This window comes from Pseudonocardia parietis (assembly GCF_017876315.1).
Lineage (GTDB): Bacteria > Actinomycetota > Actinomycetes > Mycobacteriales > Pseudonocardiaceae > Pseudonocardia > Pseudonocardia parietis.
Window position 1 is genome coordinate 396,680 of the sequence record NZ_JAGINU010000004.1, and the last position, 56,131, is coordinate 452,810.

The 56,131-nt window shown below is 70.0% G+C and carries 56 protein-coding genes, 1 other RNA gene and 3 pseudogenes (2 of these 60 cut by a window edge); 28 read left to right on the plus strand and 32 right to left on the minus strand.

What is annotated here, in order from left to right:
• The 4 genes from JOF36_RS38100 to JOF36_RS38115 form a co-directional block, all read left to right on the plus strand.
• On the plus strand, positions 1-799 hold the 3' portion of the coding sequence (locus JOF36_RS38100) for an MBL fold metallo-hydrolase (protein ID WP_245353264.1). 602 nt of this gene lie to the left of the window's left edge; 799 of the gene's 1,401 nt are visible here — the last part of the coding sequence; its start codon lies beyond the left edge, outside the window; it ends in the stop codon at positions 797-799.
• A gap of 137 nt (positions 800-936) precedes the next feature.
• Positions 937-1,767: a nucleoside phosphorylase gene (locus tag JOF36_RS38105; RefSeq protein ID WP_210037064.1), complete on the plus strand. Its 831-nt coding sequence runs from the start codon at positions 937-939 to the stop codon at positions 1,765-1,767.
• 279 nt (positions 1,768-2,046) lie between these two features.
• Positions 2,047-3,303, plus strand: coding sequence for an MFS transporter (locus JOF36_RS38110; protein WP_245353356.1), 1,257 nt, complete (start codon positions 2,047-2,049; stop codon positions 3,301-3,303).
• Positions 3,300-4,556: an MFS transporter gene (locus JOF36_RS38115; protein WP_210037065.1), complete on the plus strand. Its 1,257-nt coding sequence runs from the start codon at positions 3,300-3,302 to the stop codon at positions 4,554-4,556. Before JOF36_RS38110 ends, JOF36_RS38115 begins: the two co-directional genes overlap by 4 nt.
• 44 nt (positions 4,557-4,600) lie before the next feature.
• Here JOF36_RS38115 and JOF36_RS39880 read toward each other — a convergent pair whose 3' ends face one another.
• Complete coding sequence (locus tag JOF36_RS39880; protein ID WP_245353265.1) at positions 4,601-5,137, minus strand: hypothetical protein; 537 nt, start codon at positions 5,135-5,137, stop codon at positions 4,601-4,603.
• Between JOF36_RS39880 and JOF36_RS41585 the strand changes: the two are divergent.
• Positions 5,033-5,254: pseudogene (locus JOF36_RS41585) on the plus strand (apiosidase-like domain-containing protein); the annotation flags it as partial. The gene JOF36_RS39880 and the pseudogene JOF36_RS41585 sit on opposite strands and share 105 nt — an antisense overlap.
• Positions 5,255-5,372: 118 nt before the next feature.
• On the opposite strand, the gene JOF36_RS38125 reads toward JOF36_RS41585, so the two are convergent.
• On the minus strand, positions 5,373-6,500 hold the full coding sequence (locus JOF36_RS38125) for a flavin-containing monooxygenase (protein ID WP_210037066.1): 1,128 nt from the start codon (positions 6,498-6,500) through the stop codon (positions 5,373-5,375).
• Between the two features lie 112 nt (positions 6,501-6,612).
• A complete protein-coding gene (locus JOF36_RS38130; protein ID WP_210037067.1) occupies positions 6,613-7,506 on the minus strand; it encodes a helix-turn-helix domain-containing GNAT family N-acetyltransferase in 894 nt (297 codons plus the stop codon).
• Between the two features lie 115 nt (positions 7,507-7,621).
• On the opposite strand from JOF36_RS38130, the gene JOF36_RS38135 reads away from it, so the two are divergent.
• The 3 genes from JOF36_RS38135 (at position 7,622) to arsM (ending at position 11,194) form a co-directional block, all read left to right on the plus strand.
• Positions 7,622-8,959 (plus strand): NAD(P)-binding domain-containing protein, encoded by a 1,338-nt coding sequence (locus JOF36_RS38135; protein WP_210037068.1) that lies wholly within the window; start codon positions 7,622-7,624, stop codon positions 8,957-8,959.
• Positions 8,960-9,033: 74 nt separating this feature from the next.
• On the plus strand, positions 9,034-10,347 hold the full coding sequence (locus tag JOF36_RS38140) for an MFS transporter (protein ID WP_210037069.1): 1,314 nt from the start codon (positions 9,034-9,036) through the stop codon (positions 10,345-10,347).
• Positions 10,348-10,369: 22 nt separating this feature from the next.
• Positions 10,370-11,194 (plus strand): arsenite methyltransferase, encoded by an 825-nt coding sequence (gene arsM, locus JOF36_RS38145; protein ID WP_210037070.1) that lies wholly within the window; start codon positions 10,370-10,372, stop codon positions 11,192-11,194.
• A 98-nt stretch (positions 11,195-11,292) separates the two neighbouring features.
• Here arsM and JOF36_RS38150 read toward each other — a convergent pair whose 3' ends face one another.
• The 7 genes from JOF36_RS38150 to JOF36_RS38180 all read right to left on the minus strand — a co-directional run bounded on the left by JOF36_RS38150 (position 11,293) and on the right by JOF36_RS38180 (position 16,712).
• Entirely contained in the window at positions 11,293-11,760 is a 468-nt protein-coding gene (locus tag JOF36_RS38150) for an ArsR/SmtB family transcription factor (RefSeq protein ID WP_210037071.1), read from the minus strand.
• A 25-nt stretch (positions 11,761-11,785) separates the two neighbouring features.
• Entirely contained in the window at positions 11,786-12,559 is a 774-nt protein-coding gene (locus JOF36_RS40615) for a winged helix-turn-helix transcriptional regulator (RefSeq protein WP_210037072.1), read from the minus strand.
• A 10-nt stretch (positions 12,560-12,569) separates the two neighbouring features.
• Complete coding sequence (gene pstB, locus JOF36_RS38160; RefSeq protein WP_208115293.1) at positions 12,570-13,334, minus strand: phosphate ABC transporter ATP-binding protein PstB; 765 nt, start codon at positions 13,332-13,334, stop codon at positions 12,570-12,572.
• A gap of 122 nt (positions 13,335-13,456) precedes the next feature.
• Positions 13,457-14,362, minus strand: a complete 906-nt coding sequence (pstA, locus tag JOF36_RS38165; protein WP_085915370.1) for a phosphate ABC transporter permease PstA — start codon at positions 14,360-14,362, stop codon at positions 13,457-13,459.
• Positions 14,362-15,321, minus strand: a complete 960-nt coding sequence (gene pstC / locus JOF36_RS38170) for a phosphate ABC transporter permease subunit PstC (RefSeq protein ID WP_210037073.1) — start codon at positions 15,319-15,321, stop codon at positions 14,362-14,364. The genes pstA and pstC overlap by 1 nt, the downstream gene beginning before the upstream one ends.
• A 4-nt stretch (positions 15,322-15,325) precedes the next feature.
• A complete protein-coding gene (locus JOF36_RS38175; protein WP_210037074.1) occupies positions 15,326-16,282 on the minus strand; it encodes a PstS family phosphate ABC transporter substrate-binding protein in 957 nt (318 codons plus the stop codon).
• A gap of 178 nt (positions 16,283-16,460) precedes the next feature.
• Entirely contained in the window at positions 16,461-16,712 is a 252-nt protein-coding gene (locus tag JOF36_RS38180) for a hypothetical protein (RefSeq protein ID WP_210037075.1), read from the minus strand.
• A gap of 94 nt (positions 16,713-16,806) precedes the next feature.
• On the opposite strand from JOF36_RS38180, the gene JOF36_RS38185 reads away from it, so the two are divergent.
• The 6 genes and pseudogenes from JOF36_RS38185 to JOF36_RS38205 all read left to right on the plus strand — a co-directional run bounded on the left by JOF36_RS38185 (position 16,807) and on the right by JOF36_RS38205 (position 20,592).
• Positions 16,807-17,172, plus strand: a complete 366-nt coding sequence (locus JOF36_RS38185) for an ArsR/SmtB family transcription factor (protein ID WP_210037076.1) — start codon at positions 16,807-16,809, stop codon at positions 17,170-17,172.
• The gene (gene arsB / locus JOF36_RS38190) at positions 17,169-18,302 is read left to right on the plus strand and encodes an ACR3 family arsenite efflux transporter (protein ID WP_210037077.1); all 1,134 of its coding nucleotides are present in this window, start codon (positions 17,169-17,171) and stop codon (positions 18,300-18,302) included. The genes JOF36_RS38185 and arsB overlap by 4 nt, the downstream gene beginning before the upstream one ends.
• Positions 18,303-18,335: 33 nt before the next feature.
• Positions 18,336-18,602, plus strand: a pseudogene (locus tag JOF36_RS41590) (three-helix bundle dimerization domain-containing protein); the annotation flags it as partial.
• Between the two features lie 33 nt (positions 18,603-18,635).
• On the plus strand, positions 18,636-19,070 hold the full coding sequence (locus JOF36_RS41595) for an arsenate reductase/protein-tyrosine-phosphatase family protein (RefSeq protein ID WP_372447494.1): 435 nt from the start codon (positions 18,636-18,638) through the stop codon (positions 19,068-19,070).
• On the plus strand, positions 19,067-19,489 hold the full coding sequence (locus tag JOF36_RS38200) for an arsenate-mycothiol transferase ArsC (protein WP_210037079.1): 423 nt from the start codon (positions 19,067-19,069) through the stop codon (positions 19,487-19,489). The genes JOF36_RS41595 and JOF36_RS38200 overlap by 4 nt, the downstream gene beginning before the upstream one ends.
• Entirely contained in the window at positions 19,486-20,592 is a 1,107-nt protein-coding gene (locus JOF36_RS38205) for an ArsO family NAD(P)H-dependent flavin-containing monooxygenase (protein ID WP_210037080.1), read from the plus strand. The genes JOF36_RS38200 and JOF36_RS38205 overlap by 4 nt, the downstream gene beginning before the upstream one ends.
• 43 nt (positions 20,593-20,635) lie before the next feature.
• On the opposite strand, the gene JOF36_RS38210 is transcribed toward JOF36_RS38205, so the two are convergent.
• Together JOF36_RS38210 and JOF36_RS41290 are read right to left on the minus strand one after the other, a co-directional pair.
• On the minus strand, positions 20,636-21,034 hold the full coding sequence (locus tag JOF36_RS38210; protein WP_281072854.1) for a DUF6262 family protein: 399 nt from the start codon (positions 21,032-21,034) through the stop codon (positions 20,636-20,638).
• A complete protein-coding gene (locus JOF36_RS41290; RefSeq protein WP_210037082.1) occupies positions 21,021-23,330 on the minus strand; it encodes a tyrosine-type recombinase/integrase in 2,310 nt (769 codons plus the stop codon). The genes JOF36_RS38210 and JOF36_RS41290 overlap by 14 nt, the downstream gene beginning before the upstream one ends.
• 279 nt (positions 23,331-23,609) lie before the next feature.
• Between JOF36_RS41290 and JOF36_RS38220 the strand changes: the two genes are divergently transcribed.
• Complete coding sequence (locus JOF36_RS38220; RefSeq protein WP_210026741.1) at positions 23,610-23,921, plus strand: transposase; 312 nt, start codon at positions 23,610-23,612, stop codon at positions 23,919-23,921.
• Positions 23,918-24,814, plus strand: coding sequence for an IS3 family transposase (locus JOF36_RS39895; RefSeq protein ID WP_210026740.1), 897 nt, complete (start codon positions 23,918-23,920; stop codon positions 24,812-24,814). Before JOF36_RS38220 ends, JOF36_RS39895 begins: the two co-directional genes overlap by 4 nt.
• Positions 24,815-24,854: 40 nt before the next feature.
• Here the strand turns inward: JOF36_RS39895 and JOF36_RS38225 are convergent.
• Positions 24,855-25,877 (minus strand): annotated as a pseudogene (locus JOF36_RS38225) (tyrosine-type recombinase/integrase); the annotation flags it as partial.
• Between JOF36_RS38225 and JOF36_RS38230 the strand changes: the two are divergent.
• Positions 25,829-26,575 carry a glycoside hydrolase family 140 protein gene (locus JOF36_RS38230; protein ID WP_281072855.1) on the plus strand — a complete coding sequence of 249 codons (747 nt, stop codon included), beginning with the start codon at positions 25,829-25,831 and terminating at the stop codon, positions 26,573-26,575. The pseudogene JOF36_RS38225 and the gene JOF36_RS38230 overlap by 49 nt on opposite strands.
• Positions 26,535-26,798 carry a hypothetical protein gene (locus tag JOF36_RS38235; RefSeq protein ID WP_245353266.1) on the plus strand — a complete coding sequence of 88 codons (264 nt, stop codon included), beginning with the start codon at positions 26,535-26,537 and terminating at the stop codon, positions 26,796-26,798. The genes JOF36_RS38230 and JOF36_RS38235 overlap by 41 nt, the downstream gene beginning before the upstream one ends.
• 28 nt (positions 26,799-26,826) lie before the next feature.
• Here JOF36_RS38235 and JOF36_RS38240 read toward each other — a convergent pair whose 3' ends face one another.
• The 4 genes from JOF36_RS38240 to JOF36_RS38255 form a co-directional block, all read right to left on the minus strand.
• Positions 26,827-27,324, minus strand: coding sequence for a hypothetical protein (locus tag JOF36_RS38240; protein ID WP_210037085.1), 498 nt, complete (start codon positions 27,322-27,324; stop codon positions 26,827-26,829).
• A gap of 524 nt (positions 27,325-27,848) precedes the next feature.
• Positions 27,849-29,039 carry an alcohol dehydrogenase catalytic domain-containing protein gene (locus tag JOF36_RS38245; protein WP_210037086.1) on the minus strand — a complete coding sequence of 397 codons (1,191 nt, stop codon included), beginning with the start codon at positions 29,037-29,039 and terminating at the stop codon, positions 27,849-27,851.
• A gap of 175 nt (positions 29,040-29,214) precedes the next feature.
• On the minus strand, positions 29,215-30,087 hold the full coding sequence (locus JOF36_RS38250) for an MBL fold metallo-hydrolase (protein WP_307862834.1): 873 nt from the start codon (positions 30,085-30,087) through the stop codon (positions 29,215-29,217).
• A 23-nt stretch (positions 30,088-30,110) separates the two neighbouring features.
• Positions 30,111-31,250: a glutathione-independent formaldehyde dehydrogenase gene (locus JOF36_RS38255; RefSeq protein ID WP_210037088.1), complete on the minus strand. Its 1,140-nt coding sequence runs from the start codon at positions 31,248-31,250 to the stop codon at positions 30,111-30,113.
• Between the two features lie 591 nt (positions 31,251-31,841).
• Between JOF36_RS38255 and JOF36_RS38260 the strand changes: the two genes are divergently transcribed.
• The 5 genes from JOF36_RS38260 (at position 31,842) to ssrA (ending at position 34,908) form a co-directional block, all read left to right on the plus strand.
• A complete protein-coding gene (locus JOF36_RS38260) occupies positions 31,842-32,129 on the plus strand; it encodes a hypothetical protein (protein WP_210037089.1) in 288 nt (95 codons plus the stop codon).
• Between the two features lie 43 nt (positions 32,130-32,172).
• Complete coding sequence (locus JOF36_RS38265) at positions 32,173-32,718, plus strand: bifunctional nuclease family protein (protein WP_210037090.1); 546 nt, start codon at positions 32,173-32,175, stop codon at positions 32,716-32,718.
• Positions 32,719-33,229: 511 nt separating this feature from the next.
• Positions 33,230-33,613, plus strand: a complete 384-nt coding sequence (locus JOF36_RS38270) for an STAS domain-containing protein (protein WP_210037091.1) — start codon at positions 33,230-33,232, stop codon at positions 33,611-33,613.
• A gap of 192 nt (positions 33,614-33,805) precedes the next feature.
• On the plus strand, positions 33,806-34,210 hold the full coding sequence (locus JOF36_RS38275; RefSeq protein WP_210037092.1) for a hypothetical protein: 405 nt from the start codon (positions 33,806-33,808) through the stop codon (positions 34,208-34,210).
• Between the two features lie 313 nt (positions 34,211-34,523).
• Positions 34,524-34,908, plus strand: a transfer-messenger RNA (tmRNA) gene (ssrA, locus tag JOF36_RS38280).
• Between the two features lie 223 nt (positions 34,909-35,131).
• Here ssrA and JOF36_RS38285 read toward each other — a convergent pair.
• From JOF36_RS38285 to JOF36_RS38295, 3 genes are all read right to left on the minus strand, one after another.
• A complete protein-coding gene (locus JOF36_RS38285) occupies positions 35,132-35,428 on the minus strand; it encodes a hypothetical protein (RefSeq protein WP_210037093.1) in 297 nt (98 codons plus the stop codon).
• Between the two features lie 327 nt (positions 35,429-35,755).
• Positions 35,756-36,241 (minus strand): hypothetical protein, encoded by a 486-nt coding sequence (locus tag JOF36_RS38290; protein WP_245353267.1) that lies wholly within the window; start codon positions 36,239-36,241, stop codon positions 35,756-35,758.
• Between the two features lie 290 nt (positions 36,242-36,531).
• Positions 36,532-37,059 (minus strand): DUF4383 domain-containing protein, encoded by a 528-nt coding sequence (locus tag JOF36_RS38295; RefSeq protein ID WP_210037094.1) that lies wholly within the window; start codon positions 37,057-37,059, stop codon positions 36,532-36,534.
• 136 nt (positions 37,060-37,195) lie between these two features.
• On the opposite strand from JOF36_RS38295, the gene ctaD reads away from it, so the two are divergent.
• From ctaD to JOF36_RS38315, 4 genes are all read left to right on the plus strand, one after another.
• Entirely contained in the window at positions 37,196-38,896 is a 1,701-nt protein-coding gene (gene ctaD / locus JOF36_RS38300) for an aa3-type cytochrome oxidase subunit I (RefSeq protein ID WP_443706285.1), read from the plus strand.
• Positions 38,897-39,405: 509 nt separating this feature from the next.
• Entirely contained in the window at positions 39,406-40,455 is a 1,050-nt protein-coding gene (locus JOF36_RS38305) for an NAD-dependent epimerase/dehydratase family protein (protein ID WP_210037161.1), read from the plus strand.
• A 231-nt stretch (positions 40,456-40,686) separates the two neighbouring features.
• Entirely contained in the window at positions 40,687-41,157 is a 471-nt protein-coding gene (locus JOF36_RS38310) for a DUF6789 family protein (RefSeq protein ID WP_372447495.1), read from the plus strand.
• A 702-nt stretch (positions 41,158-41,859) separates the two neighbouring features.
• Positions 41,860-42,669 (plus strand): sigma-70 family RNA polymerase sigma factor, encoded by an 810-nt coding sequence (locus tag JOF36_RS38315; protein ID WP_210037096.1) that lies wholly within the window; start codon positions 41,860-41,862, stop codon positions 42,667-42,669.
• A gap of 233 nt (positions 42,670-42,902) precedes the next feature.
• Here the strand turns inward: JOF36_RS38315 and JOF36_RS38320 are convergent, their stop codons facing one another.
• Positions 42,903-43,385 (minus strand): DUF1264 domain-containing protein, encoded by a 483-nt coding sequence (locus JOF36_RS38320; RefSeq protein WP_245353268.1) that lies wholly within the window; start codon positions 43,383-43,385, stop codon positions 42,903-42,905.
• A gap of 110 nt (positions 43,386-43,495) precedes the next feature.
• Here JOF36_RS38320 and JOF36_RS38325 point away from each other — a divergent pair, with 110 nt between their 5' ends.
• Positions 43,496-44,290: a transposase family protein gene (locus JOF36_RS38325; protein ID WP_210037097.1), complete on the plus strand. Its 795-nt coding sequence runs from the start codon at positions 43,496-43,498 to the stop codon at positions 44,288-44,290.
• Here the strand turns inward: JOF36_RS38325 and JOF36_RS38330 are convergent.
• The 11 genes from JOF36_RS38330 to JOF36_RS38380 form a co-directional block, all read right to left on the minus strand.
• Positions 44,274-45,191 (minus strand): alpha/beta fold hydrolase, encoded by a 918-nt coding sequence (locus tag JOF36_RS38330; RefSeq protein WP_210037098.1) that lies wholly within the window; start codon positions 45,189-45,191, stop codon positions 44,274-44,276. The genes JOF36_RS38325 and JOF36_RS38330 overlap by 17 nt on opposite strands.
• 65 nt (positions 45,192-45,256) lie before the next feature.
• Entirely contained in the window at positions 45,257-45,649 is a 393-nt protein-coding gene (locus tag JOF36_RS38335; RefSeq protein WP_210037099.1) for a PCC domain-containing protein, read from the minus strand.
• A gap of 273 nt (positions 45,650-45,922) precedes the next feature.
• Positions 45,923-46,720: a transposase family protein gene (locus tag JOF36_RS38340; protein ID WP_210035628.1), complete on the minus strand. Its 798-nt coding sequence runs from the start codon at positions 46,718-46,720 to the stop codon at positions 45,923-45,925.
• 574 nt (positions 46,721-47,294) lie between these two features.
• Positions 47,295-48,617, minus strand: coding sequence for an MFS transporter (locus JOF36_RS38345; RefSeq protein WP_210037100.1), 1,323 nt, complete (start codon positions 48,615-48,617; stop codon positions 47,295-47,297).
• Positions 48,618-48,769: 152 nt separating this feature from the next.
• Positions 48,770-50,368, minus strand: coding sequence for an AMP-binding protein (locus JOF36_RS38350; protein WP_210037101.1), 1,599 nt, complete (start codon positions 50,366-50,368; stop codon positions 48,770-48,772).
• On the minus strand, positions 50,368-51,537 hold the full coding sequence (locus tag JOF36_RS38355; protein WP_210037102.1) for a thiolase domain-containing protein: 1,170 nt from the start codon (positions 51,535-51,537) through the stop codon (positions 50,368-50,370). Before JOF36_RS38355 ends, JOF36_RS38350 begins: the two co-directional genes overlap by 1 nt.
• Before the next feature lie 32 nt (positions 51,538-51,569).
• On the minus strand, positions 51,570-52,307 hold the full coding sequence (locus JOF36_RS38360; RefSeq protein ID WP_210037103.1) for an SDR family NAD(P)-dependent oxidoreductase: 738 nt from the start codon (positions 52,305-52,307) through the stop codon (positions 51,570-51,572).
• Positions 52,308-52,359: 52 nt separating this feature from the next.
• Positions 52,360-53,328 (minus strand): PDR/VanB family oxidoreductase, encoded by a 969-nt coding sequence (locus JOF36_RS38365; protein ID WP_210037104.1) that lies wholly within the window; start codon positions 53,326-53,328, stop codon positions 52,360-52,362.
• Between the two features lie 35 nt (positions 53,329-53,363).
• The gene (locus JOF36_RS38370; RefSeq protein ID WP_210037105.1) at positions 53,364-53,858 is read right to left on the minus strand and encodes a Rieske (2Fe-2S) protein; all 495 of its coding nucleotides are present in this window, start codon (positions 53,856-53,858) and stop codon (positions 53,364-53,366) included.
• Positions 53,855-54,991 (minus strand): amidohydrolase family protein, encoded by a 1,137-nt coding sequence (locus JOF36_RS38375; protein ID WP_210037106.1) that lies wholly within the window; start codon positions 54,989-54,991, stop codon positions 53,855-53,857. The genes JOF36_RS38370 and JOF36_RS38375 overlap by 4 nt, the downstream gene beginning before the upstream one ends.
• Positions 54,988-56,131: the 3' portion of an amidohydrolase family protein gene (locus JOF36_RS38380; RefSeq protein WP_210037107.1), read on the minus strand. Its footprint extends 11 nt past the window's final position; only the last 1,144 of its 1,155 coding nucleotides appear in the window; its start codon lies off the right edge, out of view; the stop codon is at positions 54,988-54,990. Before JOF36_RS38380 ends, JOF36_RS38375 begins: the two co-directional genes overlap by 4 nt.

Below are 56,131 nucleotides of genomic sequence, written 5' to 3' on the forward strand. Positions count from 1 at the left end.
ATCGACGATCGGGCAGGAACTGGCGACCAACCCGCTGCTGCAGCTCGGCGACGAGGACACGTTCGTACGAACACTGCTCGCCTCGTTGGGGAGCTACCCGGACTACTTCCGCCGGCTCACCGAGATCAACCGTCGGGGCCCGCAGGTCCTCGATCTGCAGGCCCCGGCCCGGCTCGCCGCGCTGTCGCCGCCGCTGGTGCACACGATGCGCGGTGACGGCGCGGTGGTGGTCGATGTCCGCCCGGTGCGCGACTACGCGGCCGGGCACGTGCGGGGCGCGCTCTCGATCCCGCTGCGCGCACAGTTCGCGACCTGGCTGGGGTGGCTCGTCGACGGCCCGGTCGTCATCGTCCGCGGGGACGACCAGGATCCCGCCGAGATCATCTGGGCGGCCGCCAACATCGGGTTCGACACCCTGGGCGGGTTGGTCGGCGAACTTGCCGGAGGGGTCGAGAGCTGGGCCGGGGCCGGCTATGAGGTGGCCACCACCGCCATGCTGGCCGCGGCCGAGGTCGAGCCGAATCGCCACCAGGTGCTCGACGTCCGCCAGGACGCCGAGGTGGCTGCCGGACACCTGCCCGGGGTGCGTCACGTCGAGCTGGGCTCACTGCCCGCCGAGACGGTGCCGCCCGGTGGCGGTCCCGACCGCAGGGTCGTGACCATGTGTGGGCACGGTGAGCGCGCGGCAACGGCGGCCAGCCTGCTCGAGCGCCAGGGCCACCACGATCTCGCGATCGTCGAGGGCGGCCCCGACGACTGGGCCCACGCCCGCAGCACCCGGCTCGACACCCCGTCCTGACCACCGGTGGTCGTGGTGTCGTCGTTGCTGACAGTGCTCAGTTCGCGCGCGGCACCCACCCAGGCGCACATGCACGGGTCCGGGGCGCGCGCAGCCACCACCACGACCCGGTCGTCGCTCACCTGGACCGTGATGGGATGCCCCTCGTGACTTCGCCGACCGACTCCGAACTGCCGCTGCTCAGCGGCAAGCAGCACACTGAGCCGTCGCTGTTCCAGCCGGCCAACCTGCTGCGAGAAGCCCGCCGGCAACGCGGCCTGCCCGAGGTGAGCGTGCCCAAGGTGTGCCTGCTCGACCCGGACGGCGACATCGCGCGGTATCTGGCCGCCGGCGCCGAGGGCAGCAGGCACCCCGGATGGGCGTGCTATCACACCGAGATGTGGACCCTCGACCACGACGGGCTCGAGCTCGGCGTGGTCGGCATGGCCGTCGGTGCCCCGTTCGCCGTCCTGGTCGCCGAGCAACTCGCCGCCTCCGGCGCCGAGCTCGTGATCAGCGTGATCTCTGCCGGGCAGATCGCCGCCCTGCCCACCACCCCGTGCTTCGTCCTGATCGACCGCGCGCTGCGCGACGAAGGCACCAGCGCCCACTACCTGCCGTCCGGCCGCTGGAGCCAGCTCCCCGATAACCTGCGCGCACCCTTGATTCGCGGGCTGGAAGCGCAGACACGCGACCTCGCCCAGCCCGTGCTCACCGGCGCATCGTGGACCACCGACGCCCCCTATCGAGAGACCGCCACCGCCATCGCCGACGCCGAAGCGGCCGGCGCGGTCTGCGTCGAGATGGAGGCAGCCGCCCTCTACGCCTATGCCCAGGCCACGGGCCGGGCCGTGGTCTGCATCGCCCACATCACCAACACCATGGCCACCGCCGGCGACGACTTCGAAAAGGGCGCCGACAACGGCGTCCACGACGCCCTCGCCACCGTCCACGCGATCGCGTCCCTGCTGCGGTCTCCCCAGACCTGACATTCACAGCGGCTGCCCCCTCGGCCGTCTCCGGATCCCTGCGACACACGGGCTTGGACCGGCCGTGGACGCCCCACGGGGTGGCCGACCGAGAAGCACCTGGCCGCCGGCCCTGGGGTGTTGCCGGAGCTGACGAGCCACCGTAAGCTCCTAATCCATGGATTGCTGGAATAGTTGGGGTGTGTGGTGAGCGGTACGTCGACTGTGGAGGCGGCCGAGCGGATCGCCGTCGACGACGAGGCTCGCCGAGGCCTGCAGCGGCGTGTTCTGGCTGTGGTGATGGCGAGTCAGGTGCTCGGTGGTGCCGGGCTCGCGGCCGGTATCACGGTCGGGGCGTTGCTGGCCCAAGACATGCTCGGGTCCGATGACCTGTCGGGGCTGCCTGCTGCGCTGTTCACCCTCGGTTCTGCCCTGGCGGCGTTCCTGGTGGGGCGGGTGACCCAGCGGGTGGGTCGCCGGCTCGGGATCGGTCTCGGGTTCAGCGTGGGCGGGATCGGGGCGATCGGGGTGGTCGCGGCGGCGGTGCTCGACAGCGTGGCGTTGCTGTTCGTGGCGTTGTTCGTCTACGGCGCGGGGACCGCGACGAACCTGCAGGCCCGCTACGCGGGCACCGACCTTGCGCTGCCCGCTCGGCGTGGTCGCGCGATCAGTGTGGCGATGGTGGCCACGACGCTCGGGGCGGTGGCCGGCCCGAACCTGGTCGAGCCACTCGGGTCGCTGGCCAGCGCTGTCGGGGTGCCGGCGCTGGCCGGGCCGTTCCTGCTCGCCGCAGTGGCCTACCTGGGTGCCGGTGCGGTGTTGTTGGTGCTGCTGCGCCCGGACCCGTTCCTCGTGGCGCGCCACCTCGAGCAACGCACCGCAGACGCCTCGACGGGACAGGTGTCGGTGGCGCCCCCGCTGGGGACCGGTGTGGTGGTCGGTGCCACGGTGATGGTGCTGTCCCAGATCGCGATGGTCGCGATCATGACGATGGCCCCGGTGCACATGCGCGCCCATGGTCACGGCCTCGGCGAGGTCGGACTGGTCATCGGTGTCCACATCGGGGCGATGTATCTGCCCTCGTTGGTGACCGGGTCGTTGGTGGACCGGTGGGGCCGACTCCGGATGGCCACGGCGTCGGGGCTGACGTTGTTGCTCGCCGGGCTGGTCGCGGCGTTCGCGCCCGCCGACTCACTGGGGTGGCTGATCGTGGCGCTGGCGCTGCTGGGCCTGGGCTGGAACCTCGGGTTGATCTCGGGTACCGCGCTGCTGGTCGACGCGACCGTTGCGGCGAACCGCGCCCGGGTGCAGGGCACTGTGGACGTGCTGATCGCCCTGGGTGGCGCGGGGGGCGGCGCAGTGTCCGGCGTCGTCGTGGCCGGCGCCGGGTATGGCGCACTGTCCCTGGCCGGCGGGGTCCTGGCCCTGCTGCTCATCCCGGTACTGCTCAAGGCCCGCCGCACCGTGCAGGCCGTCACCCCCTCCCCGACCGAGGACGCGCAGACGCCCCGGGCGGCGAGCGCCGCTCCGCATCCGGCGCAGGAGCCGAGGAGATGAGCACCGGGCAGCGCCCCTTGCGGCTCGGCCTGCGGGAGAACGCCGGCCAGTTCGCCCTGCTCGTGGTGGTCAACGCCCTGGTCGGCGGCATGGTCGGCCAGCAACAGGCGGTGCTGCCGCTGCTGGCATCCGAGGTGTTCGGGCTGACCGGCTACACGTTCATCTTCACCTACGTGGCCGCATTCGGGATCACCAAGGCGGCCGCGAACTACGTCGCGGGGACCTGGTCGGACCGCTTCGGGCGCAAGCCGGTGTTGCTCCTCGGCTGGCTGCTGGCCATCCCGGTACCGCTGCTGCTGATGTGGGCCCCGAGCTGGGGCTGGGTGATCGTGGCGAACGTCCTGCTCGGGCTCAACCAGGGCCTGACCTGGTCCACCACCGTCGTGATGAAGATCGACCTCGTGGGCGCGCGCCAACGTGGCTTGGCCATGGGACTCAACGAGGCGGCCGGATACGGGGCGGTCGCGGTCAGCTCGCTGCTCGCCGGCTCACTGGCCGAGCAGTACGGGCTGCGGCCCGCGCCGTTCCTGCTGGGCCTGGGCTATACGGTCATCGCCCTCGCGCTCAGCTCGCTGCTGGTGCGCGAGACCCGCGAACACGCCCGCCTGGAGGTGGCCGGGCACGGGCCTGAGGACCCGCGCAGCAACAGAACCATCGCTGCGGACGTGAGCTGGCGGGAACCGGCGTTGGCCTCGGCCAGCCAGGCCGGGCTGGTCAACAATCTGAACTTCGGGCTGTCGTGGGGGCTGTTCCCGCTCTTGTTCGCCACCGCCGACCTCGACATCGGACAGATCGGGCTTCTCATCGCCCTGTATCCCGCGGTCTGGGGTGCCGGGCAGCTGGTCACCGGCGGCCTCTCGGACCGCGTGGGCCGCAAACACATGATCACCGTCGGGATGGCGGTCCAGGCCGGCGCCCTGGTGATGATCGCGCTCTCCGGCGGGTTCGCCGGATGGGCGGTGGGCGCGATCGTGCTCGGCCTGGGCACGGCCCTGGTGTATCCGACGCTGCTGGCAGTGATCGGCGACGTGGCACACCCGTCCTGGCGCGGCCGGGCGGTCGGGGTCTACCGAGTCTGGCGGGACCTGGGCTACGCCGCAGGCGCGGTCGTCGGGGGCGTCGTCGCCGACGCCTTCGACTTGACCGCCGCAGTGTGGACGGCAGCAGCGATCTCGCTGGTGTCCGCGCTCGTGGTCGCGGTGCGCATGTACGAGACCCACCCGCGCGATGCCCGAACACCACCGACCGGCTGAGCCCGGGACCCGGCTCCGAGCAGCCCGCCCACTCACTGTGCCCTTCAGTTCGAACGCATCCCTACCGAGCCCCACCGAGCGGAGACGGGAATGTCCCAGACCCACGACTCGGCACAGGACCAGTCGTCCTCACCGCCGTCGTCATCGACGAAACCGACCCCAGCGTGATGTTCAGGATCCGCCTCGTCTTCCACACCGCCCACCGCTCCCACCTCGGCGAATGGATCGGAGTGGGCGGAGACCCCGACCGGGCCGGCCTGGAGCACGACCTGCTCTCCGCAGTCGCCGACCGCGCAGCCGCAGGAGAAGTGATGTGGATCCTTCACATGGGCAACGACCGGTACAGAGCGATCCCGTTCACCGCGATCGAATGGCTCGAGGTCGAGTTCTCGGACTGCTAGTCGAGCGCCGCGGATCGCAATCGAGGCTACGGCGAGTTCCTCGTCGAACGCTTCGGCGCCTACGACAACGTCACCTGGACCCTCGGCGGGGACCACCCGGCCGACGGTGAGGAGCAGCTGTGGACCGAGCTGGCCGAAGGCCTCGACGCGACCGGCGGGACGCAGCTCAAGACCTACCATCCGCGCGGCGACCAGTCCTCGGCAACGTGGTTCGCCGACGCCGAGTTTATCTCGATCTTGATAATCGAAGGTGCCCTGGAGCTGCTATTTTCCGCTGTGGACATGTCTGTGACGTGAGCGTCCCGTGCCAGCGAACTGCGCCGTTCCGACCAGCGCGGCACCACAGACGAGCAGCGCCCCACAGCCCCGGCAGCACCAGTGCAACCGGGGCTACGCCGTTCGGCGACAGCCACCTTCACGTTCGGACGGCTGGCTGCTCGCAGCACCGAACGGCAGGCAGCGCCGTGCGGTGGCGCAGCAATCGGGTGGTGACGTAGCGCGCGTCGCGCCCGACCCCGCGCAGGGTGGCCGAGGCGAGGCTGCGCTGCCATTCGAGCCCGACGTAGCCGAGCCCGGGGTGCGAGGTCGACAGTCCACGGATCTGGCGTGGCCGGCCGTGGTGGTCGAGGGCGCTGAGGTCGGTGAGGTAGGGCAGGTCCGGTCGGTAGCCGGTGGCCAGCAGGATGGTGTCGACCTGCTCGGTGTGCCCGTCGGGCCAGGTGAGGCGGGTGCCGTCGATGTCGGTGAACAGCGGGGCCCGGCCGGGTCGGCCGGCGTCGATGGTGGCGCGGTAGGTGCCGTCGTCGACCACGGGCACCGACGGCGGGGTGCGTAGGTAGGGCCCGACGGGCAGGTGGTCGAACCCGAGGGTGGTCGACCACCAGTGCATGTCGCGTCCGAGGATGACCTGCGGGGCGTACGTGACGGGCTTCCGGGTGGCGAGGGTGACCCGGGCGTGGCGGGTGAGTTCGACGCCGATCTGGGCCGCGGAGTTCCCAGCACCGACGATCACGACGTGCTGGCCGGCGAACTGCTCCGGTCGGCGGTAGTCGGCCACGTGCAGGGTCTGGCCGGTGAAGGCGTCGAGGCTGGGCAGGGCAGGCCGGTACGGGTTGCCGAAGCCACCGGTGGCGGCGATGACCAGCGGGGCGGTGAGGACCTGCTCGCCGGAGCGGACCTCGTAGCCGCCCGATGTGGTGGTGACGGCGTCGACACGGTGGCCGGTGCGGATGTCGACGTCGAGGTAGGTGGCGTAGCGGCGCAGGTAGTCGGCGACCTCGTCGCGGTGGGGATAGCGGTCGGGGTCGCCGGGGAACGGCAGCCCGGGTAGCGAGCTGTAGCGGGCCGGGGAGAACAGGGTGAGGCTGTCGTAGTAGTGCGGCCAGGACCCGACCGGCTCGGGGCCGGCTTCGAGGACCACCGGCGCCAGACCGGCCTGGCGCAGGGCGTGGGCGGCGGCGAGCCCGGACTGGCCCGCACCGATGACGATCGCGTCGCACGAGCCGGTGGAGCCGGACGCGCCGGGGTGAACGGGACTGGACATGGGCACCTCACAGGGACGGTCCTCCGTCCGGAGGAACGTGGGCAGGGTGTGGCAACCGGCAGCCGCACGGGGTCGGCGGTGAAGGTTGTGGAGCGGATGGGTCGCCGCGCGGTTAGTCGGGGTCGGTGGCGGTGCGGCGTTCGAGGAAGACGGTGTCGCGCCAGGCGCCGTGGTGGCGTCCGATGCGTTCGCGCAGGCCGAGGGTGCGGTAGCCGGCGGACTGGTGCAGCGCGACCGAGGCCCGGTTCTCCGGGAAGATCGCGGTCTGCAGGGTCCAGAGCCCGGCGGCGTCGGCGGCGGTGACCTGCTGGTGGATCAGCGCCTTGCCGATCCCGCGTCCGCGTGAGCCGTCGGCGACGTAGATCGAGGACTCGGCCACGCCGGCGTAGACCGGACGCGTCGAGACGGGTGCGAGGGCCGCCCAGCCGACGACGTGGCCGTCGAGCTCGGCGACCCACCGGTGCTCGGGCAGCCATCGGCGGTCGAGCTCACGCCGTTCGGGAACCTCGGTGTCGAAGGTGGCGTGGCCGGTGGCGATGCCCTCGGAGTAGATGCGCCGCACCGCGGCCCAGTCGCCGGCCTGCATGGCGCGGACGGTGACGTCGGAGGGCAGGTCGGTGGGGCAGCACGGGCGCGGCCCGAGCATGCCCATAACGGCGTCGGCGGCATGCGGGAGCCCCGTGCAGCAGGCCGGATTGACCGAGACGAGGGTGGCGGTCTTCTCCTTGTGCAGGCTCACGAACCCGACGTCGGCGAGCTTGCGCAGATGGTGGCTGCAGGTCGACTGGGAGATCCCGAGCTGCTCGGCCAGTTCCCCGACCGCGACCGCTCGTCCGGCAACCGCCACCGCGTGCAGCAGCCGCACCCGGGTCGGCTCGGCCAGGCAGGCGAACCAGCCGGCGTAGGTCTCGGCGTCGGCGACCGGCAGCTGCGCCGGCGCGTCCGACACGTCGGTCAGCGCCAACAGTGGTGTGCCGGTGCCCTGCTGGGCCGCGGTGGTACTCATGCCGCCCAGTATCGACACACATCGATGGTTGCGTCAATCGATGGCCGTCGATACAGTCCCGACCAGCACATCGACGAGCGTCGATGAATAGACGAGCCAGTCCCTGGAGGTCGTGATGAGTGAGAACACGCTGCCGGTCGTGGTGGTCGGAGCCGGACCGGTCGGGCTCGCCGCCGCCGCGCACCTGCTCGACCGCGGACTGGAACCGCTGGTGCTGGAGGCGGGTGAACAGGCCGGTGCGCAGGTGCGGGAGTGGCACAACGTGCGGCTGTTCTCCCGGTGGGCCGAAGTGGTCGACCCGGTGGCGGAGAAGCTGCTGGCCCCGACCGGATGGACGCACCCGGACCCGCAGACCTACGCGACCGGGCAGCAGTGGGCGCAGCGCTACCTGCAGCCCCTGGCCGAGGTGCTGGGTAGCCGGGTGCGGTTCAGCAGCCGGGTGTCCGGTGTCGCCCGGCGCGGGCGGGACCGGGTGGTCGACGCCGGACGTGAGACCGAACCGCTGACCGTGCACGTGCAGACCGCGGCGGGGGAGGAGCGGATCCTGGCCCGCGCGGTGGTGGACGCCTCGGGGACCTGGGGTTCGCCGAATCCGCTCGGCGCGGACGGGTTGCCCGCTGCGGGCGAGCGCGCCGCGGCCGACCGGATCGCCTACCAGGTGCCGGACCTGGCCGATCCGGCTGTGCGGGCCCGCTACGCCGGCAAGCGGGTCGCGGTGGCCGGCAGTGGGCACTCGGCACTGACCGCACTGGTGGCGTTCGCCGAGCTGGCCGAGACCGCGCCGGGCACGCACGTGGACTGGCTGCTGCGCCGTGGACAGGTCGGTGACACCTTCGGCGGTGGGGAGGCCGACCAGCTCCCTGCCCGCGGGGCGCTGGGCCGGCGCGCCGCGGCCGCGGTCGAGGCCGGGCACGTCAGCACCGTGACCGGGTTCCGCACCACCGCGGTCGAGCAGACCGGCGACGGGCTCGTGCTCGAGTCCCTCGACGGGCGCCGGCTCGCTCCGGTCGAGGAGGTCGTGGTGCTGACCGGGTTCCGCCCGGACCTGTCGTGGCTCTCGGAGGTGCGCCTGGACCTGGACCCGACCCTGCAGGCCGCCCGGGCCCTGGCACCGTTGATCGACCCGAACGTGCACTCCTGCGGCACGGTCTACCCACACGGCGCCCGCGAGCTGACCCAACCCGAACCCGGGGTGTTCGTGGTCGGGATGAAGTCCTACGGCCGCGCACCCACGTTCCTGGCGATGACCGGCTACGAGCAGGTCCGCTCCGTCGCCGCCGCACTGGCCGGCGACCACGAGGCCGCCGAGCGGGTCGAACTGGTACTGCCCGACACCGGCGTCTGCGGCGGCGCAGGACTGTTCGACGACCCCACCGCCGCGACCGAAGCCGCCGAGGGCGGCTGCTGCGGCCCGGCCGAACCGGTCGAGCAGACCGCACCGGCGCGAGCCTGACCGACCGACCGCTGTCCAGCCCGGCGCGGCCCGCTGCCGCAGGCCGCGCCGGGCCTGCCGGAAGGCCACCGCGAATGCCCTCTGTCGAAACGACTGCCGCGCCCGGCTCGCTGAGCCGCGGCGGGCTGCGTCGGGTGCTGGCCGTGCTGTGCGTGACCGAGATCGTCAGCTGGGGCGTGCTCTACTACGCCTTCCCGGTGCTGGCCCCGGCCATCGCCGCCGACACCGGCTGGTCGATCTCGATGATCACCGCCGGGTTCTCCACCGGGCTGGTGGTCTCGGCGCTGGTCGGGATCCCGGCCGGGCGATGGCTGGACCGGATCGGGCCGCGCCCGGTCATGACCGCCGGCTCGATCCTGGGCGTGCCGGCCGTCGTCGCGATCGCATGGGCGCCGACCCTGCCGCTGTTCTTCGCCGCGTGGGTACTGGCCGGGGTGGCCATGGCCGGCACCCTCTACCCGCCCGCATTCGCCGCGCTGACCCGCTGGTGGGGACCCCGGCGAGTCCGCGCGTTGACCGCACTGACCTTGCTGGCCGGACTGGCCTCCACGATCTTCGCCCCACTCACCGCGGGACTGCTCACCGGGCTGGACTGGCGCAACACCTACCTCGTCCTCGCCGTCATTCTCGCCGTGATCACCGTTCCCGCGCACCTGTTCGGCCTACGCGGGCCCTGGCCCGACCACGACCAGACAGCCGAGAGCGACCAGGCCGCCGGCTCGCCGCACGCCCCGCGCGAGATCGTGCGCAGCCGCGCGTTCTGGCTGCTCGTGCCGGCCATCGCACTCGGCACATTCTCCGCGTTCGCGGTCGTGGTCAACCAAGTCCCACTGCTGATCGAACGCGGCCTGTCCACCACCGAAGCCGCCTGGGCACTCGGACTCGGCGGGCTCGGCCAGGTCCTCGGCCGCCTCGGCTACGGGCGCCTGGCCGCCGCGTTGTCGGTGCGGATGCGTGCCGTGGTGATCCTCGCCCTCTCCGCTGCGGCGACCCTGCTGCTCGGGCTGCTCCCCGGCCCCGAGGTCCTGCTCGTCGCCGCAGCGATGCTCGCCGGCGCCGCCCGCGGAGTGTTCACCCTGCTCCAGGCCACCGCGATCAGCGACCGCTGGGGCGCAGCCCACTACGGACGGCTCAACGGACTACTTTCCGCACCGGCGATGATCGCCACCGCCCTCGCCCCGTGGGCCGGTGCCGCCCTCGCCGTCGCCCTCGGCGGCTACCCCGCCGTGTTCATTCTGCTCGCCGCCATCGCCGCCCTGGCCGCGGGCCTGGCCACCGGCACCGTTCCCCGCCCCGCCCGCTTCGACGACACCGTGCCCCGACACGCCGACGTCTCGTCCCCGCAGCCGACCACCACGGCCGGCTCGGACGAGGTGGATCACCGCTGATCCCGGCCACGGAGGTACAGCCATGTCCCCACACACCACCCCACCCGCCGGCCGACCGGACACGCCGGAGCCGCCCATCCGGGAGATAGTGCGCGAGCACTACGCTGCCGCCGCGCGCCATTCCGCAGCCGGAGACTACGAGCAGGCGCTGCAGGCCGAGCAGCAGTTCGACCAGCCCGGATACGAGGCGAACTGCTGCGGCACCACCGGAACCACCGCCGTGTACGGGGGTCATCTCTATGGCGACGAGGCGGGCGAGACTCTCGCTGCGGCGCTCTCGGCGTCACTGGGCTGCGGGGTCCCGACCGCGGTCGCCGACCTGCATTCGGGCGAGACGGTGCTCGACCTCGGCTCCGGTGCCGGCGCCGACGTCCTGATCTCCGCCCGCCGGGTCGGGCCGCGCGGCCGGGTGATCGGGCTGGACATGACCCCGGAGATGCTGGAGCTCGCCCGCCGCAACGCCGCTGCGGCCGGCGTCGACAACGTCGAGTTCGTCCACGGCTACCTCGAGCAGATCCCGCTGCCCGACGACTCGGTCGACGTCGTCCTGTCCAACTGCGTGATCAACCTGGCCGCCGACAAGACCGTCGTGCTCGCCGAAGCCGCCCGGGTCCTACGTCCGGGCGGGCGGTTCGCCGTCTCCGACATCATCGCCGACACCGACATCGACCAGGCCACGCGCGATGACCCGCAACAGTGGACCGGCTGCATCGCCGGCGCGCTCACTCACCGGCAGTTCACCCACGCCCTGCATCTGGCCGGGTTCGTCGACGTCGAGATCGCCGAGACCCACCGGGTCCACCCCCGCGCAGTGGCCGCGATTGTGCGCGCCCACACCCCGGGGTGATGGGACGTGACCGCCTGGGTGGGCTTCGGAGGGGCTGAGGAGGCCGCCGGTGGCGTCGTGGATCAGGTCCGCGTCCCCGGCTTGCCGGATCCTGCACCTCACTCGGGTGCGGCACGCCTGGTGTCGTCCGTGGTGGCCGGCGGCTCGCAGCGCGAGAGGAGATTGCCGTCGCGGCTGATGAGTTTCGGGTTGTCGGCGTGCTCGAGCCGCAGGAGTTGGTGCAGCATCCCGTCGAGGCTGAGCGCGTCGTTGATCTGGTCGACCAGGTCGGGTTCGAGCCGGTACCAGCTCCATGTGCCGCGTCGTTCCCTCGACATGACCCCGGCTTTGACCAGCACGCTCAGGTGGTGGCTCAAGGTCGATTGCGGCTGGGGGAAGGCTTCGATGAGGTCGCAGAAGCAGAGCTCGGCGTCGGGGGCCTGGCGGGCCAGGCCGACCAGCTGGAGCCGTAGCGGGTCGGCGAGTGCCTTGAACAGCTCGGCGGCGGCACCGGCCACGGTCTCGACGCCGTCGAGCGGTTGATCCTCGACGAGATCGGCGGCGTGCGAGCTGAGCTGTTCTCCCATCGCGGTCGAGGATACTGGGTGATGCTCAGGAGTTCGGCGAGATGGTCAGCTGATAGCCGAGTCCGCGTACCGCTTCGATGCGGACGTCGGCTCCGGCGGCGGCGAGCCGGCGGCGCAGGCGCGTGATGTGCACGCTCAGGGAGTTGTCCGAGCCGGATGTCTGGTCCCCCCAGATGGCGGTGACGAGTTCGCGGCGGCTGACCACGGCGTCCGGACGCGCGGCGAGGTAGCGCAGCACCAGGTGTTCGCGCAGCGGCAGCCGGATCGGTGTGTCGTCGAGCCACATCCGTGGGGCGACGCTGTCGATGCGCAGCCGGCCCAGCTGGATCGGCAGCGGGCGGGCCGCGAGGGGCCGTGGCGCGCCGAGGGCGGCGCTGAGCAGGGCGAGCAAGGCGCTCGGTTCGAAGGGGCGGGCGGTGACGGTGGCGCCCCGGGCGGCGGCCTGCGCCGCCAGCTCGCCGTCGTCGCGACCGACCCCGACAATGACCCGCACCCCGGGGTCGAGCGTGTGCAGCACGTCGAGGAAGTCCGCCGGGCTCAACCGCCCCCCGGCGGGGGCGAGCACGACCGCATCCGGGCAGGTGCGCCCGGCCACCAGCAGCGCTGCGGCCGTGTCGTGCACCGGGTGCAGGTCGACGGGTTGGCCGGTCAGGGCCCGTGCGACCTGCTCGGCGGTGTGTTCGTCGGCGACGAGCAGCACCGCCGCCGGCCCTGTGCGCCCGCCGGCGTCGGCCAGGCAGGCTCGGCGGCGGATCTGCACGGGAGAACGGCCGTCGGTCTCCCAGGTCTCGGTCATCATCGCGGCTTCCTCAGCCGAACTTGCCCGAGATGTAGTCCTCCGTGCGCTTGTCGGCCGGGTCCTCGAAGATCTTCAGGGTTCGGTCGAACTCGACCAGGGTGCCGACGCGGTCGCCGTGCTCGTCGGGTTGGGCGGTGAAGAACGCCGTGCTGTGCGAGACGCGGGCCGCCTGCTGCATGTTGTGGGTGACGATCACGATGGTGAAGTCCTGCACGAGCTCACCCATCAGGTCTTCGATCTTGGATGTCGCGATCGGGTCGAGCGCCGAGCAGGGCTCGTCCATCAGCAGCACGTCCGGCCGGGTCGCGATGGCCCGGGCGATACACAGACGCTGTTGCTGTCCACCGGAGAGGCCGTAGGCGTTCTGCTTGAGCTTGTCCTTGACCTCGTCCCACAGCGCGGCGCCGCGTAGGGCTTGCTCGACGGTGTCGTCGAGGTGGTCCTTGGCGCCGGTGACGCGGGGGCCGTAGGCGACGTTGTCATAGATCGACTTGGGGAACGGGTTCGGCTTCTGGAAGACCATGCCGATCCGGCGGCGGACCTCGATCTCGTCGACGCCGGGCCCGTAGATGTCGGTGCCGTGGTAGGTCACGCGCCCTTCGACCCGCGCGCCGGGGACCAGGTCGTTCATCCGGTTCAGGCAGCGCAGCACGGTGGACTTCCCGCAGCCCGACGGCCCGATCAGCGCGGTGATCCGGCGGTCGTCGAACTGCAGATCGACGTCGCGGACGGCGAGGAAGTCGCCGTAGTAGACGTGCAGGTTCTCCGTCGCCATCGCGGCACCGGCCGAACGTGGCTGTTCGGGCGCTCGGTCACCGATCGCGAGGTGGATACCGGCGGTGTCCTGGGCGGTCCCGGGTGGGGAGGTGGGGCTCATGTGCTGGTCCTTTCCGGGGTTCACCATCGACGTGCGAACCGGTTGCGCAGCACGATCGCGGTGCCGTTGAGCGCCAGCAGGATGACGATCAGCAGCAGGATCGCGGCGTAGGTCAGGGGGATGAACGCTTCGCGGGACTGGAGGGCGAAGTTGAAGATCTGGACGGGCATGACGGTGTAGCGGGAGAACAACCCGTCGGGGGTGAAGGTGATGAACGTGGTCGCGCCGACCAGGATCAGCGGTGCGGCTTCTCCGACGGCCCGCGACAGCGCCAGGATGGAGCCGGTCGCGATCCCGGGCACCGCGGCGGGCAGCAGCTGGCGCCACACCGTCTGCCAGCGGGTGGCCCCGACGGCCAGTGAGCCGTCGCGGATCTCGCGCGGGACCGCGCGCAACGACTCGCGGGTCGCGATGATCACCACCGGCAGGATGAGCAGGGCCAGGGCGATCGAGCCCGACAGTGCGACGGCGCCGAAGTTCAGCGGTGCCCGCACCACGAAGGCCAGCACCAGGATCCCGAAGATGATCGACGGGACGGCGGCCAGGTTCTGCACGTTGAGCTCGATCGCCCGGTTGAACCAGCGCCGGGGGTCGGCGTACTCCTCGAGGTAGATCGCTGCGGCGATGCCCAGCGGCAGCGCGATCAGCGCGGTGACCCCGACGACGAGGAGCGTGCCGACGATGGCCGGCTGCACGCCGGCGGTCGCCGGGCGGATCGTCGAGGGCGCCTGGGTGATCAGGTTCGCATCCAGCCTGCTCACCCCGGAGACCACGATGGTGATCAGCACGTAGAACAGGAACAGCGCGGCCACCAGCAGGCACGCCCACAGCACGCAGACGAACACCGTGGAGGCCACATCGCGGCGCCGCCGGTCCGGGGTCAGCGCGCGGGCGGGCGTGGTGCGGGCGGTGTCGGTAGCAGTCATCAGTACACCTGCCGGAAGCGGCGGACCAGCCGGATGCTGATCAGGTTGATCGTCAGGGTGATCACGAACAGCAGCGCTCCCACGGCGAACAGCGAGTAGTAGACGGGGCTGCCTTGGGGGGCGTCGCCGCTGGCGATCTGGGCGATGAACGCGGTCATCGTCTGGGCCTCGTCGCGGGGATCAGCGGTGAGGCGGGCCAGGTTGCCGCCGGCGACGGCGAGGATCATGGTCTCGCCGACCGCCCGGGACAGCCCCAGCACGATCGCGGCGATGATCCCGGACAGCGCCGCCGGGAAAACCACCTGCAGGGTGGTGATCCGCCGGTTGGCGCCGAGGGCATACGAGCCCGCGCGCAGCGCTTGGGGTACTGCCGACATCGCGTCCTCGGACAGCGACGCGACCGTCGGGACGATCATGAATCCCATGACGATCCCGGCGACGAGCAGGTTGTAGATGTTCGGGATCCCCAGCAGTGGTTGCAGGATCGGGGTGAGCGCGGTCAGGGCGAGGAACCCGTAGACCACCGTCGGGATGCCCGCCAGCAGCTCCAGGACCGGCTTGATGACCTTGCGGGCCCGCACGGTGGCGTACTCGGACAGGAACATCGCGATGCCCAGCCCGACCGGGATCGCCACGGCCAGGGCGATGCCGGTGGCCATGAACGTCGCCGAGACCAGGGGCAGCACGCCCCAGTCCTTGTCCCAGGAGTACTTGTCGCCGAACGAGGCGGTCCAGGTGGTGCCGGTGAGGAACTCGATCGGGCTGACGTGGGCGAAGAAGGTGAACAGCGGGACGACGAGGGCGACGATGATGCCCACCGTCACCAGCACCGACAGGCCGGCCGCGGCGGCCAGCAGGCTCTCGATGATCTTCTCGCCGACCCGGGGTGAGCGGGGGGTCAGGTCACGGCCGGAGCCGCCCGCGCTCGAGCGCGGGCGGCCGGCGGTGGTCACCGCCATCGGCTCAGCCTCCGGCCTGCTGGCGCAGCTGGTCCAGCTTGGCGGTGGAGTCCTGCTTCTGCTGGTCGGTCATCGGCACGAACTGCGCGGCCTGCACGATCTCGTCGTTGCGCTGCAGGTAGAACTCCAGGAACGACACGACCTGCGGCTTGGCGAGCCCGGCGTCGGAGGCGTAGATGAACAGCGGCCGGCCCAGTGGGGTGTAGGAGCCGTCCTGGACCGTCTGTGCGGACGGGGCCACGCAGCCGTTGCCGCCGTCGACCTGCAGTGCCTTGAGCTGCTGCTGGTTCTCCTCGAAGTAGGAGAACCCGAAGTAGCCCAGCGCGCCCGGGGAGCCGGTGACGCCCTGGACGGTGACGTTGTCGTTCTCCGAGGGGCTGTAGTCGGTGCGCGATGCCCCCTCCTCACCGACGATCTCGTCGGTGAAGTAGTCGAAGGTGCCCGAGTCCGCGCCGGCCCCGAACAACTGCAGTGGCTCGGCCGGGAACGACGGGTCGACCTGGTTCCAGGTCGTGACCTGCGAGCCGGGCGCCCACATCGCGCGCAGCTGCTCCACGCTCAGGCAGTTGGCCCAGGTGTTGGCCGGGTTGACCACGACGGTCAGCGCGTCGTTGGCCACCTGCAGCTCCTGGAAGGCGATCCCGTTCGCCTCGCACTGCTGCCGCTCGGTGTCGGAGATCGGGCGCGAGGCGTTGGAGATGTCGGTCTCGCCGTTGCAGAACTTCTGGAAGCCACCACCGGTCCCCGAGGTACCGACGGTGACGTTCACCTCGGGGTTCTCGCCCTGGTAGAGCTCCGCAGCCGCGGACGACAGCGGCTCCACCGTCGAGGACCCGTCGATCAGCACCGGCCCGGAGACCTGCTCACCCCCCGGCCCGTCCTGCTGCTGCGCACCGCCGCCACACGCCACCAGCGTCACGCTGGCAGCGACGGCGACCAGGGCAGCCGATGCCCTGCGCATGTGTCGAACACTCACGGACTTGGCCTCTCTCGTCGAGGTCGAGACGGCGCCCGTAGCTGTGAGCGTCCGCCGAAGACGCTTGGATCGAACAATGCCGATATGAATGCCGAGTGAACGTGGCCTGACTTCTCACTCCTGGATCCACAACATTCGATCTAGGTGGCTCCGATCGGTGCGCTCACCGGGAGCGGGCGAGCTTGGCCAGCCCTGCTGCGGGCAGGCAGGCGAACGTCGCCACCCCACCCGCTGCGAGATCGGCGTCGCCGGCCAGGAGGCCCCACAGGGCCAGGGCGAGCGCGACCGCGACAATCGCCTGACCGAGGACGCGCGCGACCGGGTCCCTGACCGGCGTCGGTGGCCGGTCGCGGCGGGGGTGGCCGCGCCGTCGTGACATCGCGGTGCTGTCACCGACCTCGCCGGGGTCGTGCATGGGATCACTCCAGTCGTGCCGATAGAATCGACAAAGCTCGATCCAGTGATCCTGCGAGGTTGCACTCTGCTTCGACGGACGTCAATATAGAAGCATGTCTAACAAGGAGCCGCCGGGCGTGGCGTCGTCGTGCTGGTCGCCGCTGGTCGGCCAACCGATCTCCCCGGAGCACGCGAGCGAGGTCTCCCGCGTGTTCAAGGCCCTCGGAGACCCCGTCCGACTGCGCCTGTTGTCCCTGATCTCCTCCCACGCCGGCGGCGAGGCCTGCGTGTGCGACCTGACCGAGGTCTTCGACCTGTCCGGCCCGACGATCTCGCACCACCTCAAGGTGCTGCGCGAGGCCGAGCTGATCACCGGTGAACGCCGCGGCACCTGGATCCACTACCGCGTCGTCCCACAGCGACTCGCCTCACTGGCCGACCTGCTGATCCCGACCACCGCGGAGGCCGTCGCATCATGAGCACGGAGAACACCACCGGCGCCGCCCAGCAGGCGGCCACCGACCCGACCGAGGCCGGCGTCGTCGCCCGCTTGTCCACCCTCGACCGCTTCCTGGCGGTCTGGATCATCGTCGCCATGGTCGCCGGGCTCCTGCTCGGCCGCCTGGTCCCCGGGCTCGCCCCCGCCCTGGACGCCCTGGCGATCGACGGCATCTCGCTGCCGATCGCGCTCGGCCTGCTGATCATGATGTATCCGGTGCTGGCGAAGGTCCGCTACGACCGCCTCGACACCGTCACCGGCGACCGCAGGCTCCTGCTCACCTCGCTGGTGCTCAACTGGGTCCTCGGCCCGGCACTGATGTTCGCCCTGGCCTGGCTGATGCTGCCCGACCTGCCCGAGTACCGGACCGGGCTGATCATCGTCGGGCTCGCCCGCTGCATCGCCATGGTGATCATCTGGAACGACCTGGCCTGCGGCGACCGCGAGGCCGCCGCCGTGCTGGTCGCGCTGAACTCGGTGTTCCAGGTCGTCATGTTCGGCGTGCTCGGCTGGTTCTACCTGGTCGTGCTGCCCGGCTGGCTCGGCCTGCCCGTCACCGACGTGTCGTTCTCCACCTGGGACATCGTGAAGTCGGTGCTGGTGTTCCTCGGGATCCCGCTGCTGGCCGGGTATCTCACGCGCCGGTTCGGCGAGAAGGCCAAGGGCCGGGTCTGGTACGAGGAGAAGTTCATTCCGCGGATCGGGCCGTTCGCGCTCTACGGGCTGCTGTTCACCATCGTGTTGCTGTTCGCGCTGCAGGGTGAGGCCATCACCTCCCAGCCGTTCGACGTCGCCCGGATCGCGTTGCCGCTGCTGGCTTACTTCGCCCTGATGTGGGCCGGCTCCTACGCCGTCGGCTGGGCGGTCGGCATGGGCTACGAACGCACCACCACCCTGGCGTTCACCGCCGCGGGCAACAACTTCGAACTCGCCATCGCGGTCGCGATCGGCACGTTCGGCGTCACCTCCGGCCAGGCGCTGGCCGGGGTCGTCGGGCCACTGATCGAGGTGCCGGTGCTCGTCGCGCTGGTGTATGTGTCGCTGTGGCTGCGCCGCCGCATGTTCCCCACCACCGACACATCGCTGTCTCGAGCGAGCGAGCCCCGATGAGCATCCCCTCTCGCGGCGAGTAGCGGACATGTCATGGACGCCTTCTCGTCCGACGCCATCCCGGTCGTCGTCGCCATCGCGCGACGGCGCCCGGCGGGCGGTCGCACCCTCGAACACTTCGCGCTCACCAGCCCACACGCCCGGCTTCACCAGACCGTCGACGAGCTGCGCCGCAGATTCCACGGCATCTTCGGCCCCGAGACGATCGAGGCCGTGGTCGTGGACGTGTTCACCGAGCTGGCGCTGACCGCCCGCATCACCACCCACCTGCCCGTCCTCGCCGCCCGCTACGCCCGCGAGCGGCTCGCAGCAGCCCGATCCCCAGGAGCCACCGTGACCACCGCAGCCGCGGTCCCCGAAGTCCTGTTCGTCTGCGTCCACAACGCCGGGCGCAGCCAGATGGCTGCCGCCCTGCTGGCCCACCACGCGAACGGCGCCGTCCGGGTCACCTCGGCCGGATCCGCCCCGGCCGACAGCATCAACCCCGCCGTGCGCGAGGTCATGGCCGAGATCGGCCTGACCCTCAACACGGAGTTCCCCAAGCGCCTGACCACCGAGGCGATCGAAGCGGCCGACGTCGTGATCACCATGGGCTGTGGTGACGCCTGCCCGGTGTTCCCCGGCAAGCGCTACCTCGACTGGGAACTGACCGACCCCGCCGGCAAGACCGCTGAGCAGATCCGCCCCATCCGCGACGACATCGACGCCCGGGTACGCCACCTACTCGCCGAACTGACCGGTACGTCGACCGAAGCGGCGACGTCGTGACCGACCTGCCTGCGGTGCTGTTCGTCTGCGTCCGCAACGGCGGCAAGTCCCAGATGGCCGCCGGGCTCATGCGCCAGGCCGCCGACGACCGGGTCGAGGTCCATTCTGCCGGCACCGATCCGGGGGAGACGATCAACGCCCTGTCCGCGCACGCGCTGGCCGAATCCGGCGCCGACATCAGCGGCGAGTCCCCGAAGTCGATCAATCCCGAGCTGCTCCGGCGCGTCGACCTCGTGGTCACTCTTGGCCGGGACGCACGAGTCGACGCCGGCGACACCGAGGTCCGCAACTGGGACACCGACGAGCCCTCCGCCCGCGGGATCGAGGGACTCGACCGCATGCGCCTGATCCGTGACGACATCGCCGCCCGGGTCGACGACCTGCTCGCCGAACTGACCGGCCCGAGCCCGAACCCGTGACCCGTACCCCTGACACCGCCGATCGCGACCTGCCCGTGGTCGTGATCGGCGGTGGCCAGGCCGGCCTCGCCGCGGGCTACTACCTGCGCCGCGCGCAGGTCCCGTTCGTCATCCTCGATGCCCAGACCGGGCCCGGCGGCGCCTGGCGACACGGCTGGGACTCGCTGCGCCTGTTCTCCCCCGCGCGCTACAGCCCCCTGCCCGGGTGGTGGATGCCCGACCAGCCCGCAGAGCCCTTCCCGACCGCCGGACACGTCCGCACCTACCTCGACGACTACGAGCGGCGTTACGCACTCGACGTCCGCCGCCCCATCGACGTCACCGCCGTACAGGCCTACCCGGACCACCTGGCCGTCAGCACCGCACAGAGCACCTGGCGCGCCCGGGCGGTCATCAGCGCCACCGGCACCTGGCGCTGCCCGCACGTCCCAGAGCTACCCGGCCGCGCCGAGTTCACCGGCCGCCAGATCCACACCGTCAACTACCACCGGCCCCACCCCTTCCGAGGTCAGCGCGTCGGCGTGGTCGGTGGCGCGAACTCCGCCGCGCAGATCCTCGCCGAGGTCTCCACCGTTGCGACGACGCACTGGTTCACCCTGGCCCCACCGCGATTCCTGCCCGACGATGTCGACGGCCGCGTCCTGTTCGACGTCGCCACCCAACGCGAACTCGCCCAGCGCCAGGGGCACCCGGACACCGGCGGGGTCGCCGCGCTCGGCGACATCGTCATGATCCCCAGCGTCAAGGCCGCCCGCGACCGCGGTGTGCTGCGGACCGAGCCCATGTTCGACCGGCTGACCGCCACCGGCGTCGCCCGCGACAACGGCACGATCACCGACCTCGACGCCATCATCTGGTGCACCGGCTTCCGCCCAGCCATCGACCACCTCGCCCCGCTCGGCCTCAGCACCGACACGCACGGGGACCCCCGCACCGACGGCACCCGCAGCATCGACGAACCCCGCCTGCACCTGCTCGGCTACGGCGACTGGACCGGCGCGGCCGCAGCAACCCTGATCGGAGCGGGGCGAACGGCCCGCACGTGCGTAGAACAGATCATCGGCCGACCCGCTCGTAGCCTCGAGTCGAATCGTGCTCGGTGAGGTCGCGCCGTTGAGAAACGGGCTCGTTGCGGCGGGGGCGCGCTCACTCGGCTCTCGCCGGATTGGCGATGCGGAGGCGGCGGATTTCACCATGTGCGGCTTCGAGCCGACTGGTCAGGTCGTGGACCTCGGCTCGAAGCTGGGTGTTGCGGCGGGTGAGCGCCTCCAGACGTGTTTGGAGCGAGTCGATGGTGGCGGGCTGCGGGCCGGTCCGGGTCGGCGCCGGTCGTCGTTGCTGCATCTGACCAATGGCCGTGACCAGGTCGGTCTGGGTGTAGAGCCAGGAGCGGGAGACTCCGGCGGCGCGCGCGATCTCAACCATGGTCGGGCGGGTGCCAGCACGCGCAGCCGCCGCGATGGCCATCTCGGCTCGGTCGCGAGCCTCAGCGGCGCGGCGACGGGAGGCCTCGAGGAGGTATCGGGTGTTGTCAGCCGGCGGCATCCTTCTCCCGTCGTCCCCCGACCACGATCTCGCTGTCCGAAGCCTGCTCGAGAACGGTGATGAGCTTGTCGAGCTTCGCGGTCGTGCGGCGATTCTTCTCGGCGATCCTTGCCAGGCCGGCCTGCTCGGCGTCAGCAATCTGCTGTCGGGAGTCGTCGCGCTGGCGGCGGTGCTGGGCGAGGAACTCCGGGGTGGTGATGAAGAACCGGCAGTCCAGGCAGGGGTTGGCGTACTCGCAATCGGTCTGTACCGGGGCACCGCAGTAGCCGTTCGGGAGGGAGACCTTGGCTCTGACCAGGCTCAGCCGCATCCAATCGGCGTCTGCGAGCGGGTGCTCGGGGGCGACCGTAACTGGGTCACCTTCGGCGTTGACCTTCGTCGCAGCTTCCCAGCGCCGTCGGCGGGTCACGTTGGTCAGCCGCGCGTAGCGGGCCGTCATCGCCGGGGACATGTGGTCAAGCAGGTCTTGAACCACCGACTGCGGGACGTCCCGATTGATCAACCGGGTGGCCAGGGTATGCCGGAACTGGTGCGCGGTGACGCGTGCCGGTGCGCCGTGCTCGTCGACCAGCTCGATCTCGCGCAGCCAGGTATCGAGATGGCGGCGCCAAGTGGAGGCGTGCAGCGGCTTGTTGCCGTCCAGGTTGACCTGGTAACGAGTGAACAGGTACCGGCAACCCTGCGGCCACCGCCGCTGCTGGGCGCGTTGCTGGACGGCGATGTGGTCGGCGAGCTCGGTGCTGATCGGAAAGAATTCAACCCTTCCGTGGATCTTGTGATTGACCCAGGCCAGATAGGGGGCATCGTTGTGGTCGCGGACCACGCAGTCCAGCGGAAGCTTGCAGGCATCGCTCAGCCGCAGCCCGCACTGGATCAGGATCATCAGCACGAGCCGACCGTCGTCGGTGGGGAACCGTGCCAAGTGCGCCGGGTCCTCAAGCTGGCGCATCACGTGCTCGGGCAGAGCCCGCGGCCGCGGGGGCGGGAGCCGAGGCATGTCACCGTCGTAAACGGCGGCGTTGCGCGGGATCTGTGAACACCAGTCGTGGCGGGCGACGTCGCGCAGGAACACCCCGATCTGGTTGATCCGCTTGGCGCGACTGGTCGGATTCGAGTGGACCAGCGCCAACGCCGCGAACCAGGATTCCAGCACGGGGCGAGTCAGGTGCTCCGGACCGGCGCCCGCCCCAGCGGTGCGGCGCAGATGTTCACCCAGCATCGTGCAGGCCCGCAGGGTATTCGCCACGCCTTGGGCGGTGTTGCCGCGCGACAGCCGCCAGCGAGCCCATCGTTTGGTGATCTCACGCAGCCACCCCGGTTCGATTCGGGAGAAGTCGATGCGCCGCTGGTTGCCGGCGAGGCCGAGCACGCGCAGGTCCCAGACAGTGCGCGGGTACTGCTGCTGCCACGGATCGACTCCGGCCAGAGTCCGCAGCGCAGCGCAGGTGTCGAGGAGAAACGACTGGTAGCCGCTGCCGACCGAGTTGGGCCGCAGCGTGTAGGCGTGCCAGCGCTCGTCGTCCCAGTCCAGCAGGCTACCGACCCCGGCCCGGCGGATCAGTCTTACCGCCGTGGTCACATGAATCGCCCGGGTGACCCGACTGGCGGTGTCATGACGGCACTGCAGCCCGTACTGGACCTCCAGCCGCAGCCTTGGTTCCAGCCCGCGGAGGTCGACCCGCGGGTCCTGACTGTGGGCCAGCTCGGAGAACCATGCGTGCGGTTCCGGACGTCCGGCGTGGATCCAGCGGCGCCGGTGTGCCGCGCAGAATGTAGTGGTCGAATCGGACCAGCGGGGACAGGCGGGAAACCGGCAGCCGGTTTCGTTCACCAGGGACGGTGCCGGCTGGTTGGCGCACCAGCTGTCCCAGTCCGGGCGGCCCGCACTGTCCCATGCGGTGGCATGTCGAACACAGAGGCGGTTACGGCGGTGCGCGCGATTGCAGCCGCCCACCGCGCAGGCCGGCACCGCGGGCACCTCGGCGCGCAGGCGTTGCTCGGCAGGCTCAAGCCACGTCGCCAGATCCGGGCGTCCCGCCTCTCGCCACCATGCGTGGTGCCGTTGACACAGGCCGATCCGTGTCCGGCGGACCGCGGCCGGGCAGGACGGCAGCGCGCATCTGCCGGTGAAGAACACCGCGCTGTCCGGGTCGGGGATGAAGGTGTCGTTGCGGAACTCTGGGCGCACCGCGCTCAGCAGCCGCTCCAGCAGGATCCCGGTCCCAGGACGACCAGCGTCGACCTCACTGGCTCCGATGCCCCCGGCTGCGTTGCCGCCGGGCATGGTCTTGCTCACTCGTAGCCTCCCGGTCCCGCCCATCCCTCGGGGGCTCCCCCTGTGTTGGTGGCCTCGGGGGCACTGTTGTCCAGCGCGCCTGCCGCGACCAGGAGCGCCCGATGGTCCTCGACACTGAGATGGGAGTAGGCCGCGGTGGTGGTCTGGGCGTCAGCATGCCCGAGCAAATCAGCGACGACATGTACCTGGACACCGCGGCGCAGCAGGGTGAGCTTCCCCCGCTTCGCCGGAGTCTTCGAAGACTGGTCCCATCGTGAGGGACTGGGAAGGAAGGCTCTGTTGGCAGCACCGAGGAAGTACCCCGATGAGCTGCGGGAACGGGCGGTTCGGCTGTATCGACAGTCCGAGCCGCGGCCGTCGTTCAAACGGCTGGCCGAGCAGCTCAACGTGCACCCCGAGGCCTTGCGGAACTGGGTCCGCCAGGCCGAGGCCGACGCCGGCGAACGGCATGACCGCCCAAGCACTGACATGGTTGAGGAGAACCGCAGGTTGGCGGCCGAGAACGCTGAGCTGCGGCGGGTCAACGAGGTCCTGCGCGCGGCGAGTGCGTATTTCGCCAGCGAGATCGGCCCGACCCGGAGGTGGTCATGAGCTTCATCGACACTCATGGCTTCCCGGCCGGTCTCGTACTGCGGGTCCTGGGCATCCCGGAGTCCACCTTCTACGACTGGCGGGCCCGCCAGGCCGCCCCGAGCCGGCGCGAGCTCGACGACGCGGCGCTGCTCGAGCAGATCGTCAAGGTGCGCAGCGTCAGCGAGTTCGCCGCCACCTACGGCTCGCCGCGGGTGTGGCTGGAGCTGCGTCGCCAGGGCGTGCGGGTCGGGCGCAAGCGCATCGAGCGGATCATGCGTGAGCACGGGTTGCAGGGCGCGCACCTGCGCCGGGGCTGGCGCCACGGCTCGACCCGGCAGGACCCGAACCACACCGCCGCCCCGGACCGGGTCGAGCGCGACTTCCGGGCCGACGCGCCGAACCGGCTCTGGGTCGCTGACCTGACGCGGCTGGTCACCGGCGAGGGCGTGCTGTGGCTGGCCTCGGTGCGCGACGCGTTCGCCAACCGGGTCGTCGGCTGGGCCACCGGTGAGCGGGCGACCACCGCGCTGGTGCTCACCGCCCTGGATCATGCGCTGCGCTCCCGATCGGCGCGCTCCGGCGAGTTGATCTTCCATAGCGACAAGGGCGCCCAGTACACGGCGCTGCGGTTCACCCAGCGCCTGGTCGACTCCGGTGTCGCACCCTCGACCGGGTCCACAGGCGACAGCTACGACAACGCCCTCGCGGAGAACCTGTGGTCCACGCTCAAGATCGAACTCGTGTACTGGCCGGGTACGACGTTCGCCACCCGCGCCGAGGCCGAGCACGCCCTGCTGCGCTACATAGACGGCTGGTACAACCCCCGCCGGATCCAGGCCGGGCTCGGCGGGCTCTCACCTGACGAGTACGAGGACGCCTACGATCGCGGCCAGCGCGACGATCACAGATAACCCGGACTCCGCGAAACCGGGGGAACCTCAGGGCGGTTGCGTAGGTGTGCCTGGCCACGTGTGGGGTGAAGAAGTCCAATCCGGTTCGGACGCGCAACTGCCGGACCAGCCGGTAGACGTTCGCCGCCGTCATCGGTGCTCCCACCACGGGCGCGAACAGGTTGACGAATACGTAGTCGCAGTCTCGCGGCCCGTACTCCAGCTCCATGTAGTCGGCGTAGAGGTCGAACAGCGAGGTGGGCACCGGCACACGGCGCCACTTGAGGCCCTTGACCCGAGCCTGGTTGACGTTGTCCTCCCGCGGCACGACCTCTACGTCCCCGGCCCGCAGGTGAAGATCGGCGTGCCGTAGCCCGAGCGCTTCGCCCAGGCGAAGCCCCGATTCCACCAGCAGCCGGATCAGGAACCGGTCCCGCGTCCGGTCACACGCCTCCACCAACGCCTTGACCTGCAGCTCGGTCAACGTCTTCGGGGGCTTCCGCGGCGCGTGCACCCGCAGCGGGCTGAACGCCTGCTCACCGCGCCGCCCTCGACGAAGGTGGGCCAGCATCGGGACCTGCGGCCCAAGCCCGCGCCCACCGATCTGCTCCCCCAACAGCGGCGCAACAGCCGCATCCCGGCGGGAATGGAACCGGTAGAACGCCGCGACGGCTGCGCGCTTGCGCAGCAGTGTCGCCGGGGCCAACGCCGCCGGGACGCCCGGCAGCACGAACACATCCTCTCTCCGCGCCTGACGGGGGCGGCGCAGCCAGTCGAAGAACTGCGCGAGCTGCTCCAGGCTCACCTGCGCGAACTCCAAGCCGCGTTGGTCGAGCCACTGGAAATAGTCCCGCAGGTCATGGGCATAGCCGGCGATCGTGTTCGGCGACAATCGCCTCACCAGCGTCGCGTGGGCGAGGAAGTCCTCGACCGGGACCACCGGGAGCCCGTCGAGATCGACGACCGTGTACGAGCGCGCGCTCTCCCCCGACGACAGCCGCTGCACCCGCAACCCCACCACCCGCTTCCCACGACATGGACACTGCTGCCGTGGGTGTCCGTGTAGCACGAACTGCTTCCCCACTGCCCGCGAGTTGGACGTCGTGGACAGGTTGCGAGTGGATCAAGATTTCGGACTGGCTGGACTTTCACATGCTCCAGGGCGGGCACTGCCTGCGCTACGACGTCCGCGCCGATCTCGTGGACTCGACCTACGACGCCGACCCGGTCAAGCCGTTCCTCGACGGCGAGCCGATCTATGAGGAGCACCCGTACTGCTGGGAGCCCGAGCAGGGCTTCTCCACCGCGCTGGACGTACGCCGCGACGCCTACTGGTCGGTGCTCGGTGGGGCGGCCGGGCACACCTACGGTCACCACGCGGTGTGGCAGTTCAACGACGGCGGCGACGGGGAGCTCGGCGCACGCGGGAGCTGGAGCGAGGCGCTGGAGTTCCCCGCGGGCGAACAGATGCGACACCTGCGGGAGCTCATGGAGTCGCTGCCGTTCACCCGGGGCGAACCGGACCAGTCGGTGCTGGGCACCGAGCCGGACTCGGGCGCCGAGCGGATCGCCGCCAACGTCGCCACGGACGGCTCGTACCTGCTGGTCTACACCCCCACGGGGCAGGACTTCTCGGTCGACACCAGCGTCGTCACGGGCAGCCCCGAGGCGTACTGGTTCAACCCGCGCACCGGCGAGTTCGACGCGACGAAGCTCGCCACGACCTACAGCCCGCCGACCAGTGACGAGGACTGGCTGCTGCTCGTCGAGGACCCGGCATGACCGGCAACGACAACGACGGCGTGTTCGACGCGTTCACGGCGCCGCACCGGTCTACGAGCTCTACGAGCTCGGGGACACCGGACTCGCCTCGCAGAGCTGGCCGCCCACCACCGCCACGGGGTTCCGCGGCCCGGCGATGAGCTACCACCTGCGCTCCGGCGGCCACGGCCTCGACGAGGCCGACTGGGACACCTACCTGAGCGGCAACCTGTTCAAGCGATAGCGAACGTGGTCCGGTCTCCGCTTGCTGCTCAGGTGGTACGACTGGAGGTGAAAATTTCGCGGCCCGCGCGTACGCAGTGCGGCTCAAGTTCGGCTTTCTGCGCTGCGGCCCGCTCGATCAGTTGGTCGAAGTCGACATCTGGTAGCTGGGTGGCGAGCCCGGCGAGGTCACGCAGGGTGGTCCACAGCTGCTTCTTTCCTTCGATGCCCATGGTGAGCATCTCGAGTTCGGTGAACCGGCTCAGCGGGGAGTAACCGGCAAGGTGGCCGTTGAGCTTCAGCCGACCCAGCCGCTCAGCGGCGACCGCTGCCCCGGGTTTCATCCGACTCGGCCGGATCCCGGCCTGCCGCATGATGGACCGGAAGGTTTCCACGTCCTCGGCGATACCGGTGGCGACCCGGGCGAGCGCGTCGCCGAGCGGGGTGTCGCGATTGCTGCGCTGGGTGCGACGGGCGAGCTGTCGCCACAACACGCCGAGCGCCAGCTGATCGTTGAGGTAGATTTTCAGGTACCAGTACGTGTCCACGATGTGGTTGTTCCGGGAGATTTCGCGTCGTTCAGTTCCTGCTCGGCCGTTGCGGTCGCGCCGTTGGTCCCGGCGTTGTGGGCCGGGGGGCGTAGTCCCGTCTTGGTGACCTGAACGTTCACCACTTCCCGGTGATCCGAGATGGTCAGGGTCGCTGGCCACCGCTACCTCCTCGAGCTTGGTGCCAGGCCAGTCACGGTGTTCCCACCACCGCTCGGTCCCACGCTGGCCGGCGTCGGGGTGGCTACAGGCGAGCCGTGCTGGTTCGGCGCGACTCGACCCACAGCATGTCCACCGCTGCGGGGTACGCGAGGAATCCTCGCCGATCCGCTGGGCGTGCGAACTCAGGGGCATAGCGGCGCAACCAAGCGGAGGAGGCTGCGCCGCGTGTGGGGCGAGTCCGTGCAGTGCCAACACCGATTGCGAGCTGCTGCACGTGTCCGGAAGCCAGTCGTGCTGTCGAGGCGCGACCTCGCGAAAGGATGTGCTTCGCCCGTGGCCGGCCGGGCAGCGGTCTCGGTTGCTTACGTGGCCGGCTCGATAGCGACCTTGACCCAGCCGGGTTCGTGGGTGTCGAACGTGCGGTACGCCTCGACCGCGTCGGCCAGCCCGTCGCGGACCGTGACTCCTCGTCCAGGATCCAGGGTCCCGGACGCGACGATGTCGATCAGTTCCGGGATCAGTGCCCGGTGTGGGCAGTTGCCTGCCTTCACAGTCAGGTTGCGGTTCAGCACGGTGCCGATCGGGAACGAACGCGCCGTGGGTGGATAGACCCCGATCACGCCGATCGTGCCGGCTTTGGCCACCGCCTCTGCCGCCCAGCTCGCGGCCAGGGACGGGTCGTCGCCGGCGTTCCAGGCGGTCGGGCCCCCGCCGGCGGCCTCCTCCAGTTCGGCGGCGCGCCGTTCCTGATCGTCGGCGTCACCGCTGCGTGGGCCGTAGGCGTCGACCCCGACGGCGTCGATGACCCGGTCGGGTCCGATCCCTCCGGTCAGCTCCCGCAGCGCCTCGACCGGGTCTTCGACGGTCACGTCGACGGGCTCGACGTGCTGGCGGCGGGCCTTCTCCAGCCGGGCGGCATCGCGGTCGACGGCGAACACCCGGGCCGCGCCGAGGTGTCGTGCGCTCGCGATCGCCAGCTGCCCGACCGGCCCGCAGCCGAACACCGCGACCGAGTCGCCGCGGGAGACCTCGGCCAGCTTGGCGCCGAAGTAGCCGGTCGGGAACACATCCGACAGCATGATCGCCTGGTCGTCATCCACCGCATCGGGCAGCGGCACCAGGTTCGCGTCCGCCCACGGCACTCGTGCGTACTGTGCCTGCAGCCCGTCGAATCCGCCGGTCTGCTCCGGCCCGCCGAACAGGGCGGTGCCGGCCAGCGGGCCGTTCGGGTTGGCTGCGTCGCACTGCGAGGTGTACCCGGCCCGGCAGTAGCTGCACCGCCCGCAGCACAGCGTGGACGGCACCACGACCCGGTCCCCGGCCCGGAACGCGCGCACCGCGCTCCCGACTTCCTCGACCACGCCGACACCCTCATGTCCGAGCACGATGCCGGGCCGCAGGCCAGGCATCGTTCCCCGGATCATATGCAGGTCGGTTCCGCAGATCGCGCTCGTTGTGAGCCGCACGACGACGTCACCCGGGTCCCGCGGAACCGGGTCCGCTACCTGCGCCACCTCGATCTGGCCGGGCGCCTGCCATACCACTGCCTGCACGTATCCTCCTCCGGTCGTGAACTGCACCTGCCAGTTACCCGTCCGCCTCGCACGCATGCCGGCCGGGCGAGGACGCAATCGACGGACGGCCGCACTGACCGCCGCGCACACGGTCCGGGGCCGGGCCGGGATCGCGGTATCGCCCGCGTCCGTCCGGGGGGACCGGCAGGCCTGCTCACGGCGGGAGCCCCTCCCACGGGGTGCCCGGGGCGTTTCCGGAGGCGTGGTCGGCGGTCGCGGCGCCGGGCCGGCGCCCGGTCGACGGGGGCAGCGCCACGGTGTCCCCGCGGGCCACCACTCGGATCCGGTCGCCCAGACCGCGGGCGCGCATCTCGTCGAGGAAGTGCGTCAACGGCGAGCGGAACACGTCGTAGTCGTCGTAGTGGACCGGCATGACCCGGCCCGGGCCGATCAGCTCGACCAGGTCGGTGCCCTGCCGAGCGTCCAGGGTGACGAGTACACCGCCGATCCGGGTGCCACCGAGGTGGGCCACCATCACATCGATCTCCCCGAACCGGTCCCGGATCTCGGCCAGCTCGCGCACCAGCACCGTGTCACCGGTGATGTAGAGCCGCAGCACTCGCCGGCCCTCCCGTTCCAGGTCGACGATGCTGCCCTGGACCGGTGGCAGGAGCCGATGCAGCGCCCGCGGCCCGTGCCGGGCGGGCACGGCGGTGACCCTGACCCGCTCGGCGTGGTCGCCGACCTCCCAGCTCTGCCAGGTCGGCAGGCCGGTCGCGGCCTCGAAACCCCACCGACGCAGCCGGTCGCGGGCGTGCGGCGTGGTGACCACGGGCAGTGCGTGGTCGAGCCCGTCGCGCGCGATCCGGTCGAAGTGGTCGCCGTGCAGGTGCGACAGCAGCACCGCGTCGAGCTGCGGCAACTCGTCGATACCGACCGCGGGCTCAGTGCGCCGCCGCGACGATAACCCCCAACCCAGCCGCGCACGCTGGCCACGGTGCAGAAAGTTCGGATCGGTCATCAGCCGGAACCGACCGAGCCGCAGCAGGGTGGTGGCCGTTCCGACGAAGGTCAGCGATGTGTCCACGGCGCGTCGCCTAGCACGTGTGCTCACGCGGCCGGGTGCAGCAGGACCTTCGTCCAGCCGTCGACGCGTTTGTCGAACTGGTCGTAGGCCTGCGGGGCCTCGTCCAGTGAGAGCTCGTGCGAGACGATCAACTCGGGCTGTGCGCGGCCGCGGATGATCAGGTCGCGCAGCTGTCGGTTGTAGCGCTTGACCGGGCACTGCCCGTGCCCGAGCTGGATGTTCTTGTCGAACACCGACCCGTAGTCGAATCCGATCCGGCCCTGCTGCGCGCCCTCGGTAGCGGCGCCCGGGTCTTGCGGGAGGTACACGCCGACCACGCCGATCCGGCCGGTGGACTGCACGACCTCCACGAGCTTGTCCATCACCAGCTCGGGGTGTTCCTGCCCGGTGGCGTCGTGTGCCTGGTAGCCGACGGCCTCGATGCCGCAGTCCACGCCGGTGCCGTCGGTGGCGTCGGTGATCACCTCGGTGGGGTCGGTGTCGGCGAAGTTCACCGCGGTGACGCCGTAACGCTCGGCCAACTCGAGCCGGTCGGGTTCCTTGTCGACGATGAACACCTGTGAGGCGCCGCGGATCATCGCGCTGTGCGCGGCCATCAACCCCACCGGTCCTGCGCCGTACACCGCGACGGTGTCACCGGGCGCGACCCGGGCCAGCTCGGCGCCGTGGTAGCCGGTGGGGAAGATGTCGGACAGCATCGTGAACGCGTTCTCGTGCTCACGGCCGGCGGGAAGCTTGAGCAGGTTGAAATCCGCCCACGGCACGCGCAAGTACTCGGCCTGACCGCCCCAGTAGGGGCCCATCATCGGGTAGCCGTAGCCCGCGGTCGGACGGCCGGTCGGGTTCGCGCGCAGGCAGGCGTTCGTCCAGCCGGCCGTGCAGTTGCGGCAGGTGCCACAGGAGATGTTGAACGGCACCGAGACTCGGTCGCCGACGTCGATCCGGTCGACGCCGGGTCCGACATCCTCGACCACGCCCATGTTCTCGTGGCCGAGCACCATGCCGTGGTCCAGGGGCGCGCGGCCCTCGTAGGGGTGCAGGTCGGAGCCGCAGATGTTCGAGGTGGTGATGCGGATGATCGCGTCGTTCGGCTGCTCGAGGGTCGGGTCGGGCACGTTCTCCACGGCGACGTCGAACGGGCCCTTGAACACCACGGCTTTCATGCTGGCTCCCTCGGAAGGCGGTTGTGAGGCCTTCTGCGGCTACCCGCCGCATCTCAAACTCATGCGGCTCGAACCCGGGCGGCGAGACGCTGCTCAGCCGGAGCGTCCGCGCGGGAAAGGCTATGCGCCCGTGGTGCGCGATGCTTCGGGGTCTGATGGCCACCGTTCGGGTCGAATAGGCGGCGGCGAGCCGGGTAGCGCTGGTGTGGGTTCAGTACGAGTGCAGTCCGCGTCTGGTCCGGTTCGGGCGCGGCGATCACCGGAAGAGGGTTTGGCGATGACCTGTAGCGCCGAGACCGGTGAGGCGCCCGGGGACACGGACATGGACCGCACCGTGGTCTGGTTGGTCGAGGCGTGCTTGAGCAACGTCCTGCGGCAGACTGACCCCCACGACACCGAACGTGCTGGCGACGTCGAACTCGTCGAGTTGCTCCAGCGAGCATTCCAAGCCGCCAGGGCGCCGACCGGCGCAACAACGCCACGTCCGTCGGCTCCAGGAGCAGCTCGCCTCCAGGTGGCGCAGCCGCCAATATTGTCCAACACCGGCTCGTGTGCTGGAGCCGGTGGCCAGTCCAGTCGAGGTCTTTCCTGATGAGAAGCACTGCTGCGATCGGGACGGGAGCGCGCCTGAGTCTGCTCACCGAGCAACCGGCGGTGCAACTGGCGGTCATCGTCAGCGCGTTGGTCGCGCTCGCGGTCCCGGTGGCTGGTCCCGTGTTGTGGCTGGGGGCGGCCACGGTGACGGTGCTGGCCGCGATACGGCAACCCCGCCCCGAAGCGGACAACCCCGACGGCGGGGACGCCGACGGCGGTGGGGGCGGTCTCGGTCTACCGCTGGGGCCGTTCCCGACCCCACTGGCCGGGCCCCGCAGCGACTAACTCGCCTGAGCAGACAGTGATTCAACCGTCCGGAGGCGGTGACATGATCGCGTTGCAGCTGCGCGGAATGGGTTGGGATGTCGGCCAGGGCCAACCGTTGGTCCTGCTCGAAGAACACGACCCGCCGGGGCGGGTGTTGCCGATCTGGATCGCCGAGGCGGATGCCGCCGCTCTGGAGCTGGCCCACCTGGGCATGTCCGCTGCCCGGCCAGGAACTCACGAGCTGATCGCGGCTGTGCTCGCCGCCTCCGGGCGTCACTTGACCCGGGTGGTCATCACGGCCCTGCAGGCACACATCTACTACGCCGAGCTGGTGCTCGACGACGACACCCGCGTGTCCGCGCGCCCCAGCGATGCGCTGACCCTCGCACTGCGAGCCGGCGCCGACATCGCCGCCAGCGAATCGGTTCTCGACCTCGCCGCCCTTCCGGCCACAGCGGTCCTCGAAGCCACCACAGCCGAACCCCTGACCGATCCGGTGTCGGAGCTCGAGCCCGAGCAGCAGGTCGATCTCGACCGGTTCCGCGAGCTCCTCAGCTCGGCCACCCCGGACGACTTCGACCTCGGCCCTGATGAACCACCCCAGTAGTGGTGAAGGCCGGTTCGACGGAGGTGGAACATGCGAACACAGGTCGTATGAGGTGTCGGAGCGGTCCCGCGCGGGTATGAGGTGGGTCCGAAGAACAACAGCATCGTCGAAGGCAGTGCTCTCTTATGGGATTGATGGACAAGCTGCGTGAGGTCTTCAACCGCCCGAGCCGGGCTCCCGAGACCGCGGGGCCCAGGGTGGTCGACGCGCCAGACGCCGGGAGTGCCCCGTCGCAGGACAACCGGGGTGGACAACATCGCACCCGCACTGCCGAGAGTGCCACATATGACACCGATGCTGGGACCCGGCGCGGCGAACCGCGCTGAGGCTCCTTGCCACCTGAGCACCGCCAGCCACTGAGCCGTGTGCCATCGGCGCGACCAGCGGTCCAACGTCTCGTCTGCCCGGTTCCTCGTGCCGAGTGGGCCCGACAGGTGGCCCCAGGGACACCGCCCGTATACCCGCGGCACAAGGCGGGTAGTAGCCCCACTCACCAGCGTGGATGGAGCTCATGACCGAGGTATCGGCCCGGCTCACCGTCGTGGCAACTCGACCCGATAGGTGCACCACCATGGTCACCGTGTGCGGCGACGTCGACCTGACCACCGCGCCTGTGCTGACTACCGCGCTGCGCGCCATGGTCGTCACCCCCGCAGGTGGTCACGCAGTCGTCGATCTCAACTCGGTGTCGTTCCTGGCGGCGTGCGGGGTGGAAGCACTGACCATGGCCCGCGACCACGCCGCGACGTCCGGCACGACCTTGGTCACCACAGCCGCCCCGGACAGCGCCGTCGGGCGCGCTCTCGCCGTTCTTGGCTGGGTCCATGATCCTGGCCCCGAGCCCGGCGCCGACTCCTCGGCCCCTGTGCGCGCCACGACGCCGGCTGCCGTATGACATTGACTTCCGCTTGGCAGCACAACCCCCGACGCTGCCGGCCCGGCGCGGACGCTGCTGCAAACAAGCGCAGCCGCAGAACGACGACGAGACCCACTGTGCACCGCCCTCCACCGAGCCGGGCGTGCTGATGCCTCTCGAGCAGCAGCCTGCCTCGATCGATGTGCTCACCCCCGCGATCGCCATGATCACGTGCCGAGCCCGTTCATCCCGACATGTACCCAGGCCAAGGCCGACACCGCGGGCCCGCACCTGATCGGCGAGGCCGCCGACCATGTCCTGCCGCCAGTGGGCGTAGAAGAACAACCCACAGCCGGTCACCGCGGTCTCAGGGAGGTCACCGTTAAGGACCCGATCGCACGAGCAGAGGACGCTGCCCGCCCCCAGGGCGAAGAACCTATCGAGTCCTCATCCGTCGGCCAGACGTGCCGTCGGCTGAGGGTCGAGTTCCCCGGCACCGACCCGAGCGAGATCTTCACCCTGGCCGAACACTGCCGGCTGGAGCTGTCCGGCGTCCCCGACGAGGCGGTCCCGGAACTGTTGGAACGTCTCGTGCGGGCACGGCTGCTCGATTCGGCCGGCACCGACCGCCCGTGATCGAGCACCGGCGGCTGGCCACGGTGTCCGGCTCCGCTCGTGCCGGGCATGTAGGAGCACGCGTGCAAGCTCGCGGATCTGCTCGCGTTGCTGCAGACCGGCTTGCTGGGCCGGGCAGGTTCTCCTCGCCCAGACGGCCACAGCGCTGACGATGCCATCGGCGACGGCGATGGGCACGGTCCACGTCGCCGGGCTGCGGGCGGTCAGGCACACCTACGACGTAGCCGAGCTGACACACCCGGAACCGGGATGATCCGGGCGCCGCAGGGCGTTGTGCAGGACGTCCGGACGGGAACGCCCGTACGGAGACCAAGGGGGTGAACGGTCTCGACTCCGATCGCTGACCGAGGGGAAGCGTGCCGAGGAAGGCGACGATGATCTCGTTAACCATGCGTCGCAAAAAAATAAGTGCCGACAACAGTCGCACCGCCCCGCAGAGCGCTTACGCGCTCGCTGCCTGATCAACAGGTAGGGGCTGTCGGGCCGGAGGCGTCCCCGCTCCGGTTCCCGGCATCATCTAGGGGACTCACCCTGCGGTTCGGCCGCGGAAGCGCAGGGGACAACACACAGCGGCTGGGATCGTCACACCGGCTCGTTCGCGTGACCGGTGGATCCGAGCAGAGACAGAGCGAACTGCGCACGGAGAAGCCCTCGTGATCCGACGGAGGACCCGGGTTCGATTCCCGGCACCTCCACCACCACAGCGACGGCCCCGCCCCGGACCCTTTCCGGGACGGGGCCGTCGCCCTGTGCGCCCAGCAAAGGCAGGGTGCCCATGGACAAGGACTCGTGCATCAGAGCCGGGCAGTACGTCGCCACGTGGGGGAAGCGCGAACGCCCGACCAGCGCACCCAGCCCACCAGTGACCGCGACCGCGGGCACCGCATCGGCGGGGCCGCGCCCGCAGCCTGCTCACCGGGCTCAACCGTCGATCGGCAACGTCTTCTGCACGAGGGCTTCGTGCTCGGCAAGCAGGTTGAGCCCGGCATGCACGGTGCCGGGCGTGTCGCCCTGGTAGGCCTGTAGGAACCGCGACCGACGGGACTCGGGCGCGCCGTGGTCTCGCTCGGCGAAGAGCAGGTACGACTCCGCCACCTCACGGCACGCGCGGCGAGTCTCCTCGCGCTCGACCCGGGTTGCCAGCCAGGCGACGAACACCGCGAGCCGCTCGGCGAGCCGGGTCGGCGGCAGGTCCGGCCGCTGAGGGATATCGGTCATAGCAAGTCCTCGACATCATCGGCTGTAACCGGCGCCGTCTACCCGGTTACTGGGAGTTCCACGCCCGGAACGGAAGGTCGTGCGCCAGGTATTCGTCGACTTCGATCTCTGGTTGCGCCAATTGATCACTACCGCGCCACCGTGCGGTGCCCCGAATCCGTATGGGGCCGACTGCGAACTCGCCGACGTCGGCGCCCCTCTCACGCGAGCCGCCTGCTACCTCACGCCGCTCAGCTCGATTCCGCTTCGCGGGCCGCGCCGCACCACCGCGCCGGAAACGATTCCGTCGAACCGGAGGGTAGAGCGCCGATCACGGTCGTTTCGTGGTCAGCAGCCGGTGAGCCGCCGATACACCGCAGCGGTGGCCACGCCGTAGGTCACGTGGGGTACGAGGTCGCGGACCCAGGAGCTGCCGGGCCAGCGGCGCGGGTCGGTCACCCCGAGGGCGGCCATCGGCGCGGTCGACGCCACGTTCGCGGCGAGACCGGCCACGACTCCGCGCGCCCACAGCGGCAGCCTGGTAAGGCGAGGCGCGATCAGTCCGTAGGCCATGCCGGTTCCCATCCCGGCAGCAATCCCCAACAGAGCACCCAGCCCGGCGCGTCGGTTGTCGGCAGTGGGGCTGTTCGGCCCGTCCTGCGACAGCGCCGAGGGAACGACGTCCTCGATCCGACCGACGGTCTGCTCCGGGGTGGTGCTGGCCGGCCGGGCGAGGGCGGCCATGTCGAGGTAGGTCGTGGCGTTGAGTGCCGTAGTTCCGGCCGCTCCGGCGGCGGCTCCGGCGATTGCCCGGTCGAGCATCGTTGTGGTCATCTCACGCGGGTTCCCACCGTCGTGGCAGTCATACCGCCGTGGACCTACGACGTCCTGGGACGCCGACGCAGCCGTTCGCACACGGGCACGCCGGATCCGGAGGCAGCCGCGACTGGGGATGTGACGCCGCGGGACTTGACCCGGACTTCTCCTCGGGCACCCCGATCCCCTTGAGATCATCCACCCCGAAACTGCGAGTGCCGTGGCTTAAAGCAAGCGATGGCCAGGCGCGCGCCGGTGTCGCCCTCGGCGGCTGATCCCCACCGCGGCCCGGGATGGGACCGCTCACGTCACTGGGACTCATCCGACTGCGACCGTCTACTGCGCCCGCGGAGGCCGACCAGCCGGCGACCGGTCTGCTCCATGCCGCGCTGCAGCCCGCCGTAGGGCATTTCCTGCCGGACTCGGCCGAGCGCGACGACCAACCCCAGCACCCCGAAGACCACGGCGGCCACGACCGACCCGACATTGGTCACGAACGGCCCGGACGGCAGGACGCCGAACACCCCGATCAGCAGGCACACCAGCACCTCGACCGCACCCACCACCAGCAGGACCCAGCCGTAGGCACGGGCGGCCGACAGCCGGGTCGCACACAACAGGCCGGCCACCCCGAGCACGAGGTGGATCACGTCGCGTATCGGGTCCACCGCGATCCCGAGCAGCTCGCGGCTGGCCTCGGGCACGCCGGGCAGGCCGCTGTAGCGGAACCCGACCATGCCGTAGAGCAGCATCGCGCACCCGGTCAGGAGCATCAGCAGCTGCGGCCACGGGAACACCGCGTGACCGTGCGAGTGGTGTTCGGACTGGACGGGCATCTCGACCTCCGGTCTCGCTCGGACGCCACGCAGTGCTCCCCTGCCAGCAGGCGTCGGGCCGCGCCTACCCGCCCACACGGGATCGATGCCTGCCCGCCGCGGGTGTGCGGGGTACGGCAGTGGGTAGGAGCCCGCAGTGACCCGCACCCGTCCACCCGCCGGTATCCGCCCCCGGGCCGTCCCCTCCGCGTCGGCGCCCCGGCGACCGTCCAAGGGCGGGCGCCTGCTCTCGATGCTGCGCACGACCGACCCGAAGGACATCGGGCTGCTCTACCTGGTGACCGCCTTCGGCTTCTTCCTGGTCGGCGGGGCGATGGCCCTGCTGATCCGGGCCGAGCTGGCCCGCCCGGAGCTGCAGTTCCTCTCGACCGAGCAGTACAACCAGCTGTTCACCATGCACGGCACGATCATGCTGCTGCTCTACGCGACCCCGATCCTGTTCGGCTTCGCGAACTACATCGTGCCGCTGCAGATCGGGGCGCCGGACGTCGCGTTCCCGCGGCTCAACGCCTTCTCCTACTGGCTGTTCCTGTTCGGCGGGCTGATCGTGCTGTCCGGGTTCGTGACACCGGGCGGTGCCGCGGACTTCGGCTGGTTCGCCTACACCCCGCTGTCGGACGCCACCCACTCCCCCGGCGTCGGCGGTGACCTGTGGGCCAGCGGCCTGATCGTGTCCGGGCTGGGCACGATCCTCGGCGCGGTCAACATGATCACCTCGATCGTCTGCCTGCGGGCGCCGGGCATGACGATGTTCCGGATGCCGATCTTCACCTGGAACATCCTGTTCACCTCGGTGCTGATCCTGATCGCGTTCCCGATCCTGACCGCGGCGCTGTTCGGTCTGCTCGCCGACCGGCACCTCGGCGCGAACGTCTTCGCCCCGGAGCACGGCGGTGTGGTGCTCTGGCAGCACCTGTTCTGGTTCTTCGGCCATCCCGAGGTCTACATCGTGGCGCTGCCGTTCTTCGGCATCGTCACCGAGATCATCCCGGTGTTCTCCCGCAAGCCGCTGTTCGGCTACAAGGGAATGGTCTACGCCAGCGTCGCGATCACCGTGCTGTCGGTGGTGGTCTGGGCACACCACATGTACGCCACCGGGGCGGTGCTGCTGGCGTTCTTCTCGCTGACCACCTTCATGATCGCCGTGCCGACCGGCATCAAGTTCGTGAACTGGATCGGCACGATGTGGAACGGGAAGGTCACCTTCGAGACGCCGATGCTGTTCTCGCTCGGCTTCCTGGTCACCTTCCTGCTCGGCGGCATGACCGGCGTGATGCTGGCGTCCCCGCCGCTGGGCTTCCACATGTCCGACACCTACTTCGTCGTCGCCCACTTCCACTACGTGCTGTTCGGCACGATCGTGTTCTCGGTGTTCGCCGGTGCCTACTTCTGGTTCCCGAAGATGACCGGCCGGATGCTCGACGAACGGCTCGGGAAGCTGCACTTCTGGACGATGTTCGTCGGCTTCCACCTGACGTTCCTGGTGCAGCACTGGCTGGGCAACGAGGGCATGCCGCGCCGGTACGCGGACTTCCTGCCCTCCGACGGGTTCACGTTGCTCAACACGCTCTCCTCGATCGGCGCGTTCCTGCTCGGCGCGTCCACGCTGCCGTTCCTGTACAACGTGTTCCGCAGCTACCGCTACGGCCCGGTGGCAGGCGTCGACGACCCGTGGGGGTTCGGGAACTCCCTGGAGTGGGCGACCACCTGCCCGCCGCCGCGGCACAACTTCACCGAGCTGCCACCGGTCCGTTCCGAGCGGCCGGCATTCGAACTGCACTACCCGCACGCCGTCGACAGGGCACGCGCCGAGGGGAATCCGGAGGCCCGCCGCTGATCGAGCACGTCGACGCCGTGGTGGTCAGGGCCGGGCACAACAGTAGTCGCCGCGAACGTACTCGCCCGACGCCGGACGGGACGTTCTGATCTGCGAGGCGCCCCACGCGCCCGGCGGGGCCGTGCGCTCGGCGGGGATCACCGCACCGCATCATCCGCGGGGGCGCCGCCTCCGCGCCCGGAGCCAGCGCAGCTGGCCCTGTGCCGCTGACCTGGCCACCGTGTTCGCCGGGCTCGCCGTCCTGCCCACCCCGGCCGGCCGGCCGGAGGCCACCGCCCCGACGAGGAGCACGGAGAACCCGGCAGAACGGCGGGCCGGACGATCCCGTACGTCCACACACCTCGCAACCCGCCGGTCCCAGCAACACCGTGATCAACCAGCAAACACGAATGACCGGACTAACGACGGGCCAACGACCGGTTCGACGACCTGCTGGCGATGGCGGTACATGCGGCCGCTGCTGGAGCAACGCGGTGGTTTGTATCGTGGCCCAGCGGTCATCCCCGACCATGCGGGTCGTGGTGGTAGGCGCAACGGGCAATGTCGGTACCAGCGTCGTGCAGGCGCTCACCGCGGAGCCGCAGGTCAGCTCGGTGCTCGGCCTGGCGCGGCGGTTGCCGCGCTGGCGCCCGGATGGGGTGGAATGGGCCGCCGCGGATATCGCCTCCGACGACCTGGGCCCGCACCTGCGCGGAGCCGACGTGGTCGTGCACCTGGCGTGGCTGTTCCAGCCCACTCACGACCCGGTGTTGACCTGGCGGGTCAACGCGTTGGGCGGGATTCGGGTGTTCCGCGCGGCCGTCGAGGCGGGGGTACCCGCGCTGATCCACGCCTCCTCGGTGGGGGCGTACTCACCGGGCCCGAAGGACCACCCGGTCGATGAGAGCTGGCCCACCGATGGCTGGCCGACCGCCGGCTACACCCGGGAGAAGGCCTACTTGGAGCGAGTGCTGGACGGCATGCAGGCCGAGCACCCGCAGCTGCGGATCGTGCGGATGCGCCCAGGGTTCATCTTCAAGCGGGAGGCCGCCACCGAGCAACGGCGGCTGTTCGCCGGCCCACTGCTGCCCAACCCGCTGGCTCGCCCGGGCCTGATCCCGCTCGTGCCGGACCTGCCCGGGCTACGGTTCCAGGCGCTGCACTCCCTCGACGTCGGCGAGGCGTTCCGGGCCGCAGTGGTGCGCCCGGTCCGCGGCGCGTTCAATCTGGCCGCCGACCCGGTGCTCGACGCCGCCGAGCTGGCCCAGCTGCTGGGCGCACGCACCGTGCGGCTTCCGGCCCCGGCCGTGCGCGCCGCCCTGGTCACAGCCTGGCAGCTACATCTGCTGCCGGCCTCACCACATTTGTTCGACGCCGTGCTCCGGTTGCCGATCCTCGACACCACCCGTGCCCGAGACGAGCTCGGCTGGCAGCCACGGCACAGCTCCCTCGACGCCATGCGGGAGTTCCTCGACGGGCTGCGCGACGGCGCGGGGATGGATACCCCGCCACTGGCGCCGAGCACCAGCGGCCCGCTGCGCAGCCACGAGGTCGCCACCGGGGTCGGTGTGCGACCGTAGCCGGCCCACCCGAGGCGCAGCAGCGGTGCACCCGGACCCGGCACGGTCGCACGGTCGCACGGTCAGTGGGAGCTTGGCTACCTCGAGCGTACGGCCCAGCGGTGCCGGGGGCCTCGCCTCGGCCGAGATCAACCAGTTGTCCCTGCCGCGAGCACTAGATCGGAGCCGGTGTGGACCGAGGAGCGCGTCTCGATCCAGATTGACGCGGCCTTGGCGCGGTACCCGGTAGGAGTGACCCACACCGAACCTAGACTCACGGTCATCGCTCGAGGAGCCGCTGCGGGGACCGCCGCGACGACCCTCATGAGTGCCGTCCTCGAGGTCGGACAGCGAATGACGTCGTCGTGGAGACAACCGCCGACGCTGATCGTCCGAACAGCGCTGGCGGGCGGCCCGGCGCATAAGCTCGCGGGCGAGGATGTACTCGCCATCATGGCGCACCTGGGCTACGGCACCTCGTGTGGAGCACTGTTCGCCCTGCTCAGCCGACGCGGGTTGAGGCCGAGCCCTGCAGTCGGCGTCGGATACGGTCTCCTGCTCTGGTTGATCAGCTACGCCGCATGGGTTCCCGCCATGAGGGCGATCCCGCTGCCCCAGCACGACTGTCCCGGCCGCCAGAGCACGTTGATCGGCGCGCACGTCGTCTACGGCGTTGTGCTGGCGACCACCCTGCGACGCCTGCGGCGTCGGTCCTGGACCTGACCGGGGTTAGCTCTTCGGGATCGACCGCCGTGGGCGGGCGCCGCGTTCGGTTCGCAGGGCTGGCGCCCGTATCCCAAGGCAGACGCGGCGCCGGCGATCCCGGCGACGACGAACACGCCTCCGGGAACGAGCGGTCAACAGGCCGGGTACGTCCCAGGTAGGCGCCGCGGGCCGCCGCGGGCCCGCGCCCCGCCAGGAGCGCAGCCACCAGCAGACAGAACGCGGCATGCCGCCGGGGCGTGGCGTCGATGCGGACCGCGGGGTTCTCGGGCCGCCAGTCAGGTTTTCGAGTGCCGTTGACAGGGCGTGGGGAGAGCTGCCTGCTCGCAGGCCTCTCGCGCCGGCGACAAGCCGGTCCGCGCGGCGGTACAGCTGGCCGCGACCGGGCGGCGGCCTTTTGGCCCGGCGAGCAGGGCCCTGTGGGACAAGGGTCGCGAGACGACGGCTGTCCCGAGGCAGGTCCGAGCTTCCATGGCGGTGGAAGCGCTGCGCTGGAAGGGCTGAGGCGAGCTCGGGAAACTCCCCTCTGCCCCGGCGGGTGTGGGCGAGCCGCCAGCCCGCCACAGACCCAGGGGCCTCCAGCGGTTGCGGCACTCGTAACCCGTTCCTACCGTGACGTCACTGGACGAGGGCGGTTACGACCGCCTCCGGCCCCGTTGAACGCCGCAGTGGATGCCGGTCACCGACCCTCCGGAGTTGTCCGTGCGTACAGTGCCACCACGAAGCCCGGCCGAGCGGACCCAGACGGCCCGTCGCGACGGTCCGGGCGGCTACAACGATCTCGAACCCGACCTGCGCCAGCTCGCCCGGATGGCATCCGACGACCCGGACCGTGGGTCGTTGCGTGACCGGCTGATCTGCGAGTTCCTGCCGCTGGTGCGCAACATCAGTCGGCGGTACCGTACTGCGGCCCACTCGGCCGAGGACCTCGAGCAGGCCGCGATCCTGGGGTTGATCAAGGCGCTCGACCGGTACGACCCGGACGCCGCGACCGGTGGCCCACTCGGTTACCTGGTCCCGAGCGTCCGCGGCGCGGTCCTGCGCTATCTGCGTGACCACAGCTGGGCATTGCGGGTGCCCCGTGATCTCAAGGAGCTGGGGGTCAGCATTAACCGGGCCACGGTGGTGCTGTCCCAGCGGCTGGGGCGGGCACCGCGGCCCAGCGAGCTCGCCGAGGAGCTCGACGCCGACACCTCCGAGGTCGTGGAGGCGCTCGGCGCCCTGGAGTCCTACCGCGCGGTCTCGCTGGACGTGCCCGGCCCGGACGGGGAGCTCACGCTCGGCGAGCGGCTCGGTGACGACGACCCGGGCCTCGAGAGCGCCACGATGCGCGACGAGCTGCGGTCCCGGATCGATGCCTTGCCCCTGCGGGACCGGCGCATTCTGCTGCTGCGATTCTTCGGCGACTGGACCCAGTCCGATATCGCCGCGGAGATCGGGGTGTCCCAGATGCACGTGTCCCGGCTGCTGAGCCAGATCATCGCCCGACTGCGGGAGGAACTCGGCGACTGACCGTGGCAGTCGCACCGTCCGCGACCGAGCCGACTCGCTGGCGCGCGGGATCGGCGGCCGTTCGGGGCGAGTCGGGGCCGTCCCGCTGCCGGTATGCCCACCGCCCCAGCGGGTGGCCGCCCGATCGTGATCAGACCCGCGCCACGGTCTGGCTGCGGTCCGCGGCCCGGCCCAGCTGCTGCTCGTGCGCCCGCGTCGCGATCACCGCGGCCGGGCGAGGCGACCGAGTACCGCTACCACTTGAAATCCATCTCTTGCAGGCTGGTCTGCACGGTCCGACCGCTCTCCCACGGGTTCGCTTCGGGTGCCACTTCCGGCACCGGGATGTCGGCACGGCCATCTCGTTTGTGCGGGGTCGAGACTCCGAGCCTTCGGTCCCGCTCTTGGATCAGGTCTTCGTTCGCCTGTCCGTCCTCGGTTAGGCCCATCATCAACTGCGGGATACCGTAGGGGAAGTCGTCTCGATCATATTGCCACGCGTGGAACATTTTCCCATAAGTCGTCACGAGATCGGTGAAGTACGACTTCTCCGCGAGGTCAGGGATGCCCGGGGCGACCAGAATTCCTGACTTGACCTCGTAATGATGGCTGTGCCACAGACGCTTCTCATCCTTCGGGAGGTCCCGGAAACGTTCCTCGCTGATGATGTACTCGATCCCGATGAGGCGTGCGTCGGCTGCGTTCCGGTCGAAGATCACGCACTGAACCTTTTCCAACCTGGCGGTCAGGCGGGTTGGTCGTGTCTGGCGTGGCAGCCTGGAAAGCAGAAGAGCCCCTGGTAGACGAGTGATTGCCTAGATCAACTCGTTGTCCACCAGGAGCTCCGGTGCTTTCCTACCCGTCCGCGCTGTCGGTGTCCACTCGCGCGCTGATCACCCTGACCAACGCCCTGCAGCACAGCCGCAACCAGCGCGGTACCCGCTGGCGGCGCCTCCCGGTCGGCCGCCACGCCCTGCTCGCCCTGGCGCATCTGCGCAAGGGCGAGACCTGCCCCGACCTCGCCGCCGGGTTCGGAGTCGGCACCACCACGGCGTTCCGCTACGTCCGCGAAGCGATCGACGTCCTCGCCGCCGCGGCACCGAACCTGGCTGAGGCGATCGCGGTTGCGTTGCGGAAGGCGTTCGTGATCCTCGACGGGACCCTGCTGCGGATCGACCGGGTCGCCATGGCCTCGGGGCGCGACCGCCCGTACTACTCGGGGAAGTGGAAGTGCCACGGCATGAACGTCCAGGTCATCAGCGACCCGGCCGGGCGGCTGGTCTGGGCGTCGCCGGCGTTGCCCGGTGCGCGGCATGACATTGGTGCCGCCCGCGAGCACGGGATCATCGACGCCCTCAACGCCGCCGGGGTGCCGGTGGTCGCAGACAGCGGATACCGCGGCGCCGGGCCGACGTTCCACCTCCCACAGCGACGCCGACCCGCCGATCGCGACACCGGCGAGCGCCGACGGCTCTCACCGAGTCAGCGGGAGGTCAACGCCGCCCACGCGGCGCAACGCGGCCCCGGTGAACGCGCGAACGCGATGTTCAAGAGCTGGAAGATTCTGCGGAAGATTCGGTGCTGCCCGCAGCGGACCACCGCGCTGGTCAACGCGATCCAGACCCTCATCCTCGCTGGCTGACGCCAAGTGGAAAGAGTTCGCTGATGCCGTCCGCAGCCCGACGGATGGCGCGGGCGAAGATGTCCGGCATCTCGACGGGCACAAAGTGTCCGGCATCATTGACGGGTTCCACCGACACGTCGGTGAAGAATTCATCGAGACGATCCGCCCATGCCATCGGGAACAACGGGTCATGCTGGGGCCACAGGAAGGTCGTCGGGACGGTCGATCGCTCCGCTGCAGGCGGCACCGCCTCGGTCAGTGCGCTGATGACGCTCCCGCCTCCTGCCCGGTACCACGCGACCGAGGCGGTAAAGGCACCTGGCCGACCGTAGGTGGACGCGAGGTGGTCCAGGCGGGAAGGGTCCAAATAGAATCCCGGACCAGACCAACGTGACCAGAAGTGCCGCACGTAGATACGCGCGGCCTTGGCGTCACCGTCGATGAGCTCCTCCGCCAAGTCGAGTTGATGAAACCACTGGTACCAGAACTCTTCCAGCGGCTTGGGCTCGACAATGCGAGGGCCGACCCCGGGTGCAGGCGGGGTGACGACCACCGCACGTACCAGGTCCGGGCGACACCGCGCGAGGTGCTGCGCGACACGGCTACCGACGTCGTAGCCGGCTACGAGGAGCTGTGAGATCCCGAGTTCCTCGGCGAGGGCGGCGACGCTACGCGCCTGCCCGTCGCGACCGTAGAACTGGACCGGATCCCGACGGTGTTTGTCGGAATCCCCGAACCCGCGTAGATCTGGGACCACCACGTCGAACTGGCCGGAGAGTCGAGCCACGACCCCCTCGTAGTCGCGACGATCTCCCGGCCAGCCGTGGAGCAAGACCACAGCCGGGCGGCCAGGCGAGGCCGTTGTCTCGTACCGATCGTAAGCGAGTCGGAAGCCATCGATGGCAGAGCTCATCGCCATACGTGCAGTCCCTTCAGCCTAGTGGTGCCTGGTGTCGACAACCCGGGGTGGTGTGGAATCGGGTTTCAGGGGCCGTCCTCGATGAGGAACAACTCGACGGTGACAGCGACCGGGCTGCGCGCGGGATCGATGGTCCCTCCGTGGACAGCTCCCCCGGAGTCGCCCACCAGCACTTGGACGGAGGTGTCCAAGGCGGCATCGGCCGACACCTGGCCGATCAGCGTGACGAGCTCCGCGCAGGGCGCGGGCAAGGTGGCCTCGTACCCGGCCCGCAGGAAGGTCGGCCCGACCAGGCTGCCTATGCTGGCCCGCATCGAGGCCTGCTTCCAGCCGTGCTCGACACATAGCTGCCGCGCCGTGGCCTGCAGATCTTGCCCCGGCAGGACTCGGGCGAGGATCACACGTTTCCCGGCAGGACAGCCGGCCACGGCACTACGGTGCGGCGTGAAGACCGGCATTCCCGTCTCGGGGTCCTCCGCGTTGCGACTGCAGATTCCCGGGAGTGGGTGGAACACGGCCTGCAGACCGAGTGCTCCGAGTGTCGTACCGGGCCACACATGTCCCGCCTGCAAAGCTCCCGCCGCGTCCATCCACGCCGCGTGGCAATGGAACCATGGCTCGTCGCGCTGGCTGCCGAGAGTGAGTGACCCTCCGATGACGTTGACCGGGCCTCGGGCCATGTACCGGTCGCTATAGACGAGCGCGCGGCCATTGAGCCTTTGCCAACCTGATCATCCGTTGGCGATCATGAGGGTCTGAACTGCGGCGATGAGCTCGGCGGCCCGGCTCGGGCAGGACCGGATCTTGCGCAGAACCTTCCAGTTCTTCAGCTCGGCGTTGACCCGCTCACCCGGCCCGCGTCGGCGGGCATGTGCCACGTTGACCTCCTTCTGGTTGTGCGACAGGCGTCGGTAGCGGCCGGTGTCGGGGTCGATGCGCCGACGCCGCTGCGGCACGGCCACCATCGGACCGGCGCCTTGGTAGGCGGTGTCGGCGACCGCGGGGATCTCATGCGCGGTCAGCGCCTCGATGATCCCGTGGTCGCGGGCGGCTCCCATGTCGTGCCGAGCGCCAGGCAGCGGCGGGGAGATCCACACCAGCCTGCCGATCGGGTCGGCGATGACCTGCACGTTGAGCCCGTGGGCCTTGTGCTTGCCGCTGTAGTAGGGGCGGCCTCGGCCGGACGCCATGCCGACCCGGTCGATCCGCAGCAGGCTGCCGTCGAGGATCACGAACGCCTTGCGTGAGGCGACCTCGATCGCCTGCTCCAGCGTCGGGGCCATCGCCGCGAGCAGGGCGAGTGCCTCCCGTACGTACCGGCAGACCGTCGACGTGCCGATCTCGAACCCGCAGGCCAGGTCGGCATAGGTCTCGCCCTTGCGCAGGTAGGCCACTACCAGCAGGGCCTGGCGGCCAGCGGAGAGCTTGCGCCAGCGGGTCGCCCGCTGGTTGCGGTGCGCGCGCAGCACGTCGGCAAGCATCCCGAGCGCGCGGCTGGACACGGTCATCCCGGACGGGTAAGACAACACTCTGAAGCTCCTGGTCAGGCGGATTGATCTAGGCAATCGCCCGTCTACCAGGAGCTTCACCCATTCGAGGTCACGCCACGCCGCACGCCAGCTGACCTGCTCGTCCATCAGGTTGGCAAAGGCTCACTGTCGTCGGGGCATGTCAGCGGAACCGACCAGGACATGTGCTCGACTGTCCCGCCGAGCAGTTCCACCTGGGCAGACTCGACGCCGAGCCCGGTCATGACCTTGACGAGAGACTCCAACAAGTCGGTCCCGGCCGGCAGAGTGACGCTGTGGGGGCGCGATCGCGTCATGGCGCTGACGACGCGTTCCGTCGCCGCCGGTCCAGGATGCGCCATCGTAGGAATCGTGACTGTCCTGCTCCGGTTCTCCCCGGTGTCGGGCCGTGAGACTGCCGGTTGAGTAAGCCGAGCGGTCGGTGAAGTCGCATTCGTGGTCATGCGGTTTCTCCTCGGAATGGCGGGCGGGGTGTGCCCGTGTTAGAGGTGACCGACCCGGTGTTCCCGATGATCGACCGGGTGACACTGCGGCCGGTCATGCATATGGCGAACAGCGTGCTGATCTCGAAGGATCAGCCGGTGGAGGTGGCATTCTCTTCGTCGCGGCTCACGACGGTGGCTGTCGGGGTGACCGCCGCGGTGTCGCGCTTCGCGATGCGCGCGATGGTGAGTGCGAGCAGTGCCGCGGCGAGGAGGAAGAAGCCGAGCAAGTAGAAGCCGTCGCTGGTCGCCCCGGAACCTGCGGCCATGCCGACCACGAGCGGGCCGACGATGCCGCCGAGACTTCCGAAGAGGTTGATCATGCCGCTGGCGGGTCCGGCCTGCTCGGGTGCGATGTACTGCAGGGCCCATGCCCACCACGGGCCGAACGCCGCGTACACGCCGAGACCGGTGAGGATCAGAAACACCATTTGCACAATGAGAGTGGAGGGCATGAGGTGTTGCAGGAGGAGTGCGGCGGCGCCGACCAGCAGCGGTGGGATGACGAACCACGATTTGGGGCGGTCCGATCGGTCGGCCGCACGTGCGTTCAACAGCATTGCCGCGCCGGCCGCCGCGAACGGGATTACCGACAGCCACCCGACGACGCCGATCCCGCTGTTCGAGAGCTGGCTGAGCACTGTCGGGAGCCACAGGCCGAAGCTGTAGAAGCCGGTCAGCCAGAGGAAGTACACCCCGCAGCACGCCCACACGACCGGGGAGAGGAGAACAGAGGTGAAAGAAGCTGCGGCGGCTCCAGTCGCTTTGTGGGCCCGGGTGGCCTGGATGTGTTCGCGTTCAACGGCGCTGAGCCGGGGGTCGCAGCTCGGGTCGTCACGCAGTAGGACGAGGACGAGGACACCGAGCAGGAATGCAGGCAGCCCCTGGACGACGAACATCGTCTGCCAGTTCCAGGTCTCGATCAGCCAGCCCGCCGAGGGGGCCATGAGTGCCGACGAGGCGGGTAGAGCCAGCAAGGACAGGCCGGTCGCCCGTGCGCGCTCGCCCAGGGGGAACCAGGCGATGAACAGCACCGCGAATGCCGGCCAGACCACGCCCTCGGACAGTCCCATCAGGAATCGCCAGACTATGAGTTCGCCGGCCGATGTGGCGAAAGCCTGGCCGATGGAGATGATTCCCCAGGCGAACAGGGCCCCGGCGATGAGGCGAACGGGGCCGACCTTGTTCGCGAGCCATCCGCCCGGGACCTGGGTCAGCACATAGCCCCAGAAGAAGGCGGACAGGACCAGCCCGATCGCGGTGGACCCAAGTGCGAGCTCGGTACCGATGGAAGGGACGGCAACGCTGACATTCGCACGCTCGGCGAATGCCACGAGGTAGACGAGGAACAACAGCAGACCGACTCGCCGCCAACGGGCGTTCGGAACGGCCGTCGTCGTTGACGAGACGTTCATGACAGACCTCTTCTCGGTGATGGAAAGGGCTCGAGCCCGCCGGTGGGTGAGGCAGGGGCCCGAGAGGCACGACATGGTTTGCCCGACTGGAGACCCGATACGGACTTGTGCTCGGTACGCACGCAACGATCGGATCGATGCGATGTGTTCAATCAGTCTTCGGGAGCAGACCAGCCGGACGCGAGGAGCTCGTCACGGATTGTTCGCTTGACGACCTTGCCGTAGCCCGACTTCGTGAGTCCGGCCCAAGCGATGAACTGCTTTGGCATTTTGTAACGGGCCAGTCGGGGCGTCAACCACTCGAGTAGCTCGGCATCAGTTGCGCGCGCCCCCGCGGCGGGCACCCAGACGGCGACGCCGATCTCGCCCCACTTCGGGTGCGGCATGCCTAACACGGCGACCTCGGCGACCGCGGGGTGGGAAATCAGCTTCTCCTCGATGTCGCGCGGATGCACGTTCGATCCACCGGAGATGTACATGTCCGAAGCGCGTCCGGTGATGTAAAGGTAGCCGTTGTCGTCGACGGTGCCGAGGTCGCCGGTGTGGAACCAGCCGCCGTCGAACGCCGCCGCCGTCGCCTCGGCGTTGTTCAGGTAGCCGGCGCATACAGCGGGTCCGGCGACGCAGATCTCGCCGACCTCGCCCGAACCGATCTCGCGCCCGTCGGGGTCGAGTATCGCGATCTGCATTCCGGTGCGCGGGCGTCCGCAGGTCCCGACCTCGACGTCGTCCGGCTGGGCGCGCCCGTGCTCAGTAGGCGGGAGGACGGTGATGTTCCCGGTGACTTCTCCCAGACCGTAGTACTGGACCAGGACCGGGCCGAGTGTCTCGAGCGCGTGGTCCCGGTCGGTGTTGAGCATCGGTGCACCGGCGTAAATCACATGCTTCAGAGTGGAATGGTCGTGCTCATAGACCGCGGGGTGCTCGGCCAGTGTCTTGAGGATGGTCGGGACGGTGAACATGTTGGTGACACACTCGCGCTCCACCAGTTCCCAGACTTCCTCGCCGCGCAGACCTGGCGAGACCGGGAGGACCGTCGGCGCGCCACGGGCGATCTGCGGCAGCAGATGCACGCCCGCGCCGTGGGACAGCGGAGCTACCGCGAGCGACACATCCTGCTGGCCGAGCCCCGGCATCAGATCCGCGGCGTGGTTGGTGGTGACGAAGCCGAGTTGGTCGTGGGTCAGTATCGCGGCCTTCGGGGTGCCACTCGTTCCGGAGGTGAAGAAGTACCACGCGTGGTCTCCGACTTCGACCCGTTCGTTCATATCCTCCCCCGGACCGGCAGAGGGCAACTCGGACACGGAGCCGTGTTCGTCGTCGGACTCCGTCCACCACACGCCGGCCTTGAGTCCGGTCACTGCCCGCACTGCCTCGACATGTTCGTCGGAACCTGCCGTCGCGATCGCGGCGATCGGCCTGCACACGCCGGCGATCACCGCGACGTCGTCCGGGGTCAGGCGGAAGTTCGTCGGCGCGACGGCGGCCCCGGCGCGCCAAATGCCGTAGAGGGCGGCGATGTAGTCGGGATGGTTGCGACCGTGCAGCAGCACGCAGTCTCCGCGTCGCACGTCGGCGCGGCGCAGGGCCGCGCTGACCCGGCTCGCGCGCTCGTCCAGTTCGCGCCAGCTCCAGCGGGTGCTCCCGTGCACCACCGCCGTCGACCCGGGTAGCCGGCGCGCGGACTGGCTGAGCATCTCGGCGACGTTGACCGCCCGCACCGCAGGTGTCGCGGCATCTGCCGAGTTCATCAATACACCCCCAGTATGGTCGCGTAGTTGGCGACGGCCGCGCCGCCCATGTTGAACACCGCGGCATGCTCGGCGGTCGGCAGTTGCATCGCGCCGGCCTCGCCGACGAGCTGCATCGCGGCCATCACGTGCTGGGACACGCCGGTGGCTCCCACCGGATGGCCCTTGGCCTTGAGCCCGCCGGAGACGTTGACCGGCAGGGCCCCGTTGCGCTCGGTGCGTCCCTCGGCGAGTACTTCGGCGGCCTTGCCCGGTTCGGCTAGGCCGAAGGCCTCGTACTGCAGCAGCTCGGCCACGGTGAAGCAGTCGTGGGTCTCCAGCAGGTCCAAATCGTCGAGGGCGATCCCGGCGTCGCGCAACGCAGTGCGGAAGGCCCGGCCGGCAGCGTCGAAGTGCAGCGGATCAGGCCGGTCCGCAACCGGCATCACGTCATCTGCCTGGACACGGCTGCGGACCGTCACGGCGCGGCGGGCGCCGACGGCGAGATCGGGCGCGGCCACGACCACCGCCGCGGCACCGTCGGAGACCATCGAGCAGTCGGTGCGCAACAGCGGCTCCGCGACCACCGGATTGCGGTCGGACGCGGTGGCGCAGAAGTCGTAGCCGAGGTCGCGGCGCATGTGGGCGTAGGGGTTGTCGACCCCGTTGCGGTGGTTCTTCGCCGCGATCCGGGCGAGCGCCTCGCGCGGGTCGCCGTAGCGCCGGGCGTACTGGCTGGCTAGCCAACCGAAAATGGCGGGGAAGCTGCCGTGGTCCTGCTCGGTCGGCAGGTAGGAGGCGCCGAGCAGGAGCTCGGCGATGTCGGCGCCAGGGGTGCGGGTCATCTTCTCCGCGCCGACGACCAGCACGGCCCGTCGACGCCCGGACTCGACCATGTCCAGCGCGGCGTAGAGCGCGGCACTGCCGCTGGCACAGGCGTTCTCCGAGCGGACGGCCGGGATCCGCGCCAGCTCGGGGGCGCCGGTTCCGACGAGCGCACCGTGGAAGCGCTGGCTGGTGGCGTCGGTGCCGTAGACACCGACCGAGATCGCGTCAATGTCGGCGGGGTCGAGGCCGGCGTCGGCGACCGCGGCCGAGGCGACCTCGGCCATCAGCGCCTCGACGTCGGGGAGGTCGGACTTGCCGAACCGGCCGTGCGACCACCCGATCAGAGTGGGATCGGCATTCATGAGATCTCCTTACGAGGTGCTGTGTTCGCCGGTCAGAGCCGGATTCCACCGTTCACGTCCAGCACCGCTCCGGTCATAAACGAGGAAGCGGGCGACCAGAGGTAGACGACCGCTTCGGCGATCTCCTCGGGGCGGGCTAGCCGCCCGACGAGCGCTCGATCGGCGAGCATCGTGTGCACCTCGGGGTCCTCGCCGAGCATCCCGGTCGTCGTGCAACCGGGAGCCACGGTGTTCACTCGGACCTGGCGGGGGGCCAGTTCCCGGGCGGCGCCCTTCGCCAGGCTGATCACAGCAGCCTTGGAGGCCCCGTAGACGGGGCCGCCGATGTAACCGCCACCGGTGTAGGCGGCGACCGAGGCGCATAGGACGATCGAGGCACCCGGCGCCAGGTGCGGCGCGGCGGCCTGGATGGTGTTGACCGCGCCCACCACGTTGATCGTGAGACAGCGCTCGGCCTGCTCACTGTCGACCTCGAGCAGCGGGACCGGCAGGGTGACACCGGCCGGGACGAAGACGCTGGTGACCGGGCCGCGCTCGGCGGCGACGCCGAACCCCTTCTCCAACGATGCCCGGTCGACGACGTCGGCCTGCCGGTAGGTCGCGTCGGGGAACGCCGTCGCGACGTCCGGCGCCTCCTCGGGAAGATCGAGGACGGTCATCGCATCTAGCCGCCCGGCCGCGAGACCCACCGCGGCCAGACCGATACCGCGGGCACCGCCCACGACGACCGCGTTGCCACCGAAAGCGTCGACGTTATTGGACTGAGTCATCCTGTGCTCCGATCGGGAGAGAAAGAGGAACGGTCTGTGCCGGGGGCACCGGTCACAGGTCGAGAACCAGGCGTGGCGTGCACGACCGGGAGCAGCACGGGGTCATCACCTCGTTCGAGGCATGCTCCTCGGCGGTCAGGTAGGAGTCGCGGTGATCGGGCACTCCGTCGAGCACCACGGTCTCGCAGGTACCGCAGGTGCCCTCCCCACACGAGGTCGGGACGTCGACCCCGGCATCGCGTAGAGCCTGCACGACCGACATGCCGGGCAGGACGCCGACGATGACGTCGGAGTAGTCGCAGACGACCTCGAACGCCGTGTCACCTTCGGTCGACACGACCGCGGCCGGCCGGAATCGCTCGACGTGCAAACTTCCTGGCGGCCACGTGCCGCAGTGCTCGTCGACGGCGTCGATCAGCGGTTCCGGCCCGCAGCAGTACACCGCCACGTCCGGCCGGGAGGCGCCCAGTTCCGTCGCGAGGTCGATCAGACCGGCACGGTCCTGCGGCCACAGCGTGACCCGATTACCGTGCTGTTCGAGCTCGTCGACGAACGCCATCGACTCACGTGCCCGACCGCCGTAGGCCAGCCGCCAGGGCCGCTCGGCCGCGGCGCATTCGGCAATCATGGGCAGGATCGGTGTGATGCCGATCCCGCCGGCGACGAAGACGTACTCCGCGGCCTCGACCAGTTCGAAGTTGTTGCGGGGTCCGCGGCACCGCACCTTGTCGCCGGTCTGGAGGTCGTCGTGGACCCGCAGCGATCCACCGCGGCCTCCGGCCTTGCGCAGGACCCCGATGCGCCACGAGCGACGATTGCCGGGGTCGCCGCACAGCGAGTACTGGCGGACCAGGTCGTCGTCCAGGACGAGGTCGACGTGTGCCCCTGGGGACCAGGCCGGCAGCTCGTCACCGCCCTCGTGTTCCAGCTCAACCACGACGACGCCGTCGGCCGCGGTGCGCTTGTCGAGCACGACCATGTCGAGGTCGTCCGACGGGCCCCGGCTATCGGTCCTAGGCATGTTGTTCACGCAGGCGCTCCGTGTGTCGAGAGATGTCAGGCGCTGGCGGCGGAACCGGCTCGCGGCCGTCGCCCGGGCCGCCGCCGCGAGGTGTCGACCACCACGACGTCGTCCTCGACCGATACCGCGTATCCCTCCAGCACGAGCGGCCCTTCCTGGCGCCCACCGGCGGGATCGGTCTCGTCCTCGGGCGAGCCGGGAACCACCTCGACGTCGTAGCGCCGCACCCGGGCGTTGCGCGGGTCGTAGAACGATGCCCCGGTACGGATGTCGAATTCCCAGGCGTGCCACGGGCATCGCAGCGACCGCTGCGACTCATAGGTGATTTCGGAATCCGGCTGCTCGGCCGAGGAGATCCCGAAGACCGTCCCGTACTCGCACAGCGGCGCGCCGGCGTGCGGGCACTGGTTGAGCAGCGCGTAGTACTCGCCGTCGACGTTGAACACGCCGACCGACCGACCCTCGAGTTCGACGACCAGGCGCCCACCGGGCGGAAGCTCCGAGGCGTTGGCGACCATGTAGCGCGTCATCCCGGCAGCTCGATTCCGAAGAACGCAGCCCCGTTGCGCCGCAGGACCTTGTCCTTCAGGTCGGCAGGGAAGGACGGCGGGAAGATTGCCTCCGGCGAGTCGAAGTCGAAGTGCGGGTAGTCCGAGGCGAACAGCACGCGATCGGCGCCGAACTCCTCGATGTACTCGACCAGGTGCGCGGGGTTGTCGGGCTCGTCGATCGGCTGGGTGGAGACCCAGATGTGGTCCGAGACGTACTCCGACGGCCGCCGCTGCAGGGTCGGAACCTCACTACGCAGGGTCTCCCAGTGGTAGTCGAGCCGGCGCACGAGCGGCACGAAATGGGCGACGTTCCCCTCGACGAACATGATCCGCAGATCCGGGAATCGGTCGAACGTCCCCGACAGCACAAGGCTGAGGATCTGCGACTGGAAACTCTGCACCTGACCGACGTGGTACTCGGTGTGATACGAGGTCCAGCCGGTACCGGTGTTGGCGTGCCCGCCGCCCTGGGACAGGTGGACCTGCAGCGGCAGCCCCTGCTCGACCAGTGCTCGGTAGATGGGCCAGTACTTGCGGCTGCCCAGCGGCTCGAGCGTCTTGCTCAGCCCGAGGACCGCGACCACACCCGGATCGGCGCCGACCCGCTCGATCTCCTCGACCGCCAGGTCGGGAACCTCGAACGGCACGGCCATCGCCGCACGCAGCCGCGGTTCGAGGTAGACCAGGCCCTCGAGCTGCCAGTCGTTGACGGCTCGGGTCAGCGCGGCAGCGAGCTCCTGATGCAACGCCTGACTCGCCGGATTGAGGGTCTGTCCGCCGGGGGACAAACACTGCAGCACGCCCAGTTCGATGTCGTAGAGATCGAGGAGCTGGCTGCGCAACAGGCCGAGGTCCGAGCCCGGCAGGCCCTGCTCAGGCCAGGCGTCGGCACGCATCGCGCCGCCGTAGAGCTGCGGATACTCACCCAGATTGAACAGCCCGTTCGTCGTGCGCACGCCGTACTCGTCGACATGGCGGCGCCACCGCGGGTCCAGGTGCTCGAACACCGCGCCAGGCGGAGGCGTCGGGTGGATGTCGACGTCGACGAGCCCTGTTGTGACCGACGGGCGGTGCAATGCACCGACCACGGGACGGTTCTCGAGCGTGGTCATGACTGGCTCCTTTCCTGCGCGGACGAGTCGTCGTCGACGGTCAGGCCGTAGAGGTTGAAGGCGTTGGTGCGCAGCACCCGCTCGCGCAGGCCGGGGTTCGATGTGCCGGCGGTGATCGAGCCCGGGCCGGACCGGTGCCGGTGGGGGTAGTCGCTGGAGTAGACGAGGAGCTCGTCGGAGCCCATCCGGTCCACGATGCGATCGAGTTCACCCGGCTGTTCGGCGCCGTCGGACGGCGCGGTCGTGAACCGCACGTGGCGGCGAATGACGTCCGAGGGGCGCTCGTCGAGCCACGGCACGTCCTGCCGGTAGCTCTTCCACAGCTTGTCGAACTTCCACAGGAACGGTGGCAGCCAGTTGAAGCCGACCTCGGACACTACGATCTTGGTGCCGGGGAACTTCTGGAACACTCCCTCGGACACGATCGAGCAGAGCTGCGCCTCCAGGTTGGCCTGCTGACCTACGTACCACTCGAGGTAGGTCGACGGCCAGCCGACCGAGGTCGGGGCCTGCCGGAACACACCGCCGATGTGGAGGGCAACGGGCAGGCCCGCCCGCTCGGCGGCCTCCCAGATCGGCCAGTGCATCCGCCGCCCGTAGAGCAGTTCGGACTGGCCGAGCAGCAGCACCTGGCAGAACCGGTCCTCACCGGCCCGCCGTTCGATCTCGGCAACAGCGACATCCGGCGAACTCATCGGCACGACGATCGAGGCCCGCAGCCGGTCGTCCTGGTCGAGCCACTCGGCGGCGATCCAGTCGTTCAGCGCCTGCGCATGAGCGGCCTCCCGGCGGGGCTGGTGCACCTGCTGCACGCCATAGAGGCAATTCAGCACCGCGAAGTCGGTGTCCCCGGTGAACACGTCGGCCACGAGATCCTCGACACGGGTCGCAGCTCGGCCGTCGGAGTCGGTGCGAGCTTCGGGCCGCTGCGCGATCGGCGAACGCGGCGGGTGGTAGCTGGGCTCGTACGTCGGGACCATCTGGGCCTCGAGCTGCGCCCGCCAGTAGCCGTCCAGGTACGGCAGCAGCGAGTGCCCCGACCCCATCACCGGGTGGACATCGCAGTCGACGAGGGCCGCACATCGGCCGGGCGGGACCTGTGCGGAAACCACTCCGGTCGCTCGGGCCACAGGTGCCGCG

Excerpts from the sequence above, each read along its gene's own strand:
- JOF36_RS38105 (WP_210037064.1), top strand. The coding sequence starts at position 937 with ATGCCCCTCGTGACTTCGCCGACCGACTCCGAACTGCCGCTGCTCAGC.
- JOF36_RS38110 (WP_245353356.1), top strand. The coding sequence starts at position 2,047 with ATGGCGAGTCAGGTGCTCGGTGGTGCCGGGCTCGCGGCCGGTATCACG.
- JOF36_RS38115 (WP_210037065.1), top strand. The coding sequence starts at position 3,300 with ATGAGCACCGGGCAGCGCCCCTTGCGGCTCGGCCTGCGGGAGAACGCC.
- JOF36_RS39880 (WP_245353265.1), bottom strand. The coding sequence starts at position 5,137 with ATGGTAGGTCTTGAGCTGCGTCCCGCCGGTCGCGTCGAGGCCTTCGGC.
- JOF36_RS38125 (WP_210037066.1), bottom strand. The coding sequence starts at position 6,500 with ATGTCCAGTCCCGTTCACCCCGGCGCGTCCGGCTCCACCGGCTCGTGC.
- JOF36_RS38130 (WP_210037067.1), bottom strand. The coding sequence starts at position 7,506 with ATGAGTACCACCGCGGCCCAGCAGGGCACCGGCACACCACTGTTGGCG.
- JOF36_RS38135 (WP_210037068.1), top strand. The coding sequence starts at position 7,622 with ATGAGTGAGAACACGCTGCCGGTCGTGGTGGTCGGAGCCGGACCGGTC.
- JOF36_RS38140 (WP_210037069.1), top strand. The coding sequence starts at position 9,034 with ATGCCCTCTGTCGAAACGACTGCCGCGCCCGGCTCGCTGAGCCGCGGC.
- arsM (WP_210037070.1), top strand. The coding sequence starts at position 10,370 with ATGTCCCCACACACCACCCCACCCGCCGGCCGACCGGACACGCCGGAG.
- JOF36_RS38150 (WP_210037071.1), bottom strand. The coding sequence starts at position 11,760 with ATGGGAGAACAGCTCAGCTCGCACGCCGCCGATCTCGTCGAGGATCAA.
- JOF36_RS40615 (WP_210037072.1), bottom strand. The coding sequence starts at position 12,559 with ATGATGACCGAGACCTGGGAGACCGACGGCCGTTCTCCCGTGCAGATC.
- pstB (WP_208115293.1), bottom strand. The coding sequence starts at position 13,334 with ATGGCGACGGAGAACCTGCACGTCTACTACGGCGACTTCCTCGCCGTC.
- pstA (WP_085915370.1), bottom strand. The coding sequence starts at position 14,362 with ATGACTGCTACCGACACCGCCCGCACCACGCCCGCCCGCGCGCTGACC.
- pstC (WP_210037073.1), bottom strand. The coding sequence starts at position 15,321 with ATGGCGGTGACCACCGCCGGCCGCCCGCGCTCGAGCGCGGGCGGCTCC.
- JOF36_RS38175 (WP_210037074.1), bottom strand. The coding sequence starts at position 16,282 with ATGCGCAGGGCATCGGCTGCCCTGGTCGCCGTCGCTGCCAGCGTGACG.
- JOF36_RS38180 (WP_210037075.1), bottom strand. The coding sequence starts at position 16,712 with ATGCACGACCCCGGCGAGGTCGGTGACAGCACCGCGATGTCACGACGG.
- JOF36_RS38185 (WP_210037076.1), top strand. The coding sequence starts at position 16,807 with ATGTCTAACAAGGAGCCGCCGGGCGTGGCGTCGTCGTGCTGGTCGCCG.
- arsB (WP_210037077.1), top strand. The coding sequence starts at position 17,169 with ATGAGCACGGAGAACACCACCGGCGCCGCCCAGCAGGCGGCCACCGAC.
- JOF36_RS38210 (WP_281072854.1), bottom strand. The coding sequence starts at position 21,034 with ATGCCGCCGGCTGACAACACCCGATACCTCCTCGAGGCCTCCCGTCGC.
- JOF36_RS39895 (WP_210026740.1), top strand. The coding sequence starts at position 23,918 with ATGAGCTTCATCGACACTCATGGCTTCCCGGCCGGTCTCGTACTGCGG.
- JOF36_RS38230 (WP_281072855.1), top strand. The coding sequence starts at position 25,829 with ATGGACACTGCTGCCGTGGGTGTCCGTGTAGCACGAACTGCTTCCCCA.
- JOF36_RS38255 (WP_210037088.1), bottom strand. The coding sequence starts at position 31,250 with ATGAAAGCCGTGGTGTTCAAGGGCCCGTTCGACGTCGCCGTGGAGAAC.
- JOF36_RS38260 (WP_210037089.1), top strand. The coding sequence starts at position 31,842 with ATGAGAAGCACTGCTGCGATCGGGACGGGAGCGCGCCTGAGTCTGCTC.
- JOF36_RS38265 (WP_210037090.1), top strand. The coding sequence starts at position 32,173 with ATGATCGCGTTGCAGCTGCGCGGAATGGGTTGGGATGTCGGCCAGGGC.
- JOF36_RS38270 (WP_210037091.1), top strand. The coding sequence starts at position 33,230 with ATGACCGAGGTATCGGCCCGGCTCACCGTCGTGGCAACTCGACCCGAT.
- JOF36_RS38285 (WP_210037093.1), bottom strand. The coding sequence starts at position 35,428 with ATGACCGATATCCCTCAGCGGCCGGACCTGCCGCCGACCCGGCTCGCC.
- JOF36_RS38290 (WP_245353267.1), bottom strand. The coding sequence starts at position 36,241 with ATGACCACAACGATGCTCGACCGGGCAATCGCCGGAGCCGCCGCCGGA.
- JOF36_RS38295 (WP_210037094.1), bottom strand. The coding sequence starts at position 37,059 with ATGCCCGTCCAGTCCGAACACCACTCGCACGGTCACGCGGTGTTCCCG.
- JOF36_RS38305 (WP_210037161.1), top strand. The coding sequence starts at position 39,406 with ATGCGGGTCGTGGTGGTAGGCGCAACGGGCAATGTCGGTACCAGCGTC.
- JOF36_RS38330 (WP_210037098.1), bottom strand. The coding sequence starts at position 45,191 with ATGGCGATGAGCTCTGCCATCGATGGCTTCCGACTCGCTTACGATCGG.
- JOF36_RS38335 (WP_210037099.1), bottom strand. The coding sequence starts at position 45,649 with ATGCCGGTCTTCACGCCGCACCGTAGTGCCGTGGCCGGCTGTCCTGCC.
- JOF36_RS38345 (WP_210037100.1), bottom strand. The coding sequence starts at position 48,617 with ATGAACGTCTCGTCAACGACGACGGCCGTTCCGAACGCCCGTTGGCGG.
- JOF36_RS38350 (WP_210037101.1), bottom strand. The coding sequence starts at position 50,368 with ATGAACTCGGCAGATGCCGCGACACCTGCGGTGCGGGCGGTCAACGTC.
- JOF36_RS38355 (WP_210037102.1), bottom strand. The coding sequence starts at position 51,537 with ATGAATGCCGATCCCACTCTGATCGGGTGGTCGCACGGCCGGTTCGGC.
- JOF36_RS38360 (WP_210037103.1), bottom strand. The coding sequence starts at position 52,307 with ATGACTCAGTCCAATAACGTCGACGCTTTCGGTGGCAACGCGGTCGTC.
- JOF36_RS38365 (WP_210037104.1), bottom strand. The coding sequence starts at position 53,328 with ATGCCTAGGACCGATAGCCGGGGCCCGTCGGACGACCTCGACATGGTC.
- JOF36_RS38370 (WP_210037105.1), bottom strand. The coding sequence starts at position 53,858 with ATGACGCGCTACATGGTCGCCAACGCCTCGGAGCTTCCGCCCGGTGGG.
- JOF36_RS38375 (WP_210037106.1), bottom strand. The coding sequence starts at position 54,991 with ATGACCACGCTCGAGAACCGTCCCGTGGTCGGTGCATTGCACCGCCCG.